This window comes from Mitsuokella apri (genome assembly GCF_051886055.1).
Classification (GTDB): Bacteria; Bacillota; Negativicutes; order Selenomonadales; family Selenomonadaceae; genus Mitsuokella.
Window position 1 is genome coordinate 1 of the sequence record NZ_JBJEXT010000030.1, and the last position, 49,650, is coordinate 49,650.

Sequence of the window (49,650 nt, forward strand, 5' to 3'; positions counted from 1 at the left end):
CTTTTTTATTTTTATGGTTTTGCTTCAATGACAGGAAAACTGCCGAGGTCCTTGAGCCATTTGCTCTTCTGTGCCACGGCTCTGACTGATGCCTGCAGGGCTTCTTCGTTGTCCGCAACTTCAAGGTCAAAGAAAAAGATGTACGCACCGAGCTCCGTACGGGCCGGCCGTGACTCGATGCGCGTCATGTTGATGCCGCGGTCCGCAAATTCCTTCAATACGTCGTAGAGGGCGCCGGCTTTCTGCCCGTCAATCTCGCAGATGACGAGCATTTTCTGCGCCGGCTGCGTGACTTTCGGCGCGTCTGACGATGTTATCCGCTGCAGCTCAAAAAATCGCGTCGCGTTCGCCATATTGTCCTGCACTTCCGATGCGACTGTCACCAGGCCGTTGAGCTCGCCGCCGCGCTTCGTGCAGATGGCCGCCGCGCCCATGCCCCTCGGCTCCTGTGCGACGATTTCCGCCGCACGCGCCGTGCTCGCTACCTTGATGAGCTCGGCTTCCGGATAATGTTCCAAAAGATATTTGCGGCACTGCGAGATGGGCTGCGGATGCGAGTAGATACGCGCGATTTTCTGCGTGCCCGGCTTCGTCATCAGCTGGTTGTGCACCGGCCAAATGAGCTCGCGGGCCACCATGAGGTCACTGCTGCGCGCGAGCGTATCGAGCGTGATGTTGATAGCTCCCTCAAGAGAATTCTCCACTGGCACAAGGCAGCTGTCCACCTCGCCATCTTCCACCGCCTGAATGACCGCAAAGATATCCGGATAGACGAGCAGCTCCGGTTTTGCCGGCAGCAGCTTTGAAAGATACTGCGCCGCCGCCTCACTGTGCGTGCCGAGCGGCCCGAGAACACCCATCTTTTTCATATCATCCAGTCCCTTCATCTTTTGCTGAATCTATATCGCGAATCCTGTATCATCATAAAAAAGCCCCGTCCCATACAGGACAGGGCTCTTGTCTCACCATACCATATGTAAACCTGTTAAGTCAAGCATCAGAGGTCTTTCTGCAGCTTCGCGAGCTCTGGGCAAAGGTCGCCAATCGAGCTTGAGAGGTCGTCCTTCGGCTGCAGGATTTCGAGCACCGGCTTCATCGTCTCCTTGAACTTCGCGTCATCCTGCATGAGCGTCAAAATCGCGCTCGTGTTGATGGCATCCGCGAGGGCCGTATGCTGCGTGCCCTCGAATTTATGGTCCATCGCGCCGAGAGCATGCTTCAGGGCGAGGCTGTTGTGCAGCCCCAGACGGTCGTCAAACTCCTGCTGCAGGTCGACCCAGCGCGAATTGAGCCACTCGAGGTCAAAATCCGGCAGCTTGTAGCGGCACTCGCTGCGCAGCTGCTTGATGTCCGACATGCTCCACGAATAAATCTTCGTCTCTTCCTCGCCGACCCAGTCGACAAAGGCCTTAAAACAGTCCGCATAAGGCTTTTTGTCCGCCACCATGGCCTGCGTGATGCCCGTCAGGCCCGTGATATGCTTCTTAATCGGCCCGTACTCAGGCTTTACATAACATTGAAACTCCGCTTCCTGCTGGAAATTCTCGTCAAGACGAACAGCGCCGATCTCAATGACTTCCTCATTGAGCTTGCGGCGCACCTCGCGAAACTCCCTGCTGACCGGATTCATCTCCAAGTCTACCACAACATGCTTCATCTATTTCCGAACTTCCCTTCATTTGGAGTTACTTGCACTATTCTATTCTACGTTATCCGCGCGTTTTCTTCAACCGGATAATGTGTTATTATGGAAACAGTGCTCACAGAAAATGCACTCAAGACCGGACCTGACTAAAACAGAAAAGGAAGTTTTGCTTGTGAATTACCGTCTCTATCTCTTTGACTTTGACTACACACTCGTCAATTCCGAAGCAGCCATCGTCAAATGCTTTCATATCACGCTCAAAAAACTCGGCTACGAGGACGTTCCCGACGAACGCATCAAAAAGACCATCGGCCTGCCCATCCTCGATGCCGTAAAAATCATCATCCCCACGGAAGATGACAAAGAGGCCCGTCACTTCCTCGACAACTACCGCCCCGAAGCCGACCGCTACATGACGCCCGGCACGGCGTTCTTCCCCGGTGCCGTAGAAACGCTGCGCGCCATCAAGGCGACGGGCGCCAAAATCGGCATCATCTCCAACAAGACGCACCGCCGCATTCAGGAAAAATTTGATGTCGACCACGTCCCCGAACTCATCGACCTGATTATCGGCAGCGACGACGTCAAGAGCCATAAGCCGGAGCCCACGGGCCTGCTGCGTGCCATCGAGCACTTCGGCGTCAAGAAGTCCGACGTTCTCTACACCGGCGACAGCTGGGTTGACGCCGAAACGGCCCAAAACGCCGGCGTCGACTTTCTCGCCGTCACCACCGGCACGACGCCGGCCGCCGACTTTGCCAAATACCCGCATATCGCCATTTTGGACAGCATCGCCGACCTCAAAGGCTGCCTGAAGGCCTGACTCTTGTCAAATCCGGCAAAAAATGGTAAAATAATTAAGTCGGTAACGACGCGGGCATAGTTCATCGGTAGAATGAAAGCTTCCCAAGCTTTAGAGGGCGGTTCGATTCCGCTTGCCCGCTCCATATGAAAAGCAAAGGCTGTCTGAAGAAAATCTTCAGACAGCCTTTTTTATGCTGCGATTTTTCGCCAAAGGTTAGAGAGCGCGATCATCCAGCTGTGCGGCACAATCGCCGTAATAAGCCGATGCAAGGTCGAAATCGGGTCCGGCGTAAAGACCGTAAAGCCGTGCTTCGCGGCCCAAAGCGAACGTCTCGCCACGGCCTTCTGCGTCGTCGCAAACGGAAACCCCTTGAAAAGCCCCGCTTTGTCCGTCTGTTTCGCCACGTCGATGAATTCCGTATCGCGAATCCAATACGGGCAGACCGCCGTGACCGAAATTCCCCGGCTCCCGACTTCTGCCGCCAACGCCCGACTGTAGCTCAAAAGGAACGCCTTCGACGCCGCATAAGCCGCGAGATACGGGATGGGCTGAAACGCCGCACAAGAGGCAATCTCAATGACGTGACTGCCCTTCGCCATATACGGAAGCACAAGTTCTGTGAGCTTTGCCGCCGCACGGCAGTTCAGGTCAACCAGCCTGCCCGTCACCTGCGCGCCAATGTCCGCCGCAAGTCCGATGCGCCCAAAGCCGGCCGCATTGACAAGATACGCGGCCGTCGCGCCCGACTCCTCCAAAAGAGCCGCAATGGTACGAAACGACTCCGTCTCCGTCAAATCAAGCGCCAAAACGCGGCAGGGCACGGAAATCTCCCCGGCAAGCGCCTCCAGCCGTTCCCGCCGCCTTGCCACAAGCCAAAGCTCTTCTACCTCAGACTCCTTCGCGAGTAACCGCGCAAACTCACGCCCGAGCCCGCTAGAAGCCCCCGTAACCAGCGCGATCCGTTTCTGCTCTGACATAATTGTCACTTCTCTCTGCCTTAAAGCTTATAATACGCCTTATACCACTTGGCAAACTCGCCCAGGCCCTCTTCAATCGTAGTCGACGGCTTGAAGTCAAAGTCGCGCTGCAGTTCGCTGACATCCGCATACGTCTGGTAAACGTCGCCGGGCTGCATGGGCAGGAATTCTTTTTTTGCCGTTTTGCCGATGGCCTTTTCCAGAACCTCAATGAAGTGCATGAGCTTTTCGGGCTTGTTGTTGCCGATGTTATAGACCTTATAATGGTCGCCAAGTTCATTGGCCCTTGGCGGATTGCAGAGCATGTGCTCAATGCCCGTGACGATATCATCGACATACGTAAAATCGCGGTACATATCGCCGTTGTTGTAAATCTGGATGGCCTCGCCCCTGCGGATCTTATTCGTGAACTTGAAATAAGCCATATCGGGGCGGCCAAATGGGCCATAAACCGTGAAGAAGCGCAGGCCCGTTGCTGGAATGCCATAAAGATGGCTGTACGTATACGCCATGAGCTCATCCGACTTCTTCGTCGCTGCATACAGGCTGATCGGATGGTCGACATTATCCGTCGTCGAGAACGGCGTCTTTTTCTGATTGCCGTAAACCGACGAACTCGAAGCAAACAGCAGATGCTCTACTTTATGATGACGGCAGGCCTCCAAAATATTGAAGAAGCCGATGATGTTCGAATCGATATAAGAACGCGGATGGTCGATGCTGTAGCGCACACCGGCCTGTGCCGCTAAATTGACCACAATATCCGGCTGGAACTGCTCAAAAAGACCATTGACCGCTTTTTCGTCGGCCAAATCGCCTTTGACGAACGTAAACGACGGATACTCGCGCAGAATCGCCAGACGGCTCTCCTTCAGTCCAACATCATAGTAATCATTGAGATTATCAAAACCGACAACCTTCGCCCCCATGCCGAGCAATCGCTTCGCAAGATGAAAGCCAATAAACCCGGCTGCGCCCGTAATCAGAACTTTTTTTGCTGCATCAAATGGTAAATAAGACATACTCTGCTTCCTTTCCTAACTGCCATCAATCACGGTCAAAAAGATCGCGCGTATATACTTTATCCTTTACATCCGCCAATTTATCATCCCAGCGGTTCGTGATGATGATATCGCTGACTCGTTTGAATTCATCCAGATCGCGAATGACCTTCGAACGATAAAAGTCCGGTTTATCAAGAGTCGGCTCATAAACCACGACCTCAATACCCTTGGCCTTAATGCGCTTCATGATGCCCTGAATGGCCGAAGCACGGAAATTATCCGAGTTGCTCTTCATCGTCAAACGGTAAACACCGACAATCCCCGGGTTCTTCTCGATGATCATGTCGGAAATATGGTCCTTGCGCGTGCGATTAGCCTCGACAATCGCTGAAATCAGGTTCTGCGGTACATCATGGTAATTCGCCAAAAGCTGCTTCGTATCCTTCGGCAGGCAGTAACCGCCGTAGCCAAAGGATGGATTATTGTAGAAATCGCCGATGCGCGGGTCAAGGCAAACTCCCTTGATGATATCGCCTGTATTGAGTCCGCGAATCTCGGCATAAGAGTCCAGTTCATTGAAATACGCCACGCGCAAAGCAAGATACGTATTGGCAAACAGCTTGATGGCCTCGGCTTCCGTCGAGCCCGTAAAAATCATCGGAATATCCTTCTTTACGGCCCCTTCAGCCAACAGATGGGCAAAGACATGCGCACGCTCCGACTTCTCACCCACGACAATGCGCGACGGATGAAGGTTATCATAAAGAGCCTTGCCCTCACGCAGGAATTCCGGTGAGAACATGATATTATCCGTATGATACTTTGCCTTTACTTGCTTTGTATAACCAACTGGTACCGTCGACTTAATGACCATGACAGCCTTCGGATTGATCTCCAGCACTTCTTCGATGACATTTTCGACAGACGACGTATCAAAGAAATTCTTCTTCGGGTCGTAATTCGTCGGCGTCGAAATGATGACAAATTTGGCTCCAGTAAAAGCTTCCTTCGCATCCAATGTGGCCTTAAAGTGAATATCATCACGCTGCAGGAAAGCAGAAATATCCGCATCAATAATGGGAGAAATTCCTCTGTTTAATTTATTGACCTTATCTTTATTGATATCTAAAGCTACAACATCATGATGCTGCGCCAAAAGCATACCATTTGATAAACCGACATATCCTGTTCCTGCAATTGCAATCTTCATACTGTACGCACTTCTTCCTTATCAAATACCAAGTTTATAACGAATCTTCAAGACGCTGTACCAGAACATCCCTTTTAGATAATCACCAAAATATCCTTTTTCTTTACGATAACGGCCCCAGTATTTGAAATCATGATAGTTTTTAGGCTCTTTGACAGGCTGTATATTCGTTATCGTCTCCCAGGGCGACAATGCATTATATTTTCGCCACTGCTCATCAAACTTGGATACCACCATCTGCCATGGCTTGCGACGGCCAGTCCAATGAACAATGACACTGTGTCCCTGATCATACTCACCGCCGTCATATACATTATAGTCAGCAGGCAAGAAATAATTCTTGCCATCAAAAACAAGATTTAACACATCTTGACTTTGCCCTAAGAATCTCTTACGCGGCTCACACTGATAAGAAAATGCTTTTTCTGTAATCTGCTGTTTTTCCCATTCCGGAATATCTACCAGCATAACACCGTCGTTAAAGTATTTGCCACTTTTCAAGTGCAAGTAACCAGCGCGGTAATCCACTGCTGAAGCCCGTTCCGATACAGCCCCCATGGGAGCACCCTGTAGATCCATCTGCCAAAGTTTATCTAAAGGCGCTACACACATAGTGTCTGCATCGAGATAAATATATCGATCAGCATATTCCTGAATAACTTTCGGCATATAAAGACGAGCATATGTTATACGAGAAAATCGTTCTACTTTGATATGAAAATCATGAAATGGATCCATATTCAGTTGGTATAACACGCAAGTACATTGCCATTTCTTTGCAATATTTTTAAGCTTTTCAGCATTTTCATCACTATAACCATCTGTAAAAATATGAAAAATTATATTTTTACCTTTATTATTCTCAAGAACAGAAATAATAGATACCCCCATAATAGGTATATACGCGTCATTCACGTTATAGCAAATGTGCAGACTATTATCAGAAGTAGCTACTTTATTATTATAATACTTAGTTTGAGAAAGAATAAAATTGTCTATATCAAAAAAATCTGGTGAGAAAACTTTCATTTTTGTTTCCTTTCAACTTATCATGTATCTCTTTTCATCCTAGTAGCTTTTTACATTGTTCTAAAACCGCTTCAGGCTTAACCCTCCATAAACAGTTGGGTTTCGGATTACTAGGGCACTTTCTACCTAAACAATTGGGTGGAAGACAATGTTCATACGAACTGAATACATATGCATTTTTATTGATTGGATGCCATCTTTTAGGGCTTGTACATCCATATACTACAACCATGGGAATTTCTGTTGTCGCAGCAATATGAGCTGCACCTGTATCTACGGTCACAAGTAAATCCGACTTTTTCATAAGAGCCGCTAAATCTATTAAACTTGTTCTCCCACAAAAATTAGCTACTGAAGTATGCATAAGCTCAATAACTTTATCTGCATAAACAATATCATTCTGTGCTCCTACAATGAAAAAAGAAGTATTATAATACTTGTTCAATGTATCAACTAATTCAACAAAATATTCTCTGGGCCATGTTTTCATAGGATGTGTCCCTTTTACACAAAGAGCAATATATTTCTCTGCTTCAGGCAACTCATCTAATAATTTTTTAGCATTCTGTTCATTTTCAGGCATTATACGTGAAAAAACAGGTTTGCTATGTTCTTTTATCCCCGTAAAACCTCTAACTATATCCTGATAGATTTCAGCTTGTAATGTATTATATAAATTACAACGAATAGGTATCACCTTTGTATAAAACCACGTCACATAATTTCGTTTATCTTCAAAAACCCTATCTGGACCAATACGAATAGGAATATTAGCTAACCAACACATCAATGCAGGACGTAACTTTCGATCAAATGAAATATTCAAATCAAATCGACGTTTCTTTATGTCTTTCAATATTCTAAAAGTTTGAGAAATAGAATTTTGTTTAGGTCGATAATTAAATACGATTACATCATCAATAACTGGATTATTTTCTACAGCCTGACAGACTGCTGGTTTTACCAATACTGTAATCTTCGATTTAGGATATGCTTTTTTCAATAAAGCAATTGCACTCGTTATTAGAACGACATCTCCTAGATTAACAAGCGCATTAACTAATATATTGGAATAATTTTCCTTGTCGTTCATAGATCTCTCCATTTATTTTTTAATCGCCATATAGTATAAATCCAAACAGTTAATATCGAATTCAAAGAGCATTAATTAAAAATTATAGAAAATATAAGCATTCCTTCTATATATGAAAAACCATCATAGTTTCCTGAAATATTTATGTCGAATATGCGTATACTTTCTATATTTTCTAAGATAAAAATCCATCATAATACGTTCTATATTTTGCAAAATAGACATCTTATAAAAGTAAAATTTATTTTTACGATAAATCCATACATCATCACATATGTATGGGTGATTTCTTAATTCAGCTCGAACATGCAACATTCGCTCCTCAGGAGCAAAAATTATTTTCCCCGATGTCGTAATTCGACTTCTAGAGCCATCTTCTAAATGATATATAACATCTTCATCTGTTCCAAAACGATATACAGACAGTTGGCACTCCTTCATTGAGGAAGGAATGATATAGTCATATATGAATTCATCCTTACACATTATCTTAATATAAGGTACACCAATATTTTTAGGAAATTGGTAAGAATACAAGCCTATTGCACTGATGCCATAATCTGTACCATCTGCTTCTAAAATACGCAACTGGCACGAATTTGTATGCTGAACGACAGGCAAGGAATAATGTAGTAGATTTCCTGACTTAGGCAAGGGCCCCAATATATATTTCATACCATCTGGAAAAGATAATTCAAATTTATTTATCCTACCAGTATTTTCAACATTTCCTCCGAGTTCCACATAAGCAATGCTTACTTCTTCTTTCCAATGAAACGATACCTTCTTTTCTGTATCACTAGAGTTAGGACTCCATAAATACTGTGTAAAAGAAATTGCTTTACTATCAATGTCTGTAATATTTAGAACATTAAACTCAGCAAGTCTTTGAATTTGTCCTGAGCTACCTGTAATATGCGCTTGATAGACAAGATTATCCGTCCGCCGCTGCCAAAAGACCGCATCTGCATTAGCAATACGGACAGCATGAAGAGCTGCACTTTGTGAAGCATGCTGAAACAAAGCCTTGTAAAGGATATTGTATCGAAGAAAATGTCCTCTGCATTCTGGCAGAACAGGGATGCGCACTCGTTCTCCCCACGTATATAAAGATTTGCCAACAAACACATCTTCCCGCGAAGCTGGCAATGGTACCGACTGGATATTAATATCATAAAAATCTTTTGGTGCACCAAAGGATGTACAATAAGCAAAGCCTTTAAACACAGCGGGTTGATATGTATTGCCAGGGCGACGCAAGATTTCTCCCATTGCTTCTTCAAATAAGATAGACGCTGCGCGATGATCTGAATGAACATCAAGATCTACGCAAAAAATCATATCAGGCCGTACATCCAAAATAAGTTCTTGTATATCATTTTCTAAGGCTTGTCTACAGTATGGACTGTGCATCTTATGCTTTTGATAGGCATAATCCGGAGAAATATCTGAGCCATATGTCTCATTGTGCCCTGAAGGTGAATTTACCGGTTCCTGAGCTGTATAAAATAAATGTCCGCCTTTATAATAATTCGATGTATCACCATATCCTAAGAAGATAATGTGCTTAACCCCCAATACGGTCAGGGCCTGTTTCGCTTCCCTCATTCGGGTTGCTGCTGAAAAAGAAAAATCTCCATTCGTTGTGAATGCACAATAAACTTCGGCTCCCTTTTGGACATAACTGTACATCACACTGCCTGCCACATTAATCTCATCATCTTCATGCGGAACAATTACTAAAATCTTCTTGCCCACAGCGGATTGAAAGAGAAATGAATTATTTACCCTACCGATTTTTTCAAGCATATAATTTATTTCTTCCTTTTAAAATAATAATGCACCAGCGATGCTATAAAATACGATATAGTGTATGTTTTATACTCCAGTCTTTTTGCAATAGGAAGTGGTGTTATCTGTAAAAAAAGATCTATATCCTGTTTATATGCATCTAAAGTACTATTGTATCGGTCTTTGTCTCTATTTTTTATATCGTATCGCAATAAGGCAATAATAGACTTCACATACCCTCGAAAAGCTCCTCTTTTTATCTCTGAATCCATAGATTCTATACTTTTTATATGTGTGTATATTTGTTTACATACCTGAAAATTTCCATACCACACATCATAATTATCTTGCCACGAAAGACTATCCTTATGTTGAATATAATGATAAAAAATATTATCCAGGAATACGACTTTCTTCGCTTTAAGAAAAATCTCTGTTACGAATAACTTATCTTCTGAATAAGATATATTTTCATCAAAACACGTTTCACCAATAATTTCCCTTGTATATACTTTATTCAGCGAGCTATCGACAAAATGGCCTTTCTTTGCCAGACAGTTTAATGGTGCTGTGCTGACATAGGATTGTTCTTTCTTGTATGAAATAGGTTTGTAGTTTTCTTCCTTTATGACACAGCAATTCACTAAATCAGCAGACTCCGCCTCTAATGTATCAATCATAACACGATACATATCGGAATCTATACAGTCATCACCATCTACAAAGGAAATATATTTGCCTTTTGCTATTTTTAAGCCGCGATTTCTAGCGGAGCTTACACCCCCATTTTTTTTATCAATAACAATGATTCGATTATCCATACCAGCTGCATTTCGACAAATTTCTAAGCTATTGTCTGTCGAGCCATCATTGACGAGAATCAATTCAAAAGTCCTATAGGTTTGTGCCTGTATACTTTTTAACGTCTGGGAGAGGTATTTTGCATTATTATAGACAGGAACAATGATGCTTAACAAATCATTCATTCAATCCCAGCTCCTTTTTTGCGCTTTCTATAGCACATAAGCAAAGTCCCCAGCAAAGCCAGTAAATCTGCATCATATTGCGGCTAAAAAAGTCGTAATCCAAAAAGCCAAAGATGAATACAGACACAATCGATAGTCCTATTCCCCCTAGCCATGGAAGTGCTCTTTTTTCCTGCGCATATATGCGATGCAGCCAATATATAATCTCTTTAATCTGATAAATGAACAATGCTAAGAAACCTGTTAAGCCAATGATACCAGACTCGTCCAGTACATGCAGATAGATGTTATGTGGAGATTGGATATTCTGTTCATGATTGGGATTCTGAGCTTCAAAGCGCTCTTTGTAAACTTTTCCCCAGTTGCCCGCACCGATACCGACAATCGGGTGTTCTTTCGCAATCTGAATGCCGGCCTGCATCAAATAAACGCGTCCATCCTGTCCAATATTGCGTTCGACACGCTGGGATATAATCATAGGCGACGCATAAGCAATCCCCAGACAAATGAATGCTATTACGGTACCAATAATCTTCAAAGAGAATGTATCACGATGCCTGTAAATAAGCCATGAGAGTACGAAGAAAGAGATTATAAACGTCCCGTATGCATTACGTGACCCCGTACACACTACAAGAAATACCGCTATCATGCTAAAAAGTAACAATACAATACTGCTCTTTAAAAAGCTCTTTCTATACTTTACGACGCCAAAAAGGACCATCGGTAGCATGATGACTAATAACCCCGCTAAAGTATTGGGACTGCTGAAAGGACCGAATAAACGATTCACTTCCCAAACTGGGGTGCGAGCTACAATTACAAAAAAGTATAACAGTGAAAGGCCCCAGCCATACCATATTGCCAGAAAACTCTCCGCCGTAGGTCTTGCTATAACAACAGCCAATATAAACGGTGCTAGGCGTGATATATATCGAAAAAGCAACCGCGGTTGCCCATCGTTAAATGGCAAGGGAATAAACGAGCAGACAAAAAAGAGGAAAATAAAGACCAAACTCACACGAAACATTTTTGTATAGATGATAGGGCCAAGAACAGGTTCGCGATAATATCTGCATAATAACAGATGCAGCAACAAAGCCACGATCATCAAGAATCCCGATGATGCACCACAGCTAACTACCAACATCAACAATGGCAGCTGTGAAATACAAGTTTGCTTCTTTATCATAAAGTCAGACATGCTTTTCTCCTTGATCATGATAACTTATTTCTTCAGCCACTTCTGCACAGGACGCAAAAGATTCGGATGCTGCAGAAGATATGCCGTCAGGCTTTTTTCTGCAGCACAAAGATCATCATATGGCGCTGTGCCCTGCTGGATATCACTTCCAGCTTTAGCAGATAGGAGCTGATAGTAGGTTGCATTACATGCGCCAATTGCTTCTCGCGTTGCCCAATGATACGGCGTCACACAATAGTCAACAGGCTCTGTTAACGAATCAAACAAAGAATAATATTGGAATCCCTTTGGAGCAATCAGTTCAAAGATAGTAGGCAGTATATTCATGTGGCCGCCAATCGGATTATTCGCTAAAGAATCTTTTGTAAGTTCCCTATGATGGAACATCAGAATTGGCGAATGCAATTCCCGGAATGTATATTCGCGCTTCATAAAAGATGTATGCTGCAGTTCCGAGCATTGTGAACCATGATCTCCGGTAACGATAAACAGACTATCTGGATAGATTGATTTCATCTCATCAATAAAGTGATTGATAGCTCGATCCGAATACCAATATGTTCCCAACACTTTCGGAATAATTTTTTCATCCAGCACATCCTGCTGAACTTTCATGATTTTTTCTGCTTCAAAACCAAGTTTACGCAGAGGCATCTTATACGGGCCATGATTGGAAGTTGTATAGATGAAATGGAACTGCGGCAGATGATTATCCTTTTTTATCAGCTCTGCTGCCTTTTCTAAAAAGATATGGTCATATATACCTACCCATCTCATCAATAAAGTGATTGATAGCTCGATCCGAATACCAATATGTTCCCAACACTTTCGGAATAATTTTTTCATCCAGCACATCCTGCTGAACTTTCATGATTTTTTCTGCTTCAAAACCAAGTTTACGCAGAGGCATCTTATACGGGCCATGATTGGAAGTTGTATAGATGAAATGGAACTGCGGCAGATGATTATCCTTTTTTATCAGCTCTGCTGCCTTTTCTAAAAAGATATGGTCATATATACCTACCCAGGAACGAGGAGCATCCGGAGCACAGATATCCGTTGCCGAATATGCATGGTCAAAGCCGCAGGCGGGTGCAAAATGCGTGAAATTGCCATGAGACAAACTGCCGCCATACCAGTAATTTGTCTCATAGCCCAACTTACGAAGCTGCAGAGGCAAAGCCGTAGGCATCGTTCCATGCCAAAACTCTTCGCGTTCATTCAGTTCCAAGCCAGCATCGAATATACCTGACATAAGGCTGACAATTGACGGTCTTGAAATGATTCCTGCCGATAAAGTCGTTGGAATCGAAGCCGTATGTGGATCTGCCATAAACTTCTTTCCTTCATCAGCAATATGAAGATCTGCGAAAGCCGGGTCAAAATAAGGCTGTGAGTAGCTTTCGCCTACGATGAGGAATATATGCGATGGCTTGGCTATCTTTGGTCCTTTCGCCTCATGAAGAAATGCCTGTATGGCGTCATCAAATGATTGGACACTGCCGCCATTTTCCTCAATGAATGGTTTTACACGAGCCAGATTTTCCGTATCACTGAGCTGCATGGTCTCATTCATGGGATGATGACGCAGCATCTTCAGAGCAATCAAATCATCTACCGTAGCTTTAGAAAGGAATGGATCCTCCTTGACCACAGCCGGAATCGTATCCCATTCCGGCTTATTATCATGCATAAAAGTTCCGCCATAACGGAAGAAATAAAAGAACGCTGCCAAGGCTAGAACGACTGCGATATTAAATAAATAATACGCTGCTCCGGCAAAATGAGGATAAGGAATACATGGTATGGACAATATCACACTGATGCCCCAACCGACTAAGAATTCATAAGGAATGAACAGGAGCAAGTTTCGTACGCCATGATACTGGTTGAAGAAAACATCAATCAGATTATGCTTCTCTGCCTTTTTTCCTAAGAAAACAATATTATTGAAAATATCATGGAACTGCGCATAAAAAATCATCTTGCCGACAAATGCAATATACAAGAAAAATGCATAAGTAAGGCCAAGAATCAAGCGTATTATGTCCCCATGCTGCGACCAAAAAGGAATAAACAAGCTTGGCAATGTAACAACTACCAAAGAAAGTAAAAATACATAGGCATTGATATCCATGCCCCACCAAAAGCCAAATCGGAAGCAATGAAATAAAGCCCTTTTCTTTCCTGATAAAGAAGAATATGGCTTATGAACTGCTATAAAAATAACGCGAAATATAGCGCAGAGAATTGGAAAGCAAATAAATAACTTGATATCCTGCTGTGCGGAAAGGAAAAATTGTTCAAACACGCCGTTATCTCCTCTTATTTGCAAATTTCTTGATTTCAGACTCTACAAGCGATTGCCACTGATCCCATATACGCTCAGGTTCATAAGGTTGCATATTCTTGGCAGCCTGATGACCCATTTTTACGCGCAAGCCTTGATTACGCATCAATTGCTCCAGACCATTAGCAAAAGCTGGGATACCATCAGCACATAATATGCCATTCCGCCCATCGGCAATTAAATCCTTAACGGCATCCGCAGAACGAAAGCCTACAGACGGCAGACCTGTAGCCATAGCTTCTGTCAAAGCTAACGGAAAGCCTTCAAATGAAGATGGAAAAGCAAATACATCTGCTTGCTGAAGCTGTTTCTGAACATTATTAGTTGTCCCCATAAAATGGATACGTTTTCCCAGATGATGTTCTTTGATGAACTGGCAAATTTTTTCGTAATAATCCCGCTTCTTTATTTCACCCCAGAGTTCTACTTGCCATTTTGGATAACGTTCCGCCAATAAAGCAAACGCTTCTACCAAGATATGCGTTTGTTTCTGATAGGGATCTATGCGGCCAACCGTAATAATCTTATACGTATCCTTGGATTCACCAAGGTGTGCCTGTTGTGCAACAGGAATCTGCTCTACAACATTTGGAATATATACAACTGGCGTATTCTTAATGTATTGCTTCGCCTCTTCCACATATGACGGCATCAATACCTGAATGACCTTTGCCTTTTCTTTCTCTCGTAAAGCTGCCTGATTGCTTTTCCCCATAATGATGCGAATGGCATTGTGCATCATGGCGATAATCGGCACCGTTCCATGCTGCCAGCGGTCTGCAACTTGTATAGCTTCATGATTATAGACAATGATGCAGTCTACCTGCCTTCCTTGAAAAAGCTGCGATAATTTTTTTACAGACAATGCTGCCCGATACGATTCAACAGGACGATCCATAACAGGGATTACTCGATTGATTTCCCGCTTCACCTTGATATAAAAAGGTATTTTCACCTTCCAGAGATTCAGAAATACGAGTTCTACATGGGGATCAAACGGGAAATATGGCACTGCATTTGTATCATCATTCGTGACTACCACTACATGATAACCTCGTTTAACAAAGGCATTTGCCATATTGGTCAAGACTCGTTCCGTACCAGCACTAGCCGTAACAGTCTCATCGCCCATATATAACAATACGATCGTGCGCATTGCCCATTTCCCTCCTCTGTATTTTACATAATGGATTAAAAATCAGGATAAAAGACTTCGTAAAAATGACTCTGTGCTGAAATCCTGATTGATTCTTTGCAGCTCTTTTTCGTAAGTCGGCAGCATCTTTTTATAGTCATGCAAAAATTCATATAGCTGTTTCGACAAATGTGTTAAATCTTTTAAATCGACCTCTTTACCCACTCGATATTCTTTCAAAATCTCGGGATTCAATACATCTGTTGCTAAGACCGGTTTATACAGGGCAAAAGCATTAAAATATACGGCACTCCAATTGTAAAGATAACGTGTATTGCTATACGGAAGGAATAAAACATCTACACTCTGCAACAGATCATACCAATCTTTTCCGTAGACCTTATGCTTAATAAAATGCACAGATGATTCTTTATCATATTTGGCCATGATACCTTCGATATCCTGACGATCCTCTGCGCTTGTAGGAGCTGCCTGTATAACAAGCTCAGCCTTCCGGTCAAGGTGACATTGTAAAAAGGCCTGAATAATGCCATCCACGTCTTTTTCGCCTTTGCGGTAATGCCCAAAGAAGCCAATGCGAATTGGCTCTTTATACGAAAGCACCGGATTGACTTTTATTCCTTCCGGCAACAAAACTGGCGGCTTTATCAGTTCCACATTGAGAACATTATCATTCTTAAAATCATTACGGAGTGTCGTTACTTTTAATTTGATATTTTTATAGCTTTGACATTTACGAGCCTGCTCTAAAAATTTCGGTTTCTCCTGAGGATTTACTCCCAAGAATATAAAAATAACAGGAATCGGGCTGTCCTTCAGCCGACTCTTATGCAAAGACCGCAGATATCGATATGTCGCTGTTGTCAGCATGATGGCATCCACATCATGGGCACAGGCTTTTTCATAAGCAGAGTTGAACCAGTTAACGCGTCTGCGCTCTCGTTGGATTGACAGCCATATCTTCTTTAATTTTCCTGCTCCCTCATAATCGACAATCTGTCCGCCTTTCATATATTCAATCGGAATCTTGAAGTCGACAGGCAGGGTACTGTTTTCAGGCAAAAACAGTACCGGTTCATGCCCCTGCTTTTTAAGTTCGTTGATAATCAGACGGTCAAATTCTTGTTCAAACCCGCCAGACGTCTTTACTGTCTCTAAGATGGCTACACGCATTACTTTTTACCGTTCCTTTGCAATTCATACAGTTTGAGATATTTGAGCATTGTGTAAAAAAAATGATTGAAGCACATATAGGTTCCCATCCAGCCATCAAGAAAACCAGCTCTCACGACAAACATTTTGAAGAAGCCGCCTATGCTGTGTATAAAAATACCACTTAAGGAAATTTTCTTTCCGCCTTTATAGGCATCTTCTGCCCAAATTGTCGTATAGCGGCATAACTTTCCTTCCCAATGCTGCCAGCTTTTATAGGTATAATGCTCAATATGACCAGATAAATTTTTCACAGGCAATGAGCATTCCGGATGCTCATGAACTTTATGTACCCATTTTACTTGGGTCCTAGGAAACATGCGTGCAACATGATCTGGTTTCAAAACGCCATGATTGAACTTCGTACCAAATGCCACCGATTTTCTTTCCATAGAATACTGATATTTCATGTCCTCCGAATGGATAATCTTATTGACATTTTCTACTAATTCGTCATTCAAGCGTTCATCAGCATCAAGATACAGCACCCAGTCGGCTTTCGTCTGTTCCAAAGCAAAATTCCGTTGCGCAGAAAAGTCGTCAGTCCATGCACGAAAGCTGACTTTTGCACCGTGCTCTTTCGCCAGTTCTACCGTGCGGTCCGTACTGCCCGAGTCAATGATGATAACTTCATCCGTACACTTCTTGGCATTTTCTACAACAGAAACAATATTATCTTCTTCATTCCGAGTCAGGATTAAAATCGCCAGTGAGCTCATATTTCCCTCATTTATTTCATCAGTAATTTGACTTTCTCCGCAATCGACGCGTCGACTTCGTCGAGCAGGGCGTAGCGTTTGCGGTAGTTCGCGCGTTTGCGCGTGGGAACTTCTTCCATGGTTTTGCGGTATTCCGTCATGGGCAGTTCGTAGAAGCGCTGGTCGGCGCAGGGACGGCCGCCCAACTCCTTCCAGAAATCGCTGAAGCTCGTCTTGAGCTTGCGGTCGCGGCGAATGTGATTGTTCGCATAGTAGCCGTAGTTCGTGACGGCATAGATATGCTTAAGGCCAAGGGCTTTCGCAACTTCCTGCGTCGCGTGCAGGATGAAGTTTTTCGTGCGGTAGGCATGGCAGCGCTTCGTGACTTTTTTGACAACATCTTTCGCGTTTTCCATATTCGGTCCCTGCATCGCACCGATCCAAAGGGCCCATTCACCGGCCTTATTCGGCGCAATCCAGAACATCATCTGGTAAAGGTCATTTTCATCGAGGCGCAGAACGACGGACAAAATGCCTTCCTTGCGCTGTCCCGGATGATAGAAAAGTTCAAAACGCAGATGACCGATATCATCCTTGCTTTCCCAAAGCAGATAGCGCTGTCTTGCGTAGATTCCCAGTAAAACATCTTTTTTCAGATGTTTCGCCAGATACTCCATATGCTGCTCGACCAGTCTGGCCCGTTCGTCAAAGGTCGATTTGTTGTAGAAAAACGCTCTCGTCGGCTGTTCGTAGACAAAAGGATATTCCTCCGCAATCTGGCGCAGGAGCTCATCTTTCGTAAAAAACTGGTGCAGTCTGTTCATGCGGCCTGCATTCAGGAGACAGCGAGCAACAAAGACCACCATTCTTCGAGCTTCACGCGGGTTTTCTGTATTGTAAATCTTTTTTCCTAACTTGATATAGTCCAGCATGCAATCGATCCTTTAATATCTCTGCAGGAAAAATCCTGCTTATCTTTTCTTTTTTAATTCTACTCTATCCGTCCCAGAATGGCAAACAAAAAGCCCCATCTTTTGATGAGGCTAGCAAATTTATTTACATTTTGTCAGTTATTATGTTTTTTACCAACAGTTCCCGCAGGCTGCCGCCCTCATACCGCAGGCCCTTGAGCCCCGCGTTTTTGGCGCAGAGCATGTCGGCTTCGCTGTCGCCGACGAAGTAGGACTTTGTGCGGTCGATGCCGAAACGCGCACAGGCTTTGTCGATGAGGCCGGTCGCGGGTTTGCGGCAGGTGCAGATTTTGCGGTATGCGGGGAGCTTGGCTTCGGGATGATGCGGGCAGTAGTAGAGGGCGTCGAGGTGGGCGCCGATTTTCCTGAGTTCCGCGTTCATCCAGTCGTAGACGCGTTTGACGTCGCTTTCGGGGTAAAAGCCGCGGGCAACGCCGCTCTGATTTGTCACGAGGATGGCGAGGAAGCCATGGTCGTTGACGTACTTGATGGCCTCTTTCGCCCCATCGATCCAGATGAAGTCCTCGGGACGGTGCAGGTAGTGGATGTCGACGTTTAAGGTGCCGTCGCGGTCGAAGAATACGGCCTTATTTTCCATATTCGTAGTAACCGCCGTTGTCGAGGAACGTCACATACTCCTTGACGGCCTCTTCCATGTCGGTGAAGCCCTGGTCGTAACCGGCTGCCAAGAGGTGCGTCGGGTCGGACTCCGTGAAGTTCTGATATTTGCCCTTGAGGACTTCCGGGAAGTCGCGGAAGGCAATTTCACCCTTGCCCATGGCCTTGATGACGGCCTGCGCAACTTCGATGTAGCTGTGGGCATGGCCCGTGCCGCAGTTGTAGATGCCCGAAGGACCGTGGTTCTCCCAGAACCAGAGGTTGACTTTAACGACGTCCTTGACGTAGACGAAATCGCGGCGCTGCTCGCCGTCTTTGACCGGCGTGCCGTTGATGTCGCCCCAGCCGCGGAAGAGATGTGCCTTGCCCGTCTCGTTGATCTGGTTGTAGAGCTGATAGAAGATGGAAGCCATCTTGCCCTTGTGGTGTTCCTGCGGTCCGTAGACGTTGAAGTACTTGAGGCCGACAATCTGGCTGTGGGCCTCGGGCATGACCTGACGGACGTAGCGGTCAAAGGCGAGCTTGGAAAAAGCGTACGGATTCAGCGCATCTTCGCACTCATCACCCTCGCGGAAGCCGTGTCTGCCGCTGCCGTACGTCGAAGCGGACGAAGCGTACATGAACGGAATGCGGTGCTGCAGGCAGAAATGCAGCAGCGACTTCGAGTATTCGTAGTTCGTGCGCATCATGAAGTTGACATCATACTCCATCGTGTCGGAGCAGGCACCTTCGTGGAAGACGGCGTCAATGTCCGTGCCGTCGAAGTCGTCGTCCTCGATGGACTGAAGGAAATCATCCTTGTACTGGTAGTCGATGAACTGCAGGCCGCGCAAATTTTTGTAGTTCGAACCGTCCTTGAGGTCATCGACAATGAGGATGTCCGTACGGCCGCGGCGATTGAGTTCCTTGACAATGTTGCTGCCGATAAAACCGGCACCACCCGTTACGATAATCATGAGAAATTCCTCCCTGTATCTATAAGAGTCTGTGTTTTGACTTTATTCCTTGCTTTCGCCTTTGAGCACTTTCATGAGCTCTTCGCGGCTGACGGCGTACGTGCCGAGTTTGGCAACGACGACGCTCGCGGCGAGGTTGGCCATGTAGGCGCTGTCAGCAGGGCTCATGCCGCCCGCGAGGCCCATGGCGAAGACGGCGATGACCGTATCGCCGGCACCGGAGACATCGAAGACCTCCTGTGCCTTGGTCGGGATATGGACGATCTCGTCATCGCGGACAAGGGACAGGCCCTCTTCGGAGCGCGTGACGATGATGTTGCGGATTTTGAACTTGCGCATGACGTAATGCGCGGCTTTCTCGACGGCCTTGTCCTCGTTGCGGATGGGCTCTAAAAGCACCTGATTGATTTCCTTGAGGTTTGGCGTAATGTAGTCCGCATGGGCATATTTTGTCCAGTTGGCCCCTTTCGGGTCTACGACGACCGGCACGCCGTGGGCGTGGCAGGCATCGATGATCTTATGGCAGTTTTCCTCGGTGCAGGAGCCTTTGCCATAGTCGGAAATGATCACGCAGTCGAGGCTTTCATTGAGCTTCTGATTGATGTAATTGAGGAAGCGGTCGGCGTAAGGCCCCGTAATTGGTGCGGATTCCTCGAAGTCGAGGCGCATCATTTGCTGATGGCCGCCAATGACACGCAGTTTCGTCGTCGTCGGACGGTCGGTCGTGATGAGGCCATGATAGTCGATGCCCCTGGCCGTGAATTTGTCGAGCAGGCTCTGGCAGTGGTAGTCATCGCCGACAAAGCCCGTGATGCTCGTCTCGCAGCCGAGGAGCGCGAGGTTGTGCGCGACGTTGGCAGCACCGCCCAAGGTCTCTTTCGTGTCGAGCACATGCGTGATGGGCACCGGCGCCTCCGGCGAGATGCGCGTGACTTCGCCGTAATAGTATTTATCGAGCATGACGTCGCCGACGACGAGAATCTTGCAGCGCGATGTGCGCTGGGCGACAAAATCATAAAGCTTTTCCTTATCCATTCTACACCTCTCTGCATCTAAACCCCTAAAACCTCAAAAGCCTTTAGAGCTCAATGACGCGGCATTTGTAATCGCCTATGTGCTCGGGCAGCTTGTACGCGGGCTCCGCATGATAGGCCGCTAAAAGTTCCTCTGCATACTTCATGACGACATCTACTGGGATATTCTTCATGCAGGCCATGTTTTCCTTCCCCGTGCGCGGACATTCGTGGATGCCGCACGGATGGCATTTTTCGGGTGTCTTGATGAGGACGTCCTTGCCGTCGTAGGGATAGAAGGTCGGCACGGGGCTCGCGCCGAACATCGTGACAATCGGAACGTTCATGGCCACGCCGACATGCATGGGGCCGGAGTCCGTCGTGAGGAACAGGCAGCAGCGCCGCAAAAGGCCCGCGAGGATGATCAGGCTGACCTTGCCCGTAAAGACGTGGACCTTCGGGCTTTCCTTCTCCTGCATCTGCGCGATGCATTTTTCGACAATCGGCACATCGGTCGGACCGCCGAAAAACGCGATTTCATAGCCCTCGCGGATGAAGCGGTCGGCGCATTCGGCAAAGTACGAATCGAGCCAGCGCTTTGTCAGCCAGCTCGCGCCGATGTTGAAGGCGATGACCTTGGCTTCAGGCGAAAATTCTTTCTGCCAGATTTTTTCCGACTTGACTTCGTCTTCAGGCGGCAGCCACATCTCGAGGCCGCGGTCGTCGATTTTCGTGCAGCCGGCAGCTTCCTGCAGGACCTTAAGATGGCAGGTCACCTGATGCATGACAAGTTCTTTTGGCGTGTCGGCCATGGCACGGTTCGGCATGACCTTGTCGAAAAAGCGCTTGAAGCCCGGCTGCGAGTAGCCGACGATGCGCCTGCCGCCCGAAAAAGCCGCGATGGCCGAGGCCCTTTCATTGCGGTGGAAGTTGATGACGAGGTCAAAATGACGGCTGCGGATTTTTTTGATAAAGCGCAGCAGGGCGAAAAAGCCTTTATCCTTGCCGTGTTTGTCGATGAGGATGCATTCATCGATGTTTTTGTTGCAGCGCACGAGGTCGCCTAAAGGCTTGTCCGTCAAGAGGGCGATATGGGCCTCGGGGTAATTCGTGCGCAGGGTGCGCAGGGCCGGCGTCACGAGCATGAGGTCGCCGATATGCATCGTGTTGATGACGAGGATGTTCTGATACATGAATTTTCCTTCTTATATATTGGCTGTGTCAAGCGAGAGCAGTTTGCAAAGTTTCGCCTCGACCGCCTCGGGCTGGATGATGGCCATGCAGTCATGGCCGAGCGGGCAGGCGCGCTTCATGCACTCGCGGCAGTCGCGGTCCACGACAAGCAGATTGTCCATCTGACCGTAAGGACCGGTGCGTCTCGGATAGGTCGGGCCCATCAGCATGATGGTCGGGGTCTTGAGCCCGACGGCGAGGTGTGTCGGGCCCGTGTCGCCGCCGACGACGGCCGCGGCCTGCTGGAAAAGATAGGCAAGTTGCTTAAAATTGAGTTTGCCGACGAGATTGATGGGCGGAATGTCCATCTTCGCCATGATTTCCGCGGCCTTCTGCGATTCGACCGGGCCGCTGCCGACGAGCACCGGGATGATTTTTTTATCGTAGAGCCAGTCGCCGAGGGCCGCAAAATGGCCGTCGGGCCAGCATTTTGTCGGCCAGCTGGCGCCGACAACGCAGACGACATAGGGATTTTCCATATTGGCCCCGGCCTGCGCGAAAATCTGGCGCGTCAGACGCTGCTCCTTTTCCGGCACTGTAAGCGGCAGGCGCACGTCCTTGACCTTGCAGCCGATGGCGCGCGCCGTGTCGAGGTAGCGTTCAATGACATGGTCGTGCACGTGCTCGCCGACGACGAGTTTTGAAACGTACTTGCTGCCCTCGCGCATATTCCACATGCCGAATTTCATGCCCTTCGGGGCCTTGGCGAGCGAAGCGACAGCGGCCGACTTGAAAAGCCCCTGCAGGTCGAGCACAACATCGTAGTCGCGCTCTTGAATTTTTCTGCGCAACGGGCCGAAGTTTTTGAGGAAGCCGCCGAAATGGCGGAATTCCTTTTTATGAAAGACGATGATTTCGTCGATGCAGGAGTCCATGGCTACGATGTCATAGGCAGGAGGCTCGACGACCCACGTCAGATGAGCGTCAGGATACGTCTCTTTGATGGCGTAGCTCACGGGCAGGGCATGAATGACGTCGCCGATGGAGCTCATCTTGACGACCAGAATGTTTTTCATACCCATCACCCTTCCTGCTTGATTTTCTCGATAATATTCGTAGTCGAGCGGCCCTCGACCATGTTGACGAATTCGACGCGGCCGCCGTAACTCTGGACGATTTTGGCTTCGGGCAGGGTATCGAGCGTGTAGTCGCCGCCCTTGACGTAGACGTCGGGGCGGACTTTTGCGATGATCGTCTCGGCCGTCTTTTCGCCAAACAGCACGACGTAATCGACGGACTTCAGGGCACCGACGACTTCGGCGCGGTCGAGTTCGCCGTTAATCGGGCGCGTCGGACCCTTGTTCGTGCGGACCGAATCGTCCGTATTGAGTCCGAGCACAAGGCAGTCGCCGAAAGAACGCGCCTTATTCAAATAGCGCACATGGCCGGCGTGCAGGATGTCAAAGCAGCCGTTCGTAAAGACGATTTTCTGCCCTGCACGGTGCAGGATTTCGCAGAGTTTCTCGATATCATTTGGTGCAACCAGCATGTTCTTCCCTCTCTTTGCCTTGCAGAATTTCTACGGTCTTTTTGAGTTCCGCGGCCGAAACGGTGCTCGTGCCGAGCTTGCGCACGGCGATGCCGCTCGCGATATTGCTGAGCCTTGCGGCCATGTCCGGCCTTACGCCAGCAGCGAGGGCTAAGATAACCGTGGCCACGCAGGTATCGCCGGCACCCGAGACATCGAAGACCTCACTCTTATCGGAAACGGGGATATTATGAATGGAGCCATTCCGCTCGACGAGGACCATGCCGAGTTCGCCGCGCGTCACGAGCACGCCGTCGGCATCGAGCTTTTCGCGGAGCTCTTCGCCGGCCTCGCAGATTTCCTCGGTCGAGTGCAGTCTGCGTCCGACGGCAGAGGCGAGCTCCGCGTCATTCTGCTTGACATAGCCGATGCCATGGAAACGGCCGACATCGTAGCGCGAATCGACGATGCTCGGCAAATCATGCTCGCGGCAGTACGAAATCAGCAGGTCCTGCAGGCCTTCCGTGACCGTGCCCGAACCGTAATCGCTGATGACCACGCCCTCAATCTGCGGCAGGACGGAGCGGATATAATCATGCAGGGCCGTTTCAAAGGAAAGGCCCATGGGCTCTTTGCTCTCCTTGTCGATGCGCACAATCTGCTGGCTGACCGTCGCGCGGCCGCCCGCGATGATGCGCGTCTTGGAAATGGTCGGACGCGAAGCATCTTCCAGCATGCCTTCGATATGCGCGCCATTCGCGGCGAGGATTTTCTTCAGGCCCCTCGCGCTGCTGTCATCGCCCAAAAGTCCGACGGCAAAGACCTCGCCGCCGAGTGTCGCGATGTTGTTGACGACATTGGCCGCGCCGCCCGCGACGATTTTCTCACCGGCCTGCTCCAACACGAGCACCGGTGCCTCGCGCGAAATGCGCGAAATGCGGCCATCGAGGTAAATATCCGCGACCATATCACCAATGACGAGGATTTTTCGGCCCTGCATCTGTTCAATCACAGAATCCAGCTCCTGCTGCAATGCCTTCACCCTTTCCCTTTTTTTCCTATATACTATATACCGATATATTTCCTATCCACATTTTAGCTGTTACATAGGCAGGAAACGCCATTTTACCTTCCACGTCTTGTCGCGGCCTTCGTAATGCAGGATGACCTGCGAGCAGTGCATGTCGTGGAACCAGTAGTAATCGAGCTTGCGCCACGAATTGTCTTCCAAATCGTATTTGGAGCCAAAGGCCACACGGTTGTTCTCGTCAAGGCGGTAGCTGAAGCCCGCTTCGAATTTGCGCGAGTAACTGTCGTTGTCGTAGTCGAAAGGCGAGACCTCGGTCGTGTTCTTCTGGTAGCGGTAAGCACCGTAGCCCGACCAGCGGTCATCGAAGTCCTTGATGGTGACGATATCGTAGTTGAAGCCACTGTACTTCGAATCATTGTACGACTCATGCGTGACTTCGTAGCTCGTGCTGAGGTACAGGCGCCAGCCGTCAAAGACAATCGGGTCGTAGCTCAGGCCAAAGGCGTATTTATTATGCGTACTTTCGACTTCATTCTGCTTCCAGCGGCCATACTCGCCGTTGATGCCGTAATGGAAATGCGTATTGCCGAGGCGGTGATTGTGGCCCCAGAGCAGAGACGGCTCTTTCTTGATCCAGTTGTCGTCGCTGTCGTCGTAGTAGCCGTAGGTCACGCGCGCGTAGTTGCCGGCATTGCCCCAGCCGACATTGAATTCATTGCGCCAGTCCTTTTTCGTCGTATACATGATTTTGGCATTGGCATCGACATTCTTGGCCAAAGGCTTGTTGAGATTCTCGCGAATCCAGATGCCGTTCGTCTTATCGTAGCCGACGCGCGGGAACCAGTCCGAGACGGTATTATCCTTTTTGAGGTCGACTTCATAGCGCGACTTCGACAAAAACGTATTGCCCTTGATTTTGAACTGGACATTGTGCATGACCATCTTGTCGTTCGGGTAAATTTCGATTTTGCGCGCAAAAAGGTTGTAATCCGGATGGATGGCACTGCACTTCGTCTTCGTGCCGTCGTAGATGATGATCTTGTCCGGATAGAACTCGAATTTTTTGCCCGTCATGTAATTGTCGGCAACTTTGCCCTTGGCATTTTCCATCGAGCCCGTCTTCATCTTGTAATTGTAGTTCGTCTCAAAGCCGTCGAGCATGACCTCGGTCTGGCCCGGCGTGAACTGCAGGACATGGCCCTTGCCCGGAATGTGAATGCGCTCTTCGATGGTATTGCCGTCAATATTCTCGCCTTCAAAGCGGTGCTCATCGAGCTGCGTGACCTTGACCTTGCCCTTGGCCGTGAAATCACCCGTGGCCTGATTCCACGTCAAATCGTCACCCTCAAACGACACCGGCGCTGCCTTTGTCGGGTCGAGCGGATAGCGCAGATGCTTGGCCATCTCGGCCGTATCGGCCTTGAGCTGCTGCTTCTCGGGATTCGGTTTATTCGAGCGCGCTGCGCGGTGCTCGTTCTCGAGGTAATCGAGCAGGCCGAGGCTTGTATCGGAATCGGACTGATAGGTCTTAGCACTGGCCGTCCCCGCCGCGATTGGCAGGACCAGGGCCGTGACCATCAGGCCTGATAAAATCTTTTTTGTTGATTTCATCCAAAAAAATCTCCATTCTATGCATAAAAACGGTCTATGCGGAATAAAAAACTGCTACCCTTTATAGTACATCATCGCCGCCATGAGCGCAAATCTTATACATCCTGTTTGAGGGTCTCATTGAGACTGCCCGTGCGGTAGCCCAAAAGGTCAAGGGCCGTGTAGGCAAAGCCGAGTGTGCGGAAATAGGCGGCCGTCTTTTCGCGCAGGCTTTCATCGAGCATGCGCGGAATGTCCGACGGCAGAAGCTCAATGCGCGCGATATTTCCATGCGCGCGCACGCGCAGCTGCCGAAAGCCCTTATCCATGAGGAATTCTTCGGCAAGGTTCACGCGCTCAAGGCCTTTAGGCGTCAATTCCGTGCCATACGGAAAGCGCGAGGCCAGGCAGGCAAACGACGGCTTGTTCCAGGTCGGAAGCTTCAGGATGTGCGAGAGGTCGCGGATATCCTGCTTGTGCATGCCAGCCTCGTGCAGCGGGCTGAGGATGCCGAGTTCTCTTAAGGCACGATGGCCCGGACGGTAATCCCCGTCATCATCGAGATTTGAGCCGTCGACGACATAGGCAAGACCTTTGGCAGCCGCGACTTCCTTCATATGGGAAAAGAGCGCGTACTTGCAGTAATAGCAGCGGTCCTCCGGATTTTCTTTGACATGCGGCACCGTGAGAATGGGAAACGGCACAACATGGTGTTCGATGCCCTCTTTTTTGCAGAACGCTTTGGCATCGTCGACATCGCGCTGCGGCACAAAGTCCGACGCTGCCGTAAAGGCCACGGCTTTTTCTCCGAGCGTATCGTGTGCGGCCTTGACGAGAAACGTCGAATCGACGCCGCTCGAAAACGCCACGGCCACGCTGCCGAGATTTTGCAGAGCGGCCTGCAGCTTCGCGTATTTTTCGGCTAAAGGAGAAGGAATCGAGGTTTTCGTAAACATGGGAGTCACCTTTCAAAAAGATACCTAAGAAAATCTAAGGAAGCAAAAATTAATCACGCGGTTTTAAGAGGCCGTTCTGATAGGCCAGAAGCAAATTGTAGAGGTCCGTGATTTCATCCTGGATGGCACGGCCCTGGTCCGTATCACCCACGGTATTGTGGCAGGACTGCAGCTCGATGGTCTCCGAGACGGATTCAATGTCATGGTTGGCCTTGAGCGCTTCGCGGACATCGGCAATTCTCTGGTGCTGCAGAAGGCGCAGGCCGCGGGAATTGGAAATGAGCGTGTAGCCTGAAATGCCCGTCTTTTTATGATAGGCACGGCAGAAGCCGCCGTCGATGATGATGGCCCTGCCCTCTGCCTTTACAGGCGTCTCGCCTTTTTTGACCTTGACCGGCACATGGCCGTTGATGATGTGGCCGCGCTTCGGGTCGAGTCCGAATTCCTTGAGGACCTGCTCACAGCAGGACACCGTGTCGATATAGCGGTAATACGGGTCCGAGGGCTCTTTCCACGTGCTCTCATCAGGAATCAGCGCGCGTTCAAAGGTCTTGAACTCACGGCCCGATGTCGGCGAAAGCCTGCCGCACCAGAGGAAGTACATGAAATCGAGGGATGACTGCGTGCCGTGCAGCCAGGCCTCGCGCGCCTTTTTCTCGCAGAAATCAAACCAGCTGCGGCCGCGGTATTCTTTGCCGTCGAAGCAGATGGTGCGGAACGTGCCGTCTTCATTCAGGGGCACGCAGCCGTGGAACAGCAGATTGCCATTGAAGCAGGTGTAGAGATTGCCCTTTTGATAGAGGTAATCGACATGGCGGTGCAGCACCGTGCTCTCGAGGAAATACGAGCGCAGGTCGGCGATGATTTCCTTTTCGGCATTGGTCAGCTCGTAAACATCATCACTCGCCTCGTCAATCGTCGGGAAGTAGGCACTTTCGAGCTCATAGCGCTTGCCGTCGCCGAGGGTCGCATACGAAGAACGGAAGTCGATGTGGTCTAAGAGTCTCCTGCTCTGCATCTGGAAATCCGGATTGCGCGCGATGAGCTGCCCCTCAAGCTTGAACATCATCATCGTGATGGCGCGTTCCGCGGCCTTCAGCGGCGCTTCATCGGGATAAATATGCGAGGCAAAGGTCGTGAGCGGGCGCAGGCTGATGCCATAGCCGCGTTCCAATACGTCCGTGTTGTGGTAGCGCAGGGAATTGCGCACGACCGTCGCGATGCAGGCCTCGCTGCCGAGGGCCGCCCCCATCCAGAGGACGTCGTGATTGCCCCATTGGATATCAACAGAGGGATGCTTCATCAAGAGATTGAGGATGGCATCGGGCCGGTTGCCGCGGTCGAAAAAGTCGCCGACGATGTGCAGCCGGTCGACAGCGAGCCGCTTGATGAGGACCGTGAACGCTTCGATGAAATCCGCGCCGCTGTCAATCTGCACAATGGTATTCAGGAGTTTCTTCAAATAAATGAACTGTGCCTGGTCCGCTTCGGGCCGCGTGTTCATGAGTTCGACAATGACCGAGGCATAGCGGTGCGGAATAAAGCCGCTGACCTTCGAAGCCGGATATTTGTAGCTCATGAGTTTGACGAGCTCTAAGAGCCTGCTGAGATTCTCACGGTACCACGCAGGCGTCGCGCGCCTTTCCGTCTTCATCTGGTCGATTTTTTCCTTCGGATAGTAAATCAGCGTGCAAAACTCCGCTTTTTCCTCCTCCGTCAGCCGCGCACCGAAGACGTAATCGACTTTTTCGCGGATGACGCCGGAACAGTTGTTGAGAATGTGAAAAAACGAAGCGTACTCGCCGTGCAGATCGCTCATGAAATGCTCAATGCCTTTTGGCAAAGAGAGATACGACTGCAGATAAATGAGTTTCTCGTAAACGGATTCCTTGGTCGGGTATTTTTCTGCCATAAGGCGCAGAACCTTGCTGATTTTCTGGTTATTGCTGCGATAATCCGTCGTCATCCTGATAACTCCTTCCCTGATACCTGACTGTGCTCAAAAAATTTACTGCAAAAAAGAAAAATGCGTGCGCAGGCCGTAGCAGAGCAGCACGGCTGCAATCGTAAAGAGGTATTCCGTGACAGAGCCAACCTTGAAGAGCCGGATGCCGACTTTATGATAGGGCGTCAAAAGCGGCACTTTGCCGCAGACGGCATCCTCGGCAATATGTAAGAGCGTCCCGATGCAGATATAAATGCCGATGGTCACAAGGTCCCCCGTGGGCAGCGAAGTCAGCTGCGCGTCTTCAAAATGGCTCAAGAAAAAAATGAGACCGAGATAAAGAAGCGGCCAGTGCGACCAGCCGCGGTGACGGCTGCGCCAGCTCCAATAATTTCCCGCACGCGGACTGCCCTCGACTTTATCCGGAAAAATTGCCCCGGCCATGCTGTAGATGGTCAGCAGCATATCATCCGTCGCCGCGTAGACAATGACCCCCGTCAGAACCTGATGGTCAACCCATTTCATAAAAAGAAAATCCCCCACAACACATAAACGTACAAACGTACAAACACACGCACACGCTTCTATTTTCTATTTTAACAGATATCCTGGTAAAAACCTATGAAGTTCGGCGATTTTTTGGACTCACATGGAGGACTATAGTATAATGAAAGAGATACGATACTACGACAGAAAAAGGGAACTACATAAATGGACGATTATACTTGGAAAAAAACGATACGCAGACGCCGCATCAAAAGGCGCAGACAGGCCCTGCTCTTTCTGATTATACTGATCATCGCCGCTGCAGCAGGCCTGATCTGGCATAATTACACGCAGGAGCGTTCGCCTAAATACGCGCTGGAACAGGCCGCAGCAGCCGTGAACAAAAAAGATGCCGATACGTTCCGCCGCTACGTCAATCTCGACCTCGTGACCTCGCGCGCCTATGACGACCTCACGGCCGACCTCTTCAACTACGACGCGACTTTGACGGCCACGAGCAAGTCGGCTTATGAAAAATTCTACATCACCATCAAGCCGCAGCTCACGAGCGGCACGCAGGATACGATTTTGAGCCGTGTGACTTCCGGCGAATGGAAGCTCCCGGATGGCACGGATATCTTAAAAGGCCGTCAGCTCGGCATTGACTATGAACGCTTCCTCGAAAGAAGCCAGATGCGCAATACGTCCTTTGTCAGCATTGGCAAGATCACGCGCGACGGCACGACGGCCACGGCCGAAATCAACATCAAGGATGACTGGACCCAGGCGCCGTTCACGCTCGAAGTGGCCATGGAGCAGGCCAATGACGGCCACTGGCAGGTCACGTACATCAAAAATTACCGCGCTTACCTCGATGCCATCACACCGCTGCATAACGAGGATATCGCCAAATACATCGACGCGACAAAAGGCATCGTCGCTTCCTACAATCAAAAGCTCGCTGCCTATAAACTGCGTTTCGACAGTCTCAGCAAATCTTCCTCCGGAAGCTTCACTGCGGAACAGAAGAACAGCCTCAAAGCCCTGATTGAGCAGGAGGTCGTCCCGACCCTGCAGGCCCGCCAGCAGGAGCTCGATGCTGTCGAGGTGCCCGCCGGTGCCCGCTACCTTGCCGACCAGCGCAAACAAGCCACGGACCTGACGCTCGAAGCCTGGCAGCATTTCCTCAAGGGCCTCGCAACCGACGACCCCGATGAGTTCGCACAGGCTGAGACCTGCAACAAACAGGAACTCGCCGTGGACCTGCGCGTCGACGACATTATCCGCCATACGGCCGTCAGCCGCAATATACCAAATCTTCCCTGACAAATATCGCGCAATAAAAAACCACCGTTCTCTCTGGAACGATGGTTTTTTTCATAGAACGATAAAGCAAATTGGTAGGAATGAACTAGGCTGGGGGCATATATTTCGCCTGCAGGAGCGCAGTGACCGCCCGCAGGGCCAAGGCCTAAGGAAAGCCTTTCTACATTCTACGATGTAGGAACGCCGTGGCAGACGGCGAAGCCCCTTCGTATGCAAAAATCAGCATAGGCCTTGTTTTAACGGAGCGCCGAAGCCGAAATATATGCCCCCAGCCCTTTCTCAAGCCCACCTCGTTTTGTTTTTTCAATCTTTATGGATTTTATACATCGCTACGTACATAGTCGGCAGAACTAAAAGTGTCAGGACCGTCGCTACTAAAAGTCCGCTGGCAATGGCCACGGCCATGGGGCCCCAGAAAGAGCTGGCCATGAGGGGCAGCATGCCGAGGATGGCGGCAGCGGCCGTCAGCATGATGGGACGGAAGCGCAGCACGGCCGAATCGACGACGGCATCCCACGGTTTTTCGCCCTCGGCCAGATGTTTCTGGATCTGGTCGATGAGGATGACCGAGTTGCGGATGATCATGCCGGAAAGCGCGAGTACGCCGAGGATGGCGACAAAGCCCATGGCTTTATCGAGCAGCAGCATGCCGGCCGTCACGCCGATGATGCCGAGCGGGGCCGTCAGGATGGTCAGCACCATATCCTTGAAGCTCCTGAGCTGGAACATCAAAAGCGTCATAATGAGGAAGATCATGACAGGAATCGGCTTGACGAGGAAGCCGACGGACTTGTCACTGTCTTCGAGCGTGCCGGCTTCTTCAATCGAGCAGCCGAGCGGCAGATCATCGCGCAGCTCCTTCGTCGCCTCATAGGCCTTGGCCGTCGCATCGTTGGCCGTGCCCGAGTGAACATCGGCACTGACGGTCACAGTCGGCATGAGGTCGTAACGTTTAATCAGGCCGTCTTCGGCATCGTAGGAAATTTTGGCAACCTGCCCGAGCGTCACATAGCCGGCCGAACCAAGGTAGATAGGCAGATTTTCAAGCTCTGCGAGGTTTTGGCGGTCAACAGAGGCCAGGCGCAGGTCGATGTCAATCGTGCGGTCGCCCGTATAGAATTCCGCGGCTTTCGCGCCGGTGATTTCCGTATAGAGCGTCTGCGATACGGCCTGACTCGTCACGCCCATGGAACGCAGCTTGTCCTGGTCGAGCTCGAGGTGCACGACTTTGCTCTTTTCGCCCCAGTCCGTCTGGATGTTGTAATTATTCGGGTCCTTGGCGAGGATATCCTTGACCTCGGCGGCCGTTTTCTTGGCCTGTTCGACCGTATAGCCAGAAACGCGCAGCATGACCGGATGGTCGGCAGGCGGTCCCGTCTGGATGAACTGGATATTGCCGCTGACATCGGAGAATTCCCCGTCAAAGGCATCCTGCAGCTCTTTCGCGAGTTCTTCGCGCGCTTTCGTGTCCTTGGCCACGATGACAAACTGTGAACAGTTGTCAGCCGAGGCTTTCGGGTCGACGGTCAGTACAAAGCGCGGCGCGTACTGGCCGACATAATACGAGTAGTTTTCAAGCTTGTCCTGACGTTCCTGCAGAAAATCCGACATGCGGTCGCAGACTTCCTGCGAAGCCGCCATCGAAGAGCCCTCCGGCAGTTTGAGTTCGACGAGAATCTCCGGCCTCAAAGACGGCGGGAAGAATTCCTGCTTGATGAATTTCATCATGAAGAGCGAAACCGCAAAAACGCAGACCGTCGCCACCAGCACAATTTTGCGGTGCGTCAGGAAGAGATTTAAAAGTTTGCGGAAATACGTATAAAAGCGGCTCTGGTACGGGTCAATCTTGCCGTCGGCATCTTTTTTGACCTCGACGCGGATGAGATAATAGCCGTAAAGCGGCGCAACCATGACCGAAACAATCCACGAGAGCAGCAGGGCCGTCGCGATGACAGGGAATAAGGCACTGCAGAATTCACTGGCCATGCCCTTCGCAAAAGCGACGGGGATAAAGCCGCAGCAGGTAATCAATGTGCCTGTGAGCATCGGCTTGGCCGTAGCCCGGAAGGCATAGCAGGCCGCATCGAAGCGGTTCAGGCCCATTTCGAGCTTGACGCTCATCATCTCAACGGCGATGATAGCATCGTCGACGAGCAGGCCGAGTGCGATAATCAAAGAGCCCAGCGAGACCTTGTGCAAATCGATGCCAAAGGCGTACATGACGACAAAGACGCCGCAGAGCACGAGCGGGATGCAGCCCGCGACGACAAGGCCCGTGCGGAAGCCCAGAGACAGGAAGCTCACGGCGAGGACAATGACGATGGCCTCAAACAGAGTCTTGACGAAGTCGTGAATGGATTCGTTGACCACACTCGGCTGGTCGGAGACCTGATGAATCTCAAGGCCGACCGGCATATCCTGCTGAATCTTGCCAATCAGCGACTTGAGGTCATCGCCGAGTTTCAGGATATTGCCGCCATCTTCCATCGAAACGGCGATGCCGATGGCCGGTTCGCCGTTGAAGTACATCTTCGGCTCGGCCGGTTCTTCATAGCGGCGTTCGACTTTGGCGATATCGCCGAGGCGCAGCACTCTGCCGCCCGCGTTAATCGGCATCTGACGGATGGCGTCGACATCGTCGAACTGGCCCGAGACGCGCACATAAACATTATCCGTCTGTGTCTCGACCATGCCCGTGGCCGTCATGTCATTTTGCTGTGCCAAAGCACTTGTGATGACCTGCGGACTGATGCCGAGTTCCGCGAGCTTGGCGCGGTCCATCTCGATGTAAACTTTTTCCTTCTGCTCGCCGATGAGCTCGACTTTCTGCACGCTCGGGACATTTAAGAGCAGCCGGCGCGTCTTTTCGGCCTGCTGGCGCATTTCTTCGTACGAATAGCCATCGCCTGTCACCGCGTAGACGGAACCGTAGACATCATCGAAACGGTCGTCGTAATACGGGCCGTAGACGCCCTCCGGCAGATTGACTTTTTCATCCTCACAGAGATTGCGCACGTCCTTCCAGGTATCGCGTACTTTGGCCTTGTCGACCTCGTCGCTGAGTTCGACATAAATGACGGTCTGGCCGTCGCGCGTCTCGCTCTTGATATTGTCGAGGCCGCGCGTATCCTGCAGCTTTTTCTCGAGCTTGTCCGTGACCTGTTCCTGCATTTCCTGTGCCGTGGCTCCCGGCCACGCCGCCGAAATGACCATTTGGCGAATCGTAAACTGCGGATCTTCCATGCGGCCTAATTTATTGTAGGCAAAAATGCCGCCAATCGCCGTGACGATGATGAAATACCAGACGAGCACGCGGTTCTTCAGCGAAATTTCGGTTAAATTTCTCATGAATCCGCCCCCGTCCTCACAGTCTCCCCTTCATGAAGTTTATGAACACCGGCCGTGACAACCGTGTCTGTGGCGTCGAGGCCATGTACGAGCACGGTATTGTCGCCGAAGTTCTCGACCGTGACGGGTCTGAGTTCGACGGTACTGTCATCCGTGACGACCCAGACCTGCGGCGTATCGCCCGTCTGATAAATGGCCGAAAGCGGCAGCACAGCTCCTGAAGAGCTCGTGCCGTCTGCATGGGCGATGGCGACGCTGGCCGTCATGCCAAGCTCCATGCCCTCCGGCGGGTTGGGGATAGAGACGCGCACGCGGTAGGTCCTTGAGGTGCTGTCCGCCATCGGTGAAACCTCGCGGACCGTGCCATCGACGGTCTGTGATAGAGCCCAGAACGACACTTTTACGGGCGTGCCGACGGCCACATCCTGAATGCGGTTTTCCGGCACGGCAATCTCGACTTCGAGTTCATCCGTCTGCACGAGCGTCATGACGGTCTGCCCGGCTGCCACGACCTGCCCTTCCTCGGCATTGATTTTCGAGATAACGCCATCGGCACCGGCGACGAGATTCGTATAACCGAGGGCGTTATGCCCCTGTGCGGCCTGCGCCAGAGCCTGCTGATACGTCGCAAAAGCCGCGTCGTAATTGGCCTGATACTGGTCGAGCACCGAGGCTGCCACGGCATCCTGACTGTAGAGTTCGCTGTAGCGCGCGAGATTCCGCTGGGCAAGGTCCATCTGGGCGCGTGCCTGCGCGACCTGCGCGTCGCCGGCATTGGCCTGCTGCACAACATCCTTAGCGTTGATGACCATCAGCGTATCCCCGGCGCTGACGCGGCTGCCCTCCTGCACATTGCGCGAGAGAATCTGGCCGCCGACCTGGAACGAGAGATTCGTCTCATAGCGGCCGCGCACGGTGCCCGAATACGTCCCCGTATCGGTCTCGGAGCCGCTGCCGGCCTGCTGTGTCTTGACGAGTGGCGCTTTTTCCGTTGTCTGGGCCTTCTGCCCGCAGCCGGCAGCCGCAGAGGTCATGAGGAGCAGCGCCATCACGAATGCCAATCCCTTATTTCGTTTCATCGGGCTCCCCTCCTGCAGCCTCTTTTTCCGGTATATCCTTCGCGAGTTTGTAAATATCGGCCTGGCAGGCGCGTTCGACAAGATGGTCAATGCCCTTGACAATGATTTCCACATCCTGCGGCTCCATATCCTCCACGAGATAATCGACCCAGCGCTTGATGACATTGCGCAGATACGCGTGCTGCTCCTTGCCAAAATCCGTCAGATAGACATGTTTTGCCCTCTTGTCGCGCGTGTCCTGCTCGCGGTAAACGAGTCCCTTCTGTTCGAGCATATTCATCGTGCGCGTCACGACGGCCTTATCGAGATAAAGCATCGCGGCCAGTTCATCCTGCCTTGCGCCCTCATGGTCGTAGATGCGCAGCAGCATGACATATTCCGAATACGTCAGATGCAGCTTTTCACAGGCCTCCACGACAAAAATCTGCGAACGGCGGTATAAAATCGAAAACCAGCGGCCAATGTTGATGTATTCATCCATTTGTATCCCCTCCAGCGATGAAGAAAATCTCATGTGAAAAAATGATTTCTTTTGACTAATTTGAACAAAATAAGTTGATTTTATCAAACAAAATTTTACCATATTTCACAAAAATGTCAATTCCTGCCGCTTTTTGCGAACAAACTCTCTAAATTTAGCGGCAAAATACGGTATACATGAGGAACGTCATGTATTTTCGAGGGCACAGCGTGTATAATGAGAGAGACAACGAAAGAAAAAGGGGGATATTTTATGACCTGTCCAAGAGTCGGACACATCAATTTCCTGAACGTACTGCCGCTCACCTGGAGCTATGCCCACGGGGCTGCCGAAGGACTTCATCTGACGCGCGGCGTGCCTGCAGAGCTCAACAGCGATATCGTCAATCACCGCCTCGATGTCAGCAACGTCTCGTCCATCATCTACGCGCGCCACAGCGAAGAACTCGTCGTGCTGCCGGACGTCTGCGTTTCCACGGATGGCGATGTCGAGAGCATCCTGCTCGCCTCACGCAAGCCGATCGAATCGCTCAAAGATGACAAGATCATCCTGACGGCCAAGTCGGCCACGTCTCACTGCCTGCTCAAAATCATCCTGCGCCTCGCCTACGGCGCCATCCCGAATTATTACGTCCGCCATATCACACCGGAAGACCCGATTCCTGAGGATGCCACGGCTTCGCTGCTCATCGGCGACGACGCGCTCTGGCTCTACCATCATCCGCGCGAAGGCTTCTATTATTATGACCTCGGCCTCGAATGGAAGAAAATGACGGGCCAGAAAATGGTCTATGCCCTCTGGGTCGCCAGCCGCCGTTTTGCGGAAAATCACCCGGAAGACCTGCAGCTCGTTTACGACCGCATCCACAACGCCTTCCTCTCTGCCCATGAGCATAAAGATGCCGCCATTCGCGAGATTCTGCCGAAGAAAAAGGCCTTCACTTACGAACAGCTCGACGAATACCTCGGCCCCATCATCCGCTGGAATCTCACGGACGAATACCTCGAAGGCCTCAAGACCTTCTATTCACTGGCTCACAAGATGAACCTCATCGACCATGTGCCGGAAATCGAGTTTGCCAAAGTCCAGCGCAGTTAAAGCATGAAAAATAGAAGAAGATGAGGATTGATATGATGAAATGGAAAAAAAGTCTGGCCCTGCTGACCGCAGCACTCTGCTTCCTGAGCCTTGGCTGCGGCAGCAGTGCCCAGCAGTCCGCCGCTCCTAAAGAAAAAACGCTTGACGAGCAGGTCGATGAAATCGTCGATTCGATGACGACAACCGAAAAAGTCGGCCAGATGGTCATGATTGGCATTCAGGGCACGGAAGTCAGCGATGACAGCCTCTACATGCTGCATCAATATCATATGGGCGGCGTCATCCTGTTTGACCGCAATATGAAATCGGCCGAGCAGACGCAGAAGCTCATTTCGGACCTGCAGGGACAGGCCGAACAAAAAGTACCGCTCTTCATCGGCGTCGATGAAGAGGGCGGTCCTGTCGTGCGCGGCAAAGATTTTATCAAGCCGCCGGCGTCCGAGCAGGCCATCGGCCAGACGGGCAAAGTCCCGAGGGCTGAAGAATCCGCGCGCCAGACCGGCGAACAGCTCAAAAAGCTCGGCTTCAATGTCAACTTTGCCCCAGTCGCCGATGTCGGCAATTACGAACGCTCCTTCAGTCCCGATGCAGAGCAGGCGGCAAAATTTGTCCAAGCCGCCACGCAGGGCTATGAAGAGGCGCATATGATGTACGCCCTCAAGCACTTCCCCGGCATCGGCCGCGGCACGGTCGATTCGCATGACGACATTTCCGCCATTAACGCCTCAAAAGAGGACCTCTTGGCCAAAGATATCGTGCCGTTCAAGAGCATCATCGAAGAGCGCCAGCCCGAGGATTATTTCATCCTCGTCTCGCACCTCAAATACCCGGCCCTCGATGCTCAGAATCCCGCGAGCCTCTCCAAGGCCATCCAGACGGATTTTCTGCGCGGCGAGCTCGGCTATCACGGGCTCATCATCACCGATGACGTCGAGATGGGCGCTTTAGCCAAGCATTACAGCTTCCGCGAACTCGGCGTGCGCGCTGTTGAAGCCGGTTCCGACATCGTGCTCGTCTGCCACGAATACCCGCATGAGACGGACGTCTACCTCGGCCTGCTCGATGCCGTCAACGACGGCACGATTCCGATGGAACGCATCAATGAATCCGTACACCGCATCGTCAAGGCCAAACTGCTGCATACAAAATCCTGATTCCCGCAAAGCTGCATAAAAAAGCTCCGGCTGCCAGATAACGGCAGACCGGAGCTTTTTGCTCACACGCATAAAATTTTATTTAAAGAACAGCGCATAGTACCCGGCCGCGAAGATGTAAAGTACAATCAGCGGCAGGATCCAGGTCACGTAGAAACGGATCCACTTCGGGAAGGCGATGCCCTTGCCCGTATCAGCTTCCTTGATGAAGTTATCCCAGCCCCAGCCGTAGCGGCTCGTGCAGAAAGCCAGGTAAACGAGGCTGCCGAGCGGCAGCAGATTGTTGCTGACGAGGAAGTCCTCAAGGCTCAGCACATTCGAACCCGGGCCAAACGGCGTGAAGCCGCTCCAGACATTGAAGCCGAGCACGCACGGCAGCGAGAGCAGGATGATGACGAGCATGCCCCAGCGGATGATGATCTTGCGGTCCTTATGCAGGAGCTCCAGGAAGCAGCAGATGAGGTTCTCGAAGACGGCAATGACCGTCGACATCGAAGCAAAGGCCATGAACAGGAAGAACAGCGCACCCCAGAAATGACCGAACGGCATATGGTTGAATACGTTCGGCAGCGTGACAAACAGCAGGTTCGGGCCGCTGCCCGGGTTGACGCCGTAGCTGAAGCAGGCCGGGAAGATAATGAGGCCGGCCATGATGGCGACGAATGTATCGAGCACGATGACCCAGATGGCCTCACCCGTCAGGCGTTTCGACTTGCCGATGTAGCTGCCAAAGATGGCGAGAGCACCGATGCCGAGACTCAGGGTGAAGAACGCCTGCCCCATGGCGGCAAATACGACTTCCTGCACACCGTATTCCGTGACTTTGCTGAAGTCCGGATAGAGATAATACTTCAGGCCGATTTCACTGTTCGGCAGCATGATGGAGTTGATGGCCAGCACAATCATCATCAGCATCAAGGCCACCATCATCCATTTCGTGATGCGCTCAACGCCGGCCTCAACGCCTAAGTAGCAGACACCGCCGCAGAGCACGACGACAAGAATCATGCAAAATGCCATCGTCACGGGGTCCGCGAGCAGGCCGCCAAAGACGCCGCCCACGGCCGCAGCATCCATGCCGTCGAAGGCACCGGTTGCCATTTTGTACAGATAGTAAAACATCCAGCCCGAGACCGTCGTATAGAACATCATGAGCAGCAGATTGCCCGCGATGGCCCCATATTTATAAAGATGCCACTTTGTTCCCTTCGGCTCGAGCACGTCAAACGACATGGCCGCACTGCGGACGCTGCCGCGGCCAACGGCAAACTCGGCCACCATGATGGGCAGGCCGAGAATGGCGAGGAACACCAGATAAATGAGTACGAATGAAGCGCCGCCATACTGGCCCGTGATATACGGGAAGCGCCAGACATTGCCGAGGCCAATGGCGCAGCCCGCCGAGACCAGAATAAATCCCAGGCGCGTCGAGAAACTTCCTCTCTTTTCCAAAATTCTCCCTCCTAGATTCCCTTTACAGGGATACGGTTTTTATAATATATACTCATATAGTTTACTCTACAGGACGATTCTTGTCCAGTCAGAGGCATCACACAAAAAAAGACCTCCCCGGAGGGAGGCCTTTTGCAGGAAACTGCCAGAATCTCAATTAGAAATTAGAGAACCTTCTGCAGGTATGCCTTGATTTCGTCGCCGTCTTCCATAGCCATGACGTCTGCGAGGACTTCTTTGGCCTTGACCGAACTGATGGAACGGATTTTTTCCTTGACGCGCGGAATCGACGGAGCACTCATCGAGAGCTCGTTGATGCCCATAGCCATGAGCAGGACGGCAGCGTTCGGGTCCGAAGCCATCTCGCCGCACATGCCGGCCCAGATACCGTTCTCGCGGGCACTCGTGATCGTACGCTGTACGAGGCGCAGCACAGCCGGGTTGAAGTGGTTGTAAAGGTACGAAATGTTCGCATTGCCGCGGTCGACTGCCAGCGTGTACTGAACGAGGTCGTTCGTGCCGATGGAGAAGAAGTCAACATATTTTGCGAGAACCGGCGTCATGATGGCAGCTGCCGGCGTCTCAACCATGATGCCAACCTGAACATCGTCGGAATAAGCCTTGCCCTCATGCGTGAGCTCGAGTTTGGCCTCTTCGATGAACTCTTTGACCTTCTTGAATTCCGCTACATTGATGATCATCGGGATCATGATGGCTGCTTTGCCGAAAACACCGGCACGCAGGATGGCCTTGAGCTGCGGCAGGAAGAGGTCGCGGCGCTGCAGGCTGATGCGGACAGCACGGTAACCGAGGAACGGATTCTCCTCTTCCGGAATATTGAGGTACGGCAGCGGCTTATCACCGCCGATATCCATCGTGCGGATGACGCAGAGCTTGCCCTTGCACTTCTCAATGGCTTCTTTATAAGCCTTGAACTGATCTTCCTCCGTCGGGATATCCTGACGGCCCATGAAGACGAATTCCGAGCGGAACAGGCCGACACCTTCTGCACCGTAGTTCAGAGCGTTGTCGACGTCCATGTGCGTGCCGATATTGGCCATGAGGTCAACCTTGACACCATCTGTCGTGACAGCCGGCAGATCTTTGAGTTCTGCATAATGAGCAGCGAGCTCTTTCTGCTTCTTGATTTTCTCATCGTAGCTGGCAACATCTTCAGCCGTCGGATTGACGACGATGACGCCGCGCTCGCCATCCATGATGACGCGGTCGCCATCAGAGATCTTGTCGATGCGGTCTTCCTTGTTGAGGCCGACAATCGTCGGGATAGCACGGGCCTTCGCGATGATGACAGCGTGTGCCGTCGTGCTGCCCGAACCGAGCAGGACACCGGCGATTTTTTCCGTTTCCATGCCGGCGATGACCGACGGCTCGATTTCACGGCCGCAGAGAATGACTTTCTCATCGCCGATTTCCGGCTCCTTGACGCCGAGGATGTACTTGGCAACGCGCTTGCCGACATCGCGCAGGTCAACAGCGCGGGCAGCGAAGTACTCGTCTTCCATCTGCTCAAACATGACAGCCTGCTCTTCTGCTGCCTTGAGAACGGCCTGCGGAGCATTGCCGAGTTCATCGATTTTGGCCATGATGTTGTCCGCCATCATCGGGTCCTGCACCATCATGCGATGTGCTTCCATGATGGCAGCCTGCTCCTTCATGTCCTTGCTCTTGAGCTTCTCGATGCTCTCGCGCAGGATTTCTGCTACGGCCGTCAGTGCAGCCTTGGCTTTTTCCTTTTCCTTCTCCTTGTCTTCCGGCTCATAGTTGACCAGATAACCGTCGAGATTCTGGCCGGCAAGCATGATCTTACCCATGGCGATGCCGGAGATGACACCTTTACCACGAATGATTTCTGACATTTTTATTTCCCCCTGAAAAATTCCCTGCATTCGCGTGCATTCTGTGCACTTACGGAAATGACCTTCCTCCCGCCGAAGCCGGAGGAAGGTCATTTACCTCTTATTGAGCTTTTCCGAACTGAAAATTATTCCTCGCCGAACTTGGAAGCGATGAGGTCTTTCAGAGCCTTGACTGCATCTGCTTCATCCGGGCCGTCAGCGATGATCGTGACTTCCGTGCCCTTAACGAGACCCATGCTCATGATCATGAGAATGCTCTTAGCATCAATCGTCTTGCCCTTTGCCTGCAGCTGGATCTTGGATTTGAATTTCGTAGCCGTCTGAACAAAGATGGAAGCCGGGCGTGCATGGATACCAGTCTTGTTTTCAATCGTAATCGTTTCCTGAGTCATTTGAACCTCTCCAATCTAAACCTAAAACCATTAATTTTACTTTTCCTGTCGTTACAGGAACATAATCAGCACTTATTAATTATGCAAGATGCGTGCCAACTTTTCCTCACGTCAGAAAAAAATTATACACAGCCGAAAAGCCTTATGTAGCAGGCCTTTCGGGCTTAGCAGCAATTCTCTTTAGGATTGTTTTTCCTTTATCCGGATTTTTTGCATGATAATCTTGGTAATTTTTACCAAAATCACGATTTTGTCTGGTAAATTTTACCAACAGTTGGTAATTTATACCAAGCCGTATTTCCTTGCTTTTGCGGCTACCGTCTTATGACTGATGCGCAGGAGCTTCGCCGCACCATTGAAACTCGTCCCCTGGCGCAGGGCATTGGCGATGATTTTTTTCTCGTACTCCTCCCAAGGCAGTACGGTATCAGTGGCAAGGCTGTCAACCTCACGTCCGGCAATATCTCCTTTTATATAGGAAGGCAGCATCGCCTCCGTGATGATATCACTGTCCATCAGCGTGATGACGCGTTCGATGACATTTTCGAGTTCACGGACGTTGCCCGGCCAGCGGTAATGCATGAACATCTGCATGGCCTCCGGCGTAATGCTGCGCACGTCTTTTTTATTTTCCTTGCTGATCTTCTCGATGAAATGTTCCACCAGAAGCGGGATATCATCGGGACGGTCGCGCAGAGGCGGCAGGATGATGGGAATGACATTTAAGCGGTAGTAAAGGTCGTCGCGGAATGTGCCCTCACGGACCATTTCCTCGAGGTTGCGGTTTGTCGCCGCAATGATGCGCACATCGACGTGGATAGTCTCCTCGCCGCCCACGCGGTCAAATTCCTTCTGCTGCAGCACGCGCAGCAGCTTGACCTGCAGATTCTTGTCAAGTTCGCCGATTTCATCGAGGAAAATCGTGCCGTGATTGGCGAGCTCGAACTTACCGAGCTTGCGGCGCACGGCGCCGGTAAAGGCACCCTTTTCGTGGCCAAAAAGTTCGGACTCCAAAAGGGCCCCGGGAATCGCGCCGCAGTTGACGCGGATGAATGGGCCGCGGCGCCGGCCGCTCGCATAGTGTATGCCCTCGGCAATGACCTCTTTGCCCGTGCCGCTCTCGCCGCGTATGAGGACATTGGCCGCAGAATCCGCCGCCTTTGACGCGAGGGCCAGCACGTCGACAACCTTGCCGCTCTTGCCGATGTAATTGGCAAAAGCCTGGGCCGTTTTTTTCGTGCGCAGGAGCTCCTGCTCAAGGTATTCTGCCTTGGCCGAAACCTGCGACAGACGCTCCATAAGTGTCTGGATTTCCGTGATGTCCTTGATGACCGAGACGACACCGGCTATTTCACCATCAACAAAAATCGGATTGACATTGGCGACAATCGTCGTGCCGTCTTTTTTATGACGGATGCTGCCGATGCGGGCAATACCTGAGCGCAGCACGGCACAGCGGTTGCCGTCTGCCGCCTTCTCAAAGACGTTCTGCCCGACGACCATTTCCGGCGTTTTATGGACGATGCGCAGATAGGAAGGATTGACGTAAGTGACTTCGCCGCTGCGGTCGACCACGCAGATGCCGTCCTGAACGGCTTCGAGGATCATCTGCAGGCGTTCCTGCATCAGGGCATTTTCGTGCAGCAGCTTATCAACGCCGTGAATTTCCTCGGCTTCATTCATAATGAAGTCACTTTCGAGGAAACGGACCATCTCGAGGACAGCCTGACGGCCGTTATCCCCTTCCGAGGAAACGAACACCGACTCCCCCTGCGCGACCTTCAGGGCCACGAGCTTCATGAGGCTGTGCATTTCGCAGCGCTCACTGCGCTCGCTGCGCAAATAGAGATGGCAGTCGTAGCGCTTGCAGAGCTCCTGTGCCCGCTGCACGATCATCGCCGCGACGCGCGCATGGATGCCGCCTTCATCGTGAATAACGGCTTCCCGTTCAAAAATCATGTTCATCGTTCCTTTCTGCTTGTTCTTATTATACTATAAATTCAGGTCAAAATCTGCTGTCATCAAGAAAAAACCAAAATTTTCATGCAAAGATTTTTATACTCTCTCAAGATTGTCCACTTACAGCAGAAAAAAGTTTAAAAAAGTGTTGACAAGATTACATGCCGGCGTTATTATAATATCCGTAATTAAAAACAACAGTTCACATAACGAACACAGCCAACGACAGGAAAGAGTACGTTTCCACTGCTGATGCATAGCGAGCCGGGATTGGTGAAAGCCGGTGATGAGCGGGAAGCCGAAAATCATCCTCGAGGCATGGCGCTGAACCAGAAGTAAGTGGCCACGGGTGCTCCCCGTTACAGGAGCCGCGTATGATGGTACGTAGTAATTTACGAATACCTGAGTACGTCAGAGCGTCGTGCTTTTGCACGGAACTTGGGTGGTAGCGCGGAAATCAAATCCGTCCCTTTTAGAGGGACGGATTTTTTATTTTCAGCAAACAGCATTTATTTTTCATTTCATCTTGGAGGTATCATTATGGAACATGTAGCAAACGTCGATTTTGCCCGTCTAAAACGAGTACGCGACTGGCGCATCATTCTGCCGGTCTTCCTCGTTTCGATCATCGCCTGCATCGACCGCGTCAACATCGCTTATGCAAAACTCACGATGACCGCGGATCTCCCGTGGATTACGCCGGAGGTCTTCGGCATGGGCGCCGGCATTTTCTTCGTCGGCTATTTGATCTTTGAGATTCCGGGCTCGCTCGTCGCTTCTCATTTTTCCGCGACGAAATGGATTGCCCGCATCATGTTCACGTGGGGTCTTGTCTGCGTGTTCATGGCCTTTGTCACGACGGAATTCCAATTCTTCCTCTGCCGCTTCCTCCTGGGTGCTTCGGAGGCCAGCCTTTATCCTGTCATCTATTCCGTCCTGTTCCCGCGCTGGTTCACGGCTGGTGAGCGCGCCCGCGCTACGAGCCTCATGCTGACGTCACTGCTGCTCTCCAACATCATCGGTGCCCCGCTTGCCGGCGTCCTTCTTGAAACTTCGTTCTTCGGCATGCACGGCTGGCAGGAACTCTTCATCCTCGAAGCCATCCCTGCTCTCGCCTTCGCCGCTTTCTTCTTCTTCTGCGTCAAAGACCGCCCGAGTCAGGTCAACTGGCTTACGGACGCTGAAAAACAGTATCTGACGGAAAACTTCAACCGCGAACAGGCTGCCATGCAGTCCCGCAAAAAATACACGGTCCTTCAGGCCTTCCGTGATCCGAAAGTCCTGAAGCTCTGCCTGATCTACTTCCTCTGGGTCGTTGGTTTCTGGGGCTTCTACTTCTGGATGCCGACTGTCCTCAAAGAACTCTCCGGCCTTTCAACTTCGCTGCTCGGCGGTGCTATCGCCATCCCGATGACGGCCGCCCTCGTTGTCCAGCTCATCATCAGCAAAACGGCTACGAAAACGGGCGATAAAGTCTGGCATGTAGCCCTCACGCTCTTCGTCGGTGCTCTCGGCCTCGGCCTTTCCCCGTTTGCCCACAGCCTGCCGGTTGCCCTCGGCCTTGTCTGCCTCTCCGCGATCGGCATCCACGCCGCCATGGGCGTTTGGTGGACAATCCCGACGACGTTCCTCACGGGTCCGGCTGCAGCCGGTTCCGTTGCCCTCATCAATTCCTGCGGCAACCTCGGCGGCTGGGTCGGCCCGAACATGATGGCCTGGGTCAAAGTCAATACGGGTTCCTTCGCTCTCGGCTACTACATCATGGGTGCCTTCATGCTGCTCTCCGGCCTGCTCGTCCTGACGCTCCAGTACAAGCTCAACGGCCAGCGCAAAAACGTCTTTGTTGCGGACAAAGCTGCTGACGTCAAAATGGAAGAAGCAGAAGCCTAATATTTCCAAAACCTACTATATAATATAGAAGCAAAACACCTTCTCTTATGTTCAGGGAAGGTGTTTTTATATCCGCAGATTGATTATGGAATATTTTACAGAGGTCAAAGAGAAGCAGCAAAGTCGGCGCCGAGCTTCTCGCAGGCTGCGAGGGCATCGTCATCCGGCGCATTCTCGACGGCAAGACCGTCGCCAAAGAGCTTGGCACCGTCATTGCGTGTGCGTTCCGCCCATTCTTCCATCCAGGCGCCGCCGCCCCAGCCGTACGAGCCGAAGAGAGCTACGGGGACACCAGCAAGATGGCTCTCTGCCTCAGCAAAAAACGGCTCGAACGAGCTTTCTTCGAGGACTTCATCGCCCATGGCAGGACAGCCAAACGCCACGCCATCATAGTCCTTGAGCTTATCCACGCCGCCAAAGGACTCTACCTCAAAAACCTCGACATCCGCACCGGCGCCCTTTGCGCCCTTCTCAATGGCCTGCGCCATTTCCTGCGTGTTGCCCGTGCCGGTCCAGTAAATGATTGCAATCTTGCTCATAATAGTTCCTCCAGTCATTTCCTACTATAATAATATATGACATTTCAAATCTGGTCATGTCCCTCTGTCAAAATCAGACAGCTCTGACAAGTTCCGGGAAAGAACAGCCTGCTTCAAGCTTTGCACAGAATTCCTCGGTGCAGTGGGCATAGCAGTCAAAGAGAGCGCGAGTCTCCTCTTCATTGGCGTATACTTTCCAGTAACCACTATAACAGAAATCCTGTCCCTTGTGCGTGATAAATCCTACAACATCCGCGACAGGATAACCGAGGAAAAGCCCAATTTCATGAGGAAACGATTTCTTCAGACGCATGCGCAGCTGCAGGTAATGCAGGCACGCCGTCAGGCCTTCCTCACAGGGATAGCCGTACTGCCTCAGGACTTTCTGCACTGCTTTATCCTGAAACTGCTGCTTCAGCAGCTCCGCACGATAAAACAGCAGCAGGACATATACTTCGCCCTGGGCCACAGGAAAAATCTCGATGCCCTTGCAGGAAAAGCAGGGCCGATAATCTTCGAGCAACGCATCAAAGTCCGCAAACTTGTCCCTGCGAAAGGACAGCAGGCTCGCAGGGCGCAGTCCTACGAGCATCGGCGCTGCATGAAAGCCCATGAGCTGCTCAAAACCCTCTCGTCCCAAATCCATCACCTCGTATTTGAAAATCATTATCATATATGTTCCAGACTCATTATATCGAAAATATTTCTCAATTACAAGCGTCATTCGCAATATTTTTCAATTTTGCGTCTGTCCGTCTATGAGGGAATACGGTTTAATGCTATAATGAACATTAGCATAGCCTGAAAGTGTCAAGTTGTATTGACAAGGCTTCGTCGATATGCTACTATCAAAACATATCATACTAATATGATTAGGAGGTAACGCGCTATATGATCCAGCTGTCTCATATCGAAAAAACGTATGACAGCCCCTCTGGTCCCGTCAAAGCGCTCAAAGGTATTGACCTGACGATTGCCCGCGGCGAGATCTTTGGCATCATCGGCCTCAGCGGTGCCGGCAAATCCACGCTGATCCGCTGCATCAATATGCTCGAACGGCCGACAGCCGGCAAAGTCATTGTCGACGGACAGGACATGACGGCCATGAGCGAAAAAGAACTGCGCAAAGCGCGCAAGAATATCGGCATGATCTTCCAGCACTTCAACCTGCTGAGCTCGGCCACGGTTTACGACAACATCGCCTTTCCGCTGCGTCTCTCGCATACGCCGGAAAGCGAAATCCGCAAAAAAGTAGAGCCCCTTTTGGAGCTCGTCGGCCTTGCCGATAAGGCCAAACAGTATCCGTCGCAGCTCTCCGGCGGCCAGAAGCAGCGTGTCGGCATCGCCCGTGCGCTCGCGAGCGAGCCGAAGGTCCTGCTCTGCGATGAGGCAACAAGTGCCCTCGACCCGCAGACAACGCGCTCGATTCTCGAACTCATTCAGGATATCAACCGCAAACTCTCCTTGACCGTCGTCGTCATCACGCACGAAATGCAGGTCATCAAGGAGATCTGCGATAAGGTCGCCGTCATCGAAAATGGTGTCATCGCGGAGCAGGGCACGGTGCTCGATGTCTTCACGAATCCGCAGAAGCCCATCACGAAGGAATTCATCAGCGTCCTGCTTTCAAATGACCTGCCGGCAGCCTTCCGCGGCGGCGAGATCTCGAAGACGCCGGTTCCCGGAGCCTATCTGCTGCTGCGCCTGACGTTCATCGGCGAATCCGCCGACGATCCGGTGCTTGCCGGCATGATCCGCAAATTCCCTGAAGTCGAAGTCTCGATGCTCTTCGGCAACCTCGACCAGATCAAGTCGACGCCGTTCGGCCGCATGATCATCGGTCTCACGGGGCCGGAAGCAAAAATTCAGGAAGCCATTGCTTACCTGCGCAAACAGGATCTCAAAGAGGAGGTGATCGGTTATGTCCGCAGACATGATGCCCCTTCTGACTAAAGCCCTCGGCGAAACCGTCTACATGGTCGTTGTCTCGATGATCATTGCCACAATCATCGGCGTACCGCTCGGCGTGCTTCTTCATACGACGGGCAAGGGACAGATTCTCGAATCACCGGCCGTCAACCGCATCGTCGGTGCTATCGTCAACGCCGTCCGCTCGATTCCGTTCATCATTTTACTGGTCGCCATCATCCCGTTCACGCGTCTGCTCGTCGGCACGGCCATCGGTACGACAGCTGCCATGGTCCCGCTCGTCATCGCCGCGATTCCGTTCATCGGCCGTCAGGTCGAGACGAGTCTCAAGGAAGTTCCGTTCGGCCTTGTCGAAGCAGCCCAGTCCATGGGCGCCACGCCGGCGCAAATTATCTGGAAAGTCTTGCTGCCTGAGTCGATGTCCTCGATTGTCGCGCAGCTCACGACCGTCATCATCAGCCTCGTCGGTGAATCCGCCATGGCCGGTGCTGTCGGCGGCGGCGGCCTCGGCGACCTCGCCATCCGCTACGGCTATCAGCGTTTCCGTCCGGAAATCATGATTGCCACCGTCGTCATCCTCATCGTCCTCGTCCAGCTCGTCCAGTTCGTCGGCAACACCATTGCCAAACGTCTGGATAAACGATAACCTACGTGTTTCCGCTTTTGCGAAGCAAAAGCATCCTATGCATTTTCCTCCTTTGGCGTAAGCCAAAGGAGCTTATAAAACTAAGGAGGTCATCCTATGAAAAAAGTACTCGCCCTGATCGCGTCCCTCGTGTTCGCGACGCTGGCGTTCGCCGGTTGCGGCGGCAGCCAGTCCTCATCCTCTTCTTCGTCCTCGAGCGCTGCAGCTACGAGCGGCACGAAAACCCTCAAAGTCGGCGCTACGGCCGTCCCGCATGCTGAAATCCTCGAAGCCGCCAAACCGCTGCTCGAGAAAGAAGGCATCAAACTCGATATCGTCGAGTTTAACGACTACGTACAGCCGAACCTTGCCCTCAACGACAAGGAGCTCGATGCCAACTTCTTCCAGCATGAGCCGTACCTCAAGAACTTCATGGACGAGCACAAGGAAGTCAAGCTCGTCAGCGCCGGCGGCGTCCACATCGAGCCGATGGGCATCTACTCCAAGAAAGTCAAAGACCTCAAGGAGCTCAAAGACGGTGCTACGATTTCCATCCCGAATGACCCGACCAACGGCGGCCGCGCCCTGCTCCTTCTCCAGAAGGCTGGCCTCCTGAAGCTTAAAGACGGCGTCAACGAAAAGGCTACGCTGCAGGATATTGCCGAGAATCCGAAGAACTTCAAGTTCCAGGAAGTCGAAGCAGCTCAGGTTCCGCGTACGCTTGACGATGTCGATGCTGCCATCATCAACTCCAACTTCGCGATGCAGATTCAGCTCGACCCGACGAAGGATTCCCTCTTCATCGAGGATAAGACGAGCCCGTATGTCAACATCGTTGCCGTACGTGACGGCGACCAGAACCGTCCGGAAATCCAGGCTCTCATGAAAGTCCTGAACAGCCAGGAAATCAAGGATTTCATCAACAACAAATACAAAGGTGCAGTCGTTCCGGCATTCTAAGCCGCTTAAGTGACTGACCGTACATAAAAAATCCCGCGAGTCCGTTTGGATTCACGGGATTTTTCTATACGAACAAAGGCATGTTCAAAAAATGCATAAAAATAACCCGCAGCGT

General features: G+C 50.8%; 44 protein-coding genes, 1 tRNA gene and 1 other annotated feature. Of the genes, 9 read left to right on the plus strand and 36 right to left on the minus strand.

Features of this window, described 5'->3' with window-relative positions:
- Window positions 1-11: 11 nt before the first annotated feature.
- Together pheA and ACI4OH_RS03615 are read right to left on the minus strand one after the other, a co-directional pair.
- On the minus strand, window positions 12-869 hold the full coding sequence (pheA, locus tag ACI4OH_RS03610; RefSeq protein ID WP_439784196.1) for a prephenate dehydratase: 858 nt from the start codon (window positions 867-869) through the stop codon (window positions 12-14).
- Window positions 870-997: 128 nt separating this feature from the next.
- A complete protein-coding gene (locus tag ACI4OH_RS03615; protein WP_432647178.1) occupies window positions 998-1,657 on the minus strand; it encodes a 3'-5' exonuclease in 660 nt (219 codons plus the stop codon).
- A 160-nt stretch (window positions 1,658-1,817) separates the two neighbouring features.
- Here ACI4OH_RS03615 and ACI4OH_RS03620 point away from each other — a divergent pair, with 160 nt between their 5' ends.
- A complete protein-coding gene (locus ACI4OH_RS03620; protein ID WP_435721517.1) occupies window positions 1,818-2,468 on the plus strand; it encodes an HAD family hydrolase in 651 nt (216 codons plus the stop codon).
- Between the two features lie 50 nt (window positions 2,469-2,518).
- Window positions 2,519-2,592: transfer RNA gene (locus ACI4OH_RS03625), tRNA-Gly, on the plus strand.
- A 46-nt stretch (window positions 2,593-2,638) separates the two neighbouring features.
- Here the strand turns inward: ACI4OH_RS03625 and ACI4OH_RS03630 are convergent.
- The 25 genes from ACI4OH_RS03630 to ACI4OH_RS03750 all read right to left on the minus strand — a co-directional run bounded on the left by ACI4OH_RS03630 (window position 2,639) and on the right by ACI4OH_RS03750 (window position 29,465).
- Window positions 2,639-3,427, minus strand: coding sequence for an SDR family NAD(P)-dependent oxidoreductase (locus ACI4OH_RS03630; protein ID WP_432647180.1), 789 nt, complete (start codon window positions 3,425-3,427; stop codon window positions 2,639-2,641).
- Window positions 3,428-3,447: 20 nt separating this feature from the next.
- A complete protein-coding gene (locus ACI4OH_RS03635) occupies window positions 3,448-4,449 on the minus strand; it encodes an NAD-dependent epimerase (RefSeq protein ID WP_432647181.1) in 1,002 nt (333 codons plus the stop codon).
- Between the two features lie 25 nt (window positions 4,450-4,474).
- Window positions 4,475-5,641 (minus strand): nucleotide sugar dehydrogenase, encoded by a 1,167-nt coding sequence (locus ACI4OH_RS03640; RefSeq protein ID WP_432647182.1) that lies wholly within the window; start codon window positions 5,639-5,641, stop codon window positions 4,475-4,477.
- A gap of 21 nt (window positions 5,642-5,662) precedes the next feature.
- A complete protein-coding gene (locus ACI4OH_RS03645; protein ID WP_432647183.1) occupies window positions 5,663-6,670 on the minus strand; it encodes a glycosyltransferase family 8 protein in 1,008 nt (335 codons plus the stop codon).
- A 34-nt stretch (window positions 6,671-6,704) separates the two neighbouring features.
- Window positions 6,705-7,763, minus strand: a complete 1,059-nt coding sequence (gene waaF, locus ACI4OH_RS03650; RefSeq protein WP_439784197.1) for a lipopolysaccharide heptosyltransferase II — start codon at window positions 7,761-7,763, stop codon at window positions 6,705-6,707.
- Between the two features lie 123 nt (window positions 7,764-7,886).
- Window positions 7,887-9,572, minus strand: a complete 1,686-nt coding sequence (locus tag ACI4OH_RS03655; RefSeq protein WP_295712926.1) for a PIG-L family deacetylase — start codon at window positions 9,570-9,572, stop codon at window positions 7,887-7,889.
- A gap of 5 nt (window positions 9,573-9,577) precedes the next feature.
- Window positions 9,578-10,540, minus strand: a complete 963-nt coding sequence (locus tag ACI4OH_RS03660) for a glycosyltransferase family 2 protein (RefSeq protein WP_439784198.1) — start codon at window positions 10,538-10,540, stop codon at window positions 9,578-9,580.
- Window positions 10,533-11,762, minus strand: a complete 1,230-nt coding sequence (locus ACI4OH_RS03665) for an O-antigen ligase family protein (RefSeq protein ID WP_439784199.1) — start codon at window positions 11,760-11,762, stop codon at window positions 10,533-10,535. The genes ACI4OH_RS03660 and ACI4OH_RS03665 overlap by 8 nt, the downstream gene beginning before the upstream one ends.
- A 6-nt stretch (window positions 11,763-11,768) precedes the next feature.
- Window positions 11,769-12,590 (minus strand): sulfatase-like hydrolase/transferase, encoded by an 822-nt coding sequence (locus ACI4OH_RS03670; protein WP_439784200.1) that lies wholly within the window; start codon window positions 12,588-12,590, stop codon window positions 11,769-11,771.
- On the minus strand, window positions 12,499-14,055 hold the full coding sequence (locus ACI4OH_RS03675) for an LTA synthase family protein (RefSeq protein ID WP_439784201.1): 1,557 nt from the start codon (window positions 14,053-14,055) through the stop codon (window positions 12,499-12,501). Before ACI4OH_RS03675 ends, ACI4OH_RS03670 begins: the two co-directional genes overlap by 92 nt.
- 4 nt (window positions 14,056-14,059) lie before the next feature.
- Complete coding sequence (locus tag ACI4OH_RS03680; protein ID WP_439784202.1) at window positions 14,060-15,250, minus strand: glycosyltransferase; 1,191 nt, start codon at window positions 15,248-15,250, stop codon at window positions 14,060-14,062.
- A gap of 42 nt (window positions 15,251-15,292) precedes the next feature.
- Window positions 15,293-16,423 (minus strand): glycosyltransferase, encoded by a 1,131-nt coding sequence (locus ACI4OH_RS03685; protein ID WP_435721531.1) that lies wholly within the window; start codon window positions 16,421-16,423, stop codon window positions 15,293-15,295.
- Window positions 16,423-17,181, minus strand: coding sequence for a glycosyltransferase family 2 protein (locus tag ACI4OH_RS03690; protein WP_295712942.1), 759 nt, complete (start codon window positions 17,179-17,181; stop codon window positions 16,423-16,425). Before ACI4OH_RS03690 ends, ACI4OH_RS03685 begins: the two co-directional genes overlap by 1 nt.
- Window positions 17,182-17,192: 11 nt before the next feature.
- Complete coding sequence (locus tag ACI4OH_RS03695; protein WP_439784203.1) at window positions 17,193-18,092, minus strand: VirK/YbjX family protein; 900 nt, start codon at window positions 18,090-18,092, stop codon at window positions 17,193-17,195.
- Between the two features lie 124 nt (window positions 18,093-18,216).
- Window positions 18,217-18,729, minus strand: coding sequence for a D-glycero-alpha-D-manno-heptose-1,7-bisphosphate 7-phosphatase (locus tag ACI4OH_RS03700; protein ID WP_432648177.1), 513 nt, complete (start codon window positions 18,727-18,729; stop codon window positions 18,217-18,219).
- The gene (rfaD, locus tag ACI4OH_RS03705) at window positions 18,719-19,705 is read right to left on the minus strand and encodes an ADP-glyceromanno-heptose 6-epimerase (RefSeq protein ID WP_435721537.1); all 987 of its coding nucleotides are present in this window, start codon (window positions 19,703-19,705) and stop codon (window positions 18,719-18,721) included. Before rfaD ends, ACI4OH_RS03700 begins: the two co-directional genes overlap by 11 nt.
- A gap of 42 nt (window positions 19,706-19,747) precedes the next feature.
- On the minus strand, window positions 19,748-20,740 hold the full coding sequence (gene rfaE1 / locus ACI4OH_RS03710; protein WP_435721538.1) for a D-glycero-beta-D-manno-heptose-7-phosphate kinase: 993 nt from the start codon (window positions 20,738-20,740) through the stop codon (window positions 19,748-19,750).
- A 43-nt stretch (window positions 20,741-20,783) separates the two neighbouring features.
- Window positions 20,784-21,911, minus strand: a complete 1,128-nt coding sequence (locus ACI4OH_RS03715; RefSeq protein ID WP_439784204.1) for a glycosyltransferase family 9 protein — start codon at window positions 21,909-21,911, stop codon at window positions 20,784-20,786.
- Between the two features lie 12 nt (window positions 21,912-21,923).
- A complete protein-coding gene (gene waaC / locus ACI4OH_RS03720; protein ID WP_439784205.1) occupies window positions 21,924-22,967 on the minus strand; it encodes a lipopolysaccharide heptosyltransferase I in 1,044 nt (347 codons plus the stop codon).
- A 5-nt stretch (window positions 22,968-22,972) separates the two neighbouring features.
- Window positions 22,973-23,440, minus strand: a complete 468-nt coding sequence (gene rfaE2, locus ACI4OH_RS03725; RefSeq protein ID WP_435721541.1) for a D-glycero-beta-D-manno-heptose 1-phosphate adenylyltransferase — start codon at window positions 23,438-23,440, stop codon at window positions 22,973-22,975.
- Window positions 23,421-24,419, minus strand: coding sequence for a bifunctional heptose 7-phosphate kinase/heptose 1-phosphate adenyltransferase (locus tag ACI4OH_RS03730; RefSeq protein WP_439784210.1), 999 nt, complete (start codon window positions 24,417-24,419; stop codon window positions 23,421-23,423). The genes rfaE2 and ACI4OH_RS03730 overlap by 20 nt, the downstream gene beginning before the upstream one ends.
- 102 nt (window positions 24,420-24,521) lie before the next feature.
- Window positions 24,522-26,060 (minus strand): LPS-assembly protein LptD, encoded by a 1,539-nt coding sequence (locus ACI4OH_RS03735; RefSeq protein WP_432648091.1) that lies wholly within the window; start codon window positions 26,058-26,060, stop codon window positions 24,522-24,524.
- A gap of 95 nt (window positions 26,061-26,155) precedes the next feature.
- Window positions 26,156-26,995: an ATP-dependent sacrificial sulfur transferase LarE gene (gene larE / locus ACI4OH_RS03740; protein WP_432648090.1), complete on the minus strand. Its 840-nt coding sequence runs from the start codon at window positions 26,993-26,995 to the stop codon at window positions 26,156-26,158.
- A gap of 49 nt (window positions 26,996-27,044) precedes the next feature.
- The gene (locus ACI4OH_RS03745; protein WP_439784206.1) at window positions 27,045-28,961 is read right to left on the minus strand and encodes a fructose-1,6-bisphosphatase; all 1,917 of its coding nucleotides are present in this window, start codon (window positions 28,959-28,961) and stop codon (window positions 27,045-27,047) included.
- Window positions 28,962-29,003: 42 nt separating this feature from the next.
- Window positions 29,004-29,465 (minus strand): metal-dependent hydrolase, encoded by a 462-nt coding sequence (locus ACI4OH_RS03750; protein WP_439784207.1) that lies wholly within the window; start codon window positions 29,463-29,465, stop codon window positions 29,004-29,006.
- Window positions 29,466-29,651: 186 nt separating this feature from the next.
- Between ACI4OH_RS03750 and ACI4OH_RS03755 the strand changes: the two genes are divergently transcribed.
- Entirely contained in the window at window positions 29,652-30,752 is a 1,101-nt protein-coding gene (locus ACI4OH_RS03755) for a hypothetical protein (RefSeq protein WP_432648199.1), read from the plus strand.
- Window positions 30,753-31,055: 303 nt separating this feature from the next.
- Here ACI4OH_RS03755 and ACI4OH_RS03760 read toward each other — a convergent pair whose 3' ends face one another.
- From ACI4OH_RS03760 to ACI4OH_RS03770, 3 genes are read right to left on the minus strand one after another with little or no spacing between them, the layout of a single operon-like run.
- A complete protein-coding gene (locus tag ACI4OH_RS03760; RefSeq protein ID WP_439784208.1) occupies window positions 31,056-34,100 on the minus strand; it encodes an efflux RND transporter permease subunit in 3,045 nt (1,014 codons plus the stop codon).
- Window positions 34,097-35,179, minus strand: coding sequence for an efflux RND transporter periplasmic adaptor subunit (locus ACI4OH_RS03765; RefSeq protein ID WP_435721553.1), 1,083 nt, complete (start codon window positions 35,177-35,179; stop codon window positions 34,097-34,099). Before ACI4OH_RS03765 ends, ACI4OH_RS03760 begins: the two co-directional genes overlap by 4 nt.
- Window positions 35,166-35,660, minus strand: coding sequence for a MarR family winged helix-turn-helix transcriptional regulator (locus ACI4OH_RS03770; protein WP_432647711.1), 495 nt, complete (start codon window positions 35,658-35,660; stop codon window positions 35,166-35,168). The genes ACI4OH_RS03765 and ACI4OH_RS03770 overlap by 14 nt, the downstream gene beginning before the upstream one ends.
- Window positions 35,661-35,912: 252 nt before the next feature.
- Between ACI4OH_RS03770 and ACI4OH_RS03775 the strand changes: the two genes are divergently transcribed.
- Both ACI4OH_RS03775 and ACI4OH_RS03780 read left to right on the plus strand, forming a co-directional pair.
- Complete coding sequence (locus ACI4OH_RS03775; RefSeq protein ID WP_432647712.1) at window positions 35,913-36,758, plus strand: menaquinone biosynthetic enzyme MqnA/MqnD family protein; 846 nt, start codon at window positions 35,913-35,915, stop codon at window positions 36,756-36,758.
- 32 nt (window positions 36,759-36,790) lie between these two features.
- The gene (locus ACI4OH_RS03780) at window positions 36,791-37,912 is read left to right on the plus strand and encodes a glycoside hydrolase family 3 N-terminal domain-containing protein (RefSeq protein WP_435721554.1); all 1,122 of its coding nucleotides are present in this window, start codon (window positions 36,791-36,793) and stop codon (window positions 37,910-37,912) included.
- Window positions 37,913-37,990: 78 nt separating this feature from the next.
- Here the strand turns inward: ACI4OH_RS03780 and ACI4OH_RS03785 are convergent, their stop codons facing one another.
- From ACI4OH_RS03785 to ACI4OH_RS03800, 4 genes are all read right to left on the minus strand, one after another.
- Window positions 37,991-39,364: a sodium-dependent transporter gene (locus ACI4OH_RS03785; RefSeq protein WP_432647714.1), complete on the minus strand. Its 1,374-nt coding sequence runs from the start codon at window positions 39,362-39,364 to the stop codon at window positions 37,991-37,993.
- 164 nt (window positions 39,365-39,528) lie between these two features.
- Window positions 39,529-41,241, minus strand: a complete 1,713-nt coding sequence (gene ptsP / locus ACI4OH_RS03790; protein WP_432647715.1) for a phosphoenolpyruvate--protein phosphotransferase — start codon at window positions 41,239-41,241, stop codon at window positions 39,529-39,531.
- Window positions 41,242-41,366: 125 nt separating this feature from the next.
- Window positions 41,367-41,633: an HPr family phosphocarrier protein gene (locus ACI4OH_RS03795; RefSeq protein WP_432647716.1), complete on the minus strand. Its 267-nt coding sequence runs from the start codon at window positions 41,631-41,633 to the stop codon at window positions 41,367-41,369.
- A 282-nt stretch (window positions 41,634-41,915) separates the two neighbouring features.
- A complete protein-coding gene (locus tag ACI4OH_RS03800) occupies window positions 41,916-43,592 on the minus strand; it encodes a sigma 54-interacting transcriptional regulator (RefSeq protein ID WP_435721556.1) in 1,677 nt (558 codons plus the stop codon).
- A gap of 213 nt (window positions 43,593-43,805) precedes the next feature.
- Window positions 43,806-44,066, plus strand: a binding site (T-box leader).
- Between the two features lie 66 nt (window positions 44,067-44,132).
- On the opposite strand from ACI4OH_RS03800, the gene ACI4OH_RS03805 reads away from it, so the two are divergent.
- Window positions 44,133-45,482, plus strand: a complete 1,350-nt coding sequence (locus tag ACI4OH_RS03805; RefSeq protein WP_435721557.1) for an MFS transporter — start codon at window positions 44,133-44,135, stop codon at window positions 45,480-45,482.
- A 104-nt stretch (window positions 45,483-45,586) separates the two neighbouring features.
- Here the strand turns inward: ACI4OH_RS03805 and ACI4OH_RS03810 are convergent, their stop codons facing one another.
- Window positions 45,587-46,021, minus strand: a complete 435-nt coding sequence (locus ACI4OH_RS03810; protein WP_432646920.1) for a flavodoxin — start codon at window positions 46,019-46,021, stop codon at window positions 45,587-45,589.
- Window positions 46,022-46,094: 73 nt separating this feature from the next.
- The gene (locus ACI4OH_RS03815; protein ID WP_439784209.1) at window positions 46,095-46,667 is read right to left on the minus strand and encodes a DUF3793 family protein; all 573 of its coding nucleotides are present in this window, start codon (window positions 46,665-46,667) and stop codon (window positions 46,095-46,097) included.
- Between the two features lie 245 nt (window positions 46,668-46,912).
- Here ACI4OH_RS03815 and ACI4OH_RS03820 point away from each other — a divergent pair, with 245 nt between their 5' ends.
- The 3 genes from ACI4OH_RS03820 (at window position 46,913) to ACI4OH_RS03830 (ending at window position 49,535) form a co-directional block, all read left to right on the plus strand.
- On the plus strand, window positions 46,913-47,974 hold the full coding sequence (locus tag ACI4OH_RS03820) for a methionine ABC transporter ATP-binding protein (protein ID WP_435721560.1): 1,062 nt from the start codon (window positions 46,913-46,915) through the stop codon (window positions 47,972-47,974).
- A complete protein-coding gene (locus ACI4OH_RS03825; RefSeq protein WP_435721561.1) occupies window positions 47,943-48,596 on the plus strand; it encodes a methionine ABC transporter permease in 654 nt (217 codons plus the stop codon). Before ACI4OH_RS03820 ends, ACI4OH_RS03825 begins: the two co-directional genes overlap by 32 nt.
- A gap of 96 nt (window positions 48,597-48,692) precedes the next feature.
- Window positions 48,693-49,535: a MetQ/NlpA family ABC transporter substrate-binding protein gene (locus ACI4OH_RS03830; protein WP_435721562.1), complete on the plus strand. Its 843-nt coding sequence runs from the start codon at window positions 48,693-48,695 to the stop codon at window positions 49,533-49,535.
- Window positions 49,536-49,650: the final 115 nt, after the last annotated feature.

Coding starts and splice junctions, on each gene's coding strand:
- ACI4OH_RS03695 (WP_439784203.1), bottom strand. CDS start 18,092: ATGCTGGACTATATCAAGTTAGGAAAAAAGATTTACAATACAGAAAAC.
- ACI4OH_RS03815 (WP_439784209.1), bottom strand. CDS start 46,667: ATGGATTTGGGACGAGAGGGTTTTGAGCAGCTCATGGGCTTTCATGCA.
- pheA (WP_439784196.1), bottom strand. CDS start 869: ATGAAAAAGATGGGTGTTCTCGGGCCGCTCGGCACGCACAGTGAGGCG.
- ACI4OH_RS03755 (WP_432648199.1), top strand. CDS start 29,652: ATGGACGATTATACTTGGAAAAAAACGATACGCAGACGCCGCATCAAA.
- ACI4OH_RS03640 (WP_432647182.1), bottom strand. CDS start 5,641: ATGAAGATTGCAATTGCAGGAACAGGATATGTCGGTTTATCAAATGGT.
- ACI4OH_RS03745 (WP_439784206.1), bottom strand. CDS start 28,961: ATGACGACGGATTATCGCAGCAATAACCAGAAAATCAGCAAGGTTCTG.
- rfaE2 (WP_435721541.1), bottom strand. CDS start 23,440: ATGCTGGTTGCACCAAATGATATCGAGAAACTCTGCGAAATCCTGCAC.
- ACI4OH_RS03630 (WP_432647180.1), bottom strand. CDS start 3,427: ATGTCAGAGCAGAAACGGATCGCGCTGGTTACGGGGGCTTCTAGCGGG.
- ACI4OH_RS03685 (WP_435721531.1), bottom strand. CDS start 16,423: ATGCGTGTAGCCATCTTAGAGACAGTAAAGACGTCTGGCGGGTTTGAA.
- ACI4OH_RS03670 (WP_439784200.1), bottom strand. CDS start 12,590: ATGAAAAAATTATTCCGAAAGTGTTGGGAACATATTGGTATTCGGATC.
- waaC (WP_439784205.1), bottom strand. CDS start 22,967: ATGAAAAACATTCTGGTCGTCAAGATGAGCTCCATCGGCGACGTCATT.
- ACI4OH_RS03635 (WP_432647181.1), bottom strand. CDS start 4,449: ATGTCTTATTTACCATTTGATGCAGCAAAAAAAGTTCTGATTACGGGC.
- ACI4OH_RS03700 (WP_432648177.1), bottom strand. CDS start 18,729: ATGGAAAATAAGGCCGTATTCTTCGACCGCGACGGCACCTTAAACGTC.
- ACI4OH_RS03660 (WP_439784198.1), bottom strand. CDS start 10,540: ATGAATGATTTGTTAAGCATCATTGTTCCTGTCTATAATAATGCAAAA.
- ACI4OH_RS03760 (WP_439784208.1), bottom strand. CDS start 34,100: ATGAGAAATTTAACCGAAATTTCGCTGAAGAACCGCGTGCTCGTCTGG.
- ACI4OH_RS03735 (WP_432648091.1), bottom strand. CDS start 26,060: ATGAAATCAACAAAAAAGATTTTATCAGGCCTGATGGTCACGGCCCTG.
- ACI4OH_RS03825 (WP_435721561.1), top strand. CDS start 47,943: ATGTCCGCAGACATGATGCCCCTTCTGACTAAAGCCCTCGGCGAAACC.
- ACI4OH_RS03750 (WP_439784207.1), bottom strand. CDS start 29,465: ATGAAATGGGTTGACCATCAGGTTCTGACGGGGGTCATTGTCTACGCG.
- ACI4OH_RS03680 (WP_439784202.1), bottom strand. CDS start 15,250: ATGCGCACGATCGTATTGTTATATATGGGCGATGAGACTGTTACGGCT.
- ACI4OH_RS03655 (WP_295712926.1), bottom strand. CDS start 9,572: ATGCTTGAAAAAATCGGTAGGGTAAATAATTCATTTCTCTTTCAATCC.
- ACI4OH_RS03810 (WP_432646920.1), bottom strand. CDS start 46,021: ATGAGCAAGATTGCAATCATTTACTGGACCGGCACGGGCAACACGCAG.
- ACI4OH_RS03805 (WP_435721557.1), top strand. CDS start 44,133: ATGGAACATGTAGCAAACGTCGATTTTGCCCGTCTAAAACGAGTACGC.
- rfaD (WP_435721537.1), bottom strand. CDS start 19,705: ATGATTATCGTAACGGGTGGTGCCGGTTTTATCGGCAGCAACATTGTC.
- ACI4OH_RS03795 (WP_432647716.1), bottom strand. CDS start 41,633: ATGACTCAGGAAACGATTACGATTGAAAACAAGACTGGTATCCATGCA.
- ACI4OH_RS03775 (WP_432647712.1), top strand. CDS start 35,913: ATGACCTGTCCAAGAGTCGGACACATCAATTTCCTGAACGTACTGCCG.
- rfaE1 (WP_435721538.1), bottom strand. CDS start 20,740: ATGGATAAGGAAAAGCTTTATGATTTTGTCGCCCAGCGCACATCGCGC.
- ACI4OH_RS03780 (WP_435721554.1), top strand. CDS start 36,791: ATGATGAAATGGAAAAAAAGTCTGGCCCTGCTGACCGCAGCACTCTGC.
- ACI4OH_RS03665 (WP_439784199.1), bottom strand. CDS start 11,762: ATGATCAAGGAGAAAAGCATGTCTGACTTTATGATAAAGAAGCAAACT.
- ACI4OH_RS03830 (WP_435721562.1), top strand. CDS start 48,693: ATGAAAAAAGTACTCGCCCTGATCGCGTCCCTCGTGTTCGCGACGCTG.
- ACI4OH_RS03765 (WP_435721553.1), bottom strand. CDS start 35,179: ATGAAACGAAATAAGGGATTGGCATTCGTGATGGCGCTGCTCCTCATG.
- ACI4OH_RS03690 (WP_295712942.1), bottom strand. CDS start 17,181: ATGAGCTCACTGGCGATTTTAATCCTGACTCGGAATGAAGAAGATAAT.
- ACI4OH_RS03715 (WP_439784204.1), bottom strand. CDS start 21,911: ATGTATCAGAACATCCTCGTCATCAACACGATGCATATCGGCGACCTC.
- ACI4OH_RS03770 (WP_432647711.1), bottom strand. CDS start 35,660: ATGGATGAATACATCAACATTGGCCGCTGGTTTTCGATTTTATACCGC.
- ACI4OH_RS03730 (WP_439784210.1), bottom strand. CDS start 24,419: ATGCAGGGCCGAAAAATCCTCGTCATTGGTGATATGGTCGCGGATATT.
- larE (WP_432648090.1), bottom strand. CDS start 26,995: ATGTTTACGAAAACCTCGATTCCTTCTCCTTTAGCCGAAAAATACGCG.
- ACI4OH_RS03800 (WP_435721556.1), bottom strand. CDS start 43,592: ATGATTTTTGAACGGGAAGCCGTTATTCACGATGAAGGCGGCATCCAT.
- waaF (WP_439784197.1), bottom strand. CDS start 7,763: ATGAACGACAAGGAAAATTATTCCAATATATTAGTTAATGCGCTTGTT.
- ACI4OH_RS03645 (WP_432647183.1), bottom strand. CDS start 6,670: ATGAAAGTTTTCTCACCAGATTTTTTTGATATAGACAATTTTATTCTT.
- ptsP (WP_432647715.1), bottom strand. CDS start 41,241: ATGTCAGAAATCATTCGTGGTAAAGGTGTCATCTCCGGCATCGCCATG.
- ACI4OH_RS03615 (WP_432647178.1), bottom strand. CDS start 1,657: ATGAAGCATGTTGTGGTAGACTTGGAGATGAATCCGGTCAGCAGGGAG.
- ACI4OH_RS03820 (WP_435721560.1), top strand. CDS start 46,913: ATGATCCAGCTGTCTCATATCGAAAAAACGTATGACAGCCCCTCTGGT.